Origin of the sequence: Shinella sp. JR1-6 (genome assembly GCF_004284735.1) — a bacterium.
In the GTDB taxonomy this organism is placed as follows: Bacteria; Pseudomonadota; Alphaproteobacteria; order Rhizobiales; family Rhizobiaceae; genus Shinella.
The window spans coordinates 5001-62227 of record NZ_SHMI01000013.1 but is presented as its reverse complement, the minus strand read 5'-3'; the positions used below and the strand labels follow the sequence as shown (position 1 = coordinate 62227).

52 protein-coding genes (2 of these 52 cut by a window edge) are annotated in these 57227 nt (G+C 64.6%); 26 read left to right on the top strand and 26 right to left on the bottom strand.

The features are described 5' to 3' along the window. From EXZ48_RS21225 to EXZ48_RS21185, 9 genes are all read left to right on the top strand, one after another. Positions 1–836, top strand: partial view of an aldo/keto reductase gene (locus tag EXZ48_RS21225; protein ID WP_130518080.1) — the 3' portion only. The gene continues 184 nt to the left of window position 1, outside the view; the window shows 836 of its 1020 coding nt (coding positions 185–1020); its start codon lies beyond the left edge, outside the window; its stop codon occupies positions 834–836. Between the two features lie 38 nt (positions 837–874). Continuing rightward, the gene (locus tag EXZ48_RS21220; protein WP_023517126.1) at positions 875–1321 is read left to right on the top strand and encodes an RbsD/FucU family protein; all 447 of its coding nucleotides are present in this window, start codon (positions 875–877) and stop codon (positions 1319–1321) included. Between the two features lie 209 nt (positions 1322–1530). Further along, positions 1531–2517 carry an ABC transporter substrate-binding protein gene (locus tag EXZ48_RS21215; protein WP_023513416.1) on the top strand — a complete coding sequence of 329 codons (987 nt, stop codon included), beginning with the start codon at positions 1531–1533 and terminating at the stop codon, positions 2515–2517. 88 nt (positions 2518–2605) lie between these two features. Further along, positions 2606–4159, top strand: coding sequence for a sugar ABC transporter ATP-binding protein (locus EXZ48_RS21210; protein WP_130518078.1), 1554 nt, complete (start codon positions 2606–2608; stop codon positions 4157–4159). A gap of 28 nt (positions 4160–4187) precedes the next feature. After that, positions 4188–5162: an ABC transporter permease gene (locus EXZ48_RS21205; RefSeq protein WP_023513414.1), complete on the top strand. Its 975-nt coding sequence runs from the start codon at positions 4188–4190 to the stop codon at positions 5160–5162. Position 5163: 1 nt separating this feature from the next. After that, on the top strand, positions 5164–6180 hold the full coding sequence (locus EXZ48_RS21200; RefSeq protein ID WP_130518076.1) for a zinc-binding alcohol dehydrogenase family protein: 1017 nt from the start codon (positions 5164–5166) through the stop codon (positions 6178–6180). Positions 6181–6379: 199 nt separating this feature from the next. After that, a complete protein-coding gene (gene phaZ, locus EXZ48_RS21195; protein WP_130518074.1) occupies positions 6380–7672 on the top strand; it encodes a polyhydroxyalkanoate depolymerase in 1293 nt (430 codons plus the stop codon). A gap of 128 nt (positions 7673–7800) precedes the next feature. Further along, entirely contained in the window at positions 7801–8235 is a 435-nt protein-coding gene (locus EXZ48_RS21190; RefSeq protein ID WP_023513827.1) for a DUF2852 domain-containing protein, read from the top strand. A gap of 95 nt (positions 8236–8330) precedes the next feature. Next, positions 8331–9092 (top strand): M48 family metallopeptidase, encoded by a 762-nt coding sequence (locus EXZ48_RS21185; RefSeq protein ID WP_130518072.1) that lies wholly within the window; start codon positions 8331–8333, stop codon positions 9090–9092. 24 nt (positions 9093–9116) lie between these two features. Here the strand turns inward: EXZ48_RS21185 and EXZ48_RS21180 are convergent, their stop codons facing one another. Continuing rightward, a complete protein-coding gene (locus EXZ48_RS21180; RefSeq protein ID WP_130518070.1) occupies positions 9117–9314 on the bottom strand; it encodes a YqaE/Pmp3 family membrane protein in 198 nt (65 codons plus the stop codon). A 130-nt stretch (positions 9315–9444) separates the two neighbouring features. Between EXZ48_RS21180 and EXZ48_RS21175 the strand changes: the two genes are divergently transcribed. From EXZ48_RS21175 to EXZ48_RS21155, 5 genes are all read left to right on the top strand, one after another. Then, positions 9445–10128, top strand: coding sequence for a phosphoribosylanthranilate isomerase (locus EXZ48_RS21175; RefSeq protein WP_023513830.1), 684 nt, complete (start codon positions 9445–9447; stop codon positions 10126–10128). Then, entirely contained in the window at positions 10125–11345 is a 1221-nt protein-coding gene (gene trpB, locus EXZ48_RS21170) for a tryptophan synthase subunit beta (RefSeq protein WP_023513831.1), read from the top strand. The genes EXZ48_RS21175 and trpB overlap by 4 nt, the downstream gene beginning before the upstream one ends. A gap of 1 nt (position 11346) precedes the next feature. Beyond that, on the top strand, positions 11347–12186 hold the full coding sequence (gene trpA, locus EXZ48_RS21165; RefSeq protein WP_050745381.1) for a tryptophan synthase subunit alpha: 840 nt from the start codon (positions 11347–11349) through the stop codon (positions 12184–12186). Positions 12187–12275: 89 nt separating this feature from the next. Next, on the top strand, positions 12276–13178 hold the full coding sequence (gene accD / locus EXZ48_RS21160) for an acetyl-CoA carboxylase, carboxyltransferase subunit beta (protein WP_023513833.1): 903 nt from the start codon (positions 12276–12278) through the stop codon (positions 13176–13178). 21 nt (positions 13179–13199) lie between these two features. Beyond that, the gene (locus EXZ48_RS21155; protein ID WP_130518068.1) at positions 13200–14543 is read left to right on the top strand and encodes a folylpolyglutamate synthase/dihydrofolate synthase family protein; all 1344 of its coding nucleotides are present in this window, start codon (positions 13200–13202) and stop codon (positions 14541–14543) included. A 55-nt stretch (positions 14544–14598) separates the two neighbouring features. On the opposite strand, the gene trxA is transcribed toward EXZ48_RS21155, so the two are convergent. From trxA to EXZ48_RS21095, 12 genes are all read right to left on the bottom strand, one after another. Next, positions 14599–14919, bottom strand: a complete 321-nt coding sequence (gene trxA, locus EXZ48_RS21150; RefSeq protein WP_130518066.1) for a thioredoxin — start codon at positions 14917–14919, stop codon at positions 14599–14601. A gap of 117 nt (positions 14920–15036) precedes the next feature. Further along, entirely contained in the window at positions 15037–18594 is a 3558-nt protein-coding gene (addA, locus tag EXZ48_RS21145) for a double-strand break repair helicase AddA (protein WP_130518064.1), read from the bottom strand. Further along, positions 18587–21769, bottom strand: coding sequence for a double-strand break repair protein AddB (gene addB / locus EXZ48_RS21140; RefSeq protein ID WP_130518062.1), 3183 nt, complete (start codon positions 21767–21769; stop codon positions 18587–18589). The genes addA and addB overlap by 8 nt, the downstream gene beginning before the upstream one ends. Further along, positions 21766–22500 (bottom strand): nucleotidyltransferase family protein, encoded by a 735-nt coding sequence (locus EXZ48_RS21135; protein WP_130518060.1) that lies wholly within the window; start codon positions 22498–22500, stop codon positions 21766–21768. Before EXZ48_RS21135 ends, addB begins: the two co-directional genes overlap by 4 nt. A 69-nt stretch (positions 22501–22569) precedes the next feature. Then, positions 22570–24066, bottom strand: coding sequence for a tRNA (adenosine(37)-N6)-threonylcarbamoyltransferase complex ATPase subunit type 1 TsaE (tsaE, locus tag EXZ48_RS21130; protein WP_130518058.1), 1497 nt, complete (start codon positions 24064–24066; stop codon positions 22570–22572). 6 nt (positions 24067–24072) lie between these two features. Beyond that, positions 24073–26526, bottom strand: coding sequence for a PAS domain-containing sensor histidine kinase (locus tag EXZ48_RS21125; protein WP_037408771.1), 2454 nt, complete (start codon positions 26524–26526; stop codon positions 24073–24075). A gap of 290 nt (positions 26527–26816) precedes the next feature. Then, positions 26817–28217, bottom strand: a complete 1401-nt coding sequence (gene ahcY / locus EXZ48_RS21120) for an adenosylhomocysteinase (protein ID WP_130518056.1) — start codon at positions 28215–28217, stop codon at positions 26817–26819. 156 nt (positions 28218–28373) lie between these two features. Further along, entirely contained in the window at positions 28374–28646 is a 273-nt protein-coding gene (locus tag EXZ48_RS21115; protein ID WP_023514719.1) for an HPr family phosphocarrier protein, read from the bottom strand. 15 nt (positions 28647–28661) lie between these two features. Continuing rightward, positions 28662–29063, bottom strand: a complete 402-nt coding sequence (locus tag EXZ48_RS21110; protein ID WP_023514720.1) for a PTS sugar transporter subunit IIA — start codon at positions 29061–29063, stop codon at positions 28662–28664. Between the two features lie 150 nt (positions 29064–29213). Then, positions 29214–29669, bottom strand: coding sequence for an HPr kinase/phosphorylase (locus tag EXZ48_RS21105; RefSeq protein WP_130518054.1), 456 nt, complete (start codon positions 29667–29669; stop codon positions 29214–29216). Then, positions 29666–31396: a sensor histidine kinase gene (locus tag EXZ48_RS21100; protein ID WP_245462248.1), complete on the bottom strand. Its 1731-nt coding sequence runs from the start codon at positions 31394–31396 to the stop codon at positions 29666–29668. Before EXZ48_RS21100 ends, EXZ48_RS21105 begins: the two co-directional genes overlap by 4 nt. A gap of 145 nt (positions 31397–31541) precedes the next feature. Then, positions 31542–32273 carry a response regulator transcription factor gene (locus EXZ48_RS21095; RefSeq protein WP_023514723.1) on the bottom strand — a complete coding sequence of 244 codons (732 nt, stop codon included), beginning with the start codon at positions 32271–32273 and terminating at the stop codon, positions 31542–31544. A gap of 312 nt (positions 32274–32585) precedes the next feature. Between EXZ48_RS21095 and EXZ48_RS21090 the strand changes: the two genes are divergently transcribed. From EXZ48_RS21090 to EXZ48_RS21075, 4 genes are all read left to right on the top strand, one after another. Continuing rightward, positions 32586–34196 carry a phosphoenolpyruvate carboxykinase gene (locus EXZ48_RS21090; protein ID WP_130518052.1) on the top strand — a complete coding sequence of 537 codons (1611 nt, stop codon included), beginning with the start codon at positions 32586–32588 and terminating at the stop codon, positions 34194–34196. Positions 34197–34323: 127 nt separating this feature from the next. Beyond that, positions 34324–34758, top strand: coding sequence for an alternative ribosome rescue aminoacyl-tRNA hydrolase ArfB (gene arfB / locus EXZ48_RS21085; protein ID WP_050745390.1), 435 nt, complete (start codon positions 34324–34326; stop codon positions 34756–34758). A gap of 108 nt (positions 34759–34866) precedes the next feature. Beyond that, positions 34867–35379: a peptidoglycan-binding protein LysM gene (gene lysM / locus EXZ48_RS21080; protein WP_130518050.1), complete on the top strand. Its 513-nt coding sequence runs from the start codon at positions 34867–34869 to the stop codon at positions 35377–35379. 24 nt (positions 35380–35403) lie between these two features. After that, positions 35404–36021, top strand: coding sequence for an alpha-ketoglutarate-dependent dioxygenase AlkB (locus tag EXZ48_RS21075; RefSeq protein ID WP_130518048.1), 618 nt, complete (start codon positions 35404–35406; stop codon positions 36019–36021). Between the two features lie 5 nt (positions 36022–36026). Here EXZ48_RS21075 and coaA read toward each other — a convergent pair whose 3' ends face one another. The 8 genes from coaA to EXZ48_RS35800 form a co-directional block, all read right to left on the bottom strand. Next, on the bottom strand, positions 36027–37022 hold the full coding sequence (gene coaA, locus EXZ48_RS21070; RefSeq protein ID WP_024271288.1) for a type I pantothenate kinase: 996 nt from the start codon (positions 37020–37022) through the stop codon (positions 36027–36029). After that, positions 37022–37342 (bottom strand): phosphoribosyl-ATP diphosphatase, encoded by a 321-nt coding sequence (locus EXZ48_RS21065; protein WP_130518046.1) that lies wholly within the window; start codon positions 37340–37342, stop codon positions 37022–37024. The genes coaA and EXZ48_RS21065 overlap by 1 nt, the downstream gene beginning before the upstream one ends. A 10-nt stretch (positions 37343–37352) precedes the next feature. Then, complete coding sequence (hisF, locus tag EXZ48_RS21060) at positions 37353–38129, bottom strand: imidazole glycerol phosphate synthase subunit HisF (RefSeq protein ID WP_023513684.1); 777 nt, start codon at positions 38127–38129, stop codon at positions 37353–37355. A 106-nt stretch (positions 38130–38235) separates the two neighbouring features. Beyond that, the gene (hisA, locus tag EXZ48_RS21055) at positions 38236–38970 is read right to left on the bottom strand and encodes a 1-(5-phosphoribosyl)-5-[(5-phosphoribosylamino)methylideneamino]imidazole-4-carboxamide isomerase (protein ID WP_130518044.1); all 735 of its coding nucleotides are present in this window, start codon (positions 38968–38970) and stop codon (positions 38236–38238) included. 1 nt (position 38971) lies between these two features. Next, complete coding sequence (hisH, locus tag EXZ48_RS21050; protein ID WP_130518042.1) at positions 38972–39613, bottom strand: imidazole glycerol phosphate synthase subunit HisH; 642 nt, start codon at positions 39611–39613, stop codon at positions 38972–38974. Position 39614: 1 nt separating this feature from the next. Further along, on the bottom strand, positions 39615–40085 hold the full coding sequence (locus tag EXZ48_RS21045; RefSeq protein ID WP_023513688.1) for a DUF2628 domain-containing protein: 471 nt from the start codon (positions 40083–40085) through the stop codon (positions 39615–39617). 124 nt (positions 40086–40209) lie between these two features. Then, positions 40210–40803 (bottom strand): imidazoleglycerol-phosphate dehydratase HisB, encoded by a 594-nt coding sequence (gene hisB / locus EXZ48_RS21035; RefSeq protein WP_023513689.1) that lies wholly within the window; start codon positions 40801–40803, stop codon positions 40210–40212. An 823-nt stretch (positions 40804–41626) separates the two neighbouring features. Then, on the bottom strand, positions 41627–41755 hold the full coding sequence (locus EXZ48_RS35800) for a hypothetical protein (protein WP_023512670.1): 129 nt from the start codon (positions 41753–41755) through the stop codon (positions 41627–41629). A 245-nt stretch (positions 41756–42000) separates the two neighbouring features. Between EXZ48_RS35800 and hslV the strand changes: the two genes are divergently transcribed. The 5 genes from hslV (at position 42001) to EXZ48_RS21010 (ending at position 47009) form a co-directional block, all read left to right on the top strand. Beyond that, positions 42001–42561: an ATP-dependent protease subunit HslV gene (gene hslV / locus EXZ48_RS21030; RefSeq protein ID WP_023512671.1), complete on the top strand. Its 561-nt coding sequence runs from the start codon at positions 42001–42003 to the stop codon at positions 42559–42561. Further along, a complete protein-coding gene (locus tag EXZ48_RS21025) occupies positions 42548–43042 on the top strand; it encodes a GNAT family N-acetyltransferase (RefSeq protein WP_023512672.1) in 495 nt (164 codons plus the stop codon). Before hslV ends, EXZ48_RS21025 begins: the two co-directional genes overlap by 14 nt. A 13-nt stretch (positions 43043–43055) precedes the next feature. Next, positions 43056–44366 carry an ATP-dependent protease ATPase subunit HslU gene (gene hslU, locus EXZ48_RS21020; protein WP_023512673.1) on the top strand — a complete coding sequence of 437 codons (1311 nt, stop codon included), beginning with the start codon at positions 43056–43058 and terminating at the stop codon, positions 44364–44366. 176 nt (positions 44367–44542) lie between these two features. Next, complete coding sequence (locus EXZ48_RS21015) at positions 44543–45490, top strand: DUF1402 family protein (RefSeq protein WP_023512674.1); 948 nt, start codon at positions 44543–44545, stop codon at positions 45488–45490. A gap of 112 nt (positions 45491–45602) precedes the next feature. Continuing rightward, positions 45603–47009 (top strand): cytochrome P450, encoded by a 1407-nt coding sequence (locus tag EXZ48_RS21010; RefSeq protein ID WP_130518184.1) that lies wholly within the window; start codon positions 45603–45605, stop codon positions 47007–47009. Here the strand turns inward: EXZ48_RS21010 and EXZ48_RS21005 are convergent. Continuing rightward, on the bottom strand, positions 46954–47508 hold the full coding sequence (locus EXZ48_RS21005) for a hypothetical protein (RefSeq protein WP_050745397.1): 555 nt from the start codon (positions 47506–47508) through the stop codon (positions 46954–46956). The two genes, EXZ48_RS21010 and EXZ48_RS21005, sit on opposite strands and share 56 nt — an antisense overlap. A gap of 140 nt (positions 47509–47648) precedes the next feature. Here EXZ48_RS21005 and EXZ48_RS21000 point away from each other — a divergent pair, with 140 nt between their 5' ends. Continuing rightward, positions 47649–49655, top strand: coding sequence for a hydantoinase/oxoprolinase N-terminal domain-containing protein (locus EXZ48_RS21000; RefSeq protein ID WP_130518038.1), 2007 nt, complete (start codon positions 47649–47651; stop codon positions 49653–49655). Positions 49656–49840: 185 nt separating this feature from the next. Beyond that, the gene (locus tag EXZ48_RS20995) at positions 49841–52003 is read left to right on the top strand and encodes a malate synthase G (protein ID WP_130518036.1); all 2163 of its coding nucleotides are present in this window, start codon (positions 49841–49843) and stop codon (positions 52001–52003) included. A gap of 106 nt (positions 52004–52109) precedes the next feature. Here EXZ48_RS20995 and EXZ48_RS20990 read toward each other — a convergent pair whose 3' ends face one another. After that, on the bottom strand, positions 52110–52772 hold the full coding sequence (locus tag EXZ48_RS20990) for a L,D-transpeptidase (RefSeq protein WP_024270131.1): 663 nt from the start codon (positions 52770–52772) through the stop codon (positions 52110–52112). Between the two features lie 368 nt (positions 52773–53140). On the opposite strand from EXZ48_RS20990, the gene EXZ48_RS20985 reads away from it, so the two are divergent. Beyond that, positions 53141–53671, top strand: coding sequence for an MmcB family DNA repair protein (locus EXZ48_RS20985; RefSeq protein ID WP_023514409.1), 531 nt, complete (start codon positions 53141–53143; stop codon positions 53669–53671). Positions 53672–53834: 163 nt separating this feature from the next. Here the strand turns inward: EXZ48_RS20985 and EXZ48_RS20980 are convergent, their stop codons facing one another. From EXZ48_RS20980 to hrpB, 3 genes are all read right to left on the bottom strand, one after another. Further along, positions 53835–54404 (bottom strand): ActR/PrrA/RegA family redox response regulator transcription factor, encoded by a 570-nt coding sequence (locus EXZ48_RS20980; protein ID WP_023514408.1) that lies wholly within the window; start codon positions 54402–54404, stop codon positions 53835–53837. A gap of 77 nt (positions 54405–54481) precedes the next feature. Then, the gene (locus EXZ48_RS20975) at positions 54482–55783 is read right to left on the bottom strand and encodes an ActS/PrrB/RegB family redox-sensitive histidine kinase (protein WP_050745400.1); all 1302 of its coding nucleotides are present in this window, start codon (positions 55781–55783) and stop codon (positions 54482–54484) included. A 221-nt stretch (positions 55784–56004) separates the two neighbouring features. Next, a protein-coding gene (gene hrpB / locus EXZ48_RS20970; RefSeq protein WP_130518034.1) for an ATP-dependent helicase HrpB crosses the window boundary here: on the bottom strand, positions 56005–57227 show its 3' portion. 1246 nt of this gene lie beyond the right edge of the window; only the last 1223 of its 2469 coding nucleotides appear in the window; the start codon falls outside the window, past its right edge; the stop codon is at positions 56005–56007.

Here is a 57227-nt window from a genome sequence, read left to right as displayed (position 1 = left end):
AGCGCCGCACCGGCGATTTCCTGCGCGACAAGCCGAGCGGCAGCTGGGTTCTGTCCAGCAAGGTCGGCCGCGTCATGGTTCCCGTCGCCGACGACAAGGTGCCGAGCTACGGATACGTCGATCCGCTGCCTTTCGACGTGCGCTACGACTACAGCTACGACGGCATCATGCGGTCCGTCGAACTCAGCCATGCCCGCCTCGGGCTGAACCGCATCGATATCCTCTATGTGCACGATATCGGCGTCTATACACACGGCGCCGAGCGCAACGCGTTCCATCTGCGCCAGCTGCTCGAGACGGGTCTGAAAGCCCTGGAGGAACTGAAGGCGTCAGGCGTGATCAAAGCCTATGGGCTTGGCGTCAACGAGGTGCCGGTCTGCCTCGATGTGCTTGCGAAGGCCGATCTCGACTGCATCCTGCTGGCCGGCCGCTATACGCTGCTCGACCGTTCGGCCGCTGCGGACCTGCTGCCGCTATGCGAGAAGAAGGGCACGTCCCTGGTGGTGGGCGGCGTCTTCAATTCCGGCATTCTGGCGACGGGGCCGGTGGACGGCGCGCATTTCGACTACATGCCGGCAACGCCGGATATCGCGGCCAAGGTTGGTGCGATGATGGCGATCGCGCAGCAAGGTGGCGTGCCGCTCGCTGCGCCCGCGCTCCAGTTTCCGCTCAATCATCCGGCCGTTGCCTCGGTGCTGATCGGCACGGCAAAACCGCAGAGCCTGCGACGCAACATGGCGCTTGCGCGCATGGATCTGCCGAAAGAGATTTACCCGGCTTTCGAGCCGCATATAGTGGTTGCGCCGGAACTCGGGGAAAACGCCGTCCGGCAATGATTTTGATCTGGGTTTCGATCTGGGAGGATCGCTAGGGCATGTTGAAGGGCATTCATCCGTTGCTCGGGCCGGATCTGCTGCACGCCATCCGGACCATGGGCCACGGCGACGACATCGTCATCGCCGACGCCAATTTCCCGTCGAGTTTCCTCGGCCCTAAGGTCATCCGGGCGGATGGGGTCGATGCCGTGTCGATCACGGAAGCCATTCTCGCGCATATGCCGCTCGATACTTTCGTGCCGGAGGCTGCCTGGCGCATGGAGGTGGTCGGCGATCCCGACGCGGTGCCTGAGGTCTGCGCGACCTTTCAGGATCTCGTCCATCGGCTGGCTGGTGATTTCAAGGTGCATGCGGTCGAGCGTTTCGCTTTCTACGAGATGGCGAAGAAGGCGGCCTATATCGTCGCCACGACGGAGTTCCGTCTCTATGGCAATATCATTCTGAAGAAGGGTGTCGTGCACCCGCACGAGATTTTTCAGGCCTAGCCGCCCGGCGGCCACCGTTTGGGAGGACGGATGGCATGGACTGGAGCATTTTCGAGAGCAGCATTCTGGTGAAACGTCCTTCGCTTGCCAGCAAAGGCAGACGGGTGTAGCCTGACTACAAAATGTTTTTTATCGATAAAAGATCGAGTTGTTCGCTTCCCGCGACACGATCCCAACAGGAACGGGAAGCATTTGAGAGGAGAAACCTGATGAGCATTGTAAGATCGCTTCTGTCTCGCCGCGCCTTCACGGCGCTCGCGGGTGCCGCAGTCCTCGCCACCATGAGCCCCGCCGCGTCCTTCGCGCAGGATGTCACCATTCCGATCATCGTCAAGGACACGACGTCCTTCTACTGGCAGATCGTGCTCGCCGGCGCGCGCGCGGCCGGCAAGGACCTCGGCGTCAACGTGCCGGAACTCGGCGCGCAGTCGGAATCCGATATCAACGGGCAGATCAGCATCCTCGAAAATGCCGTGGCCGGCAGCCCGGCCGCCGTCGTCATCTCGCCGACGGAGTTCAAGGCGCTCGGCAAGCCGGTCGACGAGGCGGCCAAGGCGGTCCCGATCATCGGCATCGATTCGGGCGCCGATTCCAAGGCCTTCACCTCGTTCCTGACGACGGATAACGTCCAGGGTGGCCGCATCGCCGCAGACGGGCTTGCCGCGGCGATCAAGGCTGCCACCGGCAAGGAAGAAGGCGAGATCGCCATCATCACCAGCCTGCCGGGCGTCGGTTCGCTCGACCAGCGCCGCGAAGGCTTCCTCGACCAGATCAAGACGAAATATCCGGGTCTGACCGTGGTGGCGGACAAATATGCGGACGGCCAGGCCACGACCGGCCTCAACATGATGACCGACCTCATCACCGCGAACCCGAACCTCGTCGGCGTCTTCGCCTCCAACCTCATCATGGCGCAGGGCGTCGGCCAGGCGATCGCGGAAAACAAGCTCGGCGAGAAGATCAAGGTCATCGGCTTCGACAGCGATGAAAAGACTGTCGGTTTCCTCAAGGAAGGGGTGCTTGCCGGCCTCGTCGTGCAGGATCCCTACCGCATGGGCTATGACGGCGTGAAGACGGCGCTTGCCGTTTCCAAGGGCGAGAAGGTCGAAGCCTTCGTCGATACCGGCGCAAACCTCGTGACCAAGGAGAACATGGCCGATCCGAAGATCGACGCCCTGCTCAACCCGAAGATCTGATCGCTTGCCGCAAAGCATTTGACGATCTGCCCGCCCGGGCAGCAGGATCCGGGCGGGACGCTTTCCACGCAGTCAGGAGGAGACAGCGATGAGCAGCCTGGAAGAGCTCAGCCATCGGCATGAGGACGAGGCGAAGCTCGCCGAATCCGAAGCGGTGCCGCGCGGCGCACCCATCCTCGAATTGCGTGGACTGCAGAAGAAATACGGCCTCGTGGAAGCGCTGAAACCGGCGACGATCACGTTTCTGGCCGGCGAGATCCACGCCATCGTCGGCGAAAACGGCGCCGGCAAGTCCACCCTCATCAAGCTCCTGACCGGCGTCATCCGTCGCACGGCGGGTGACGTCTTCTGGTGTGGCAAGCCCGTGCAGCTGGCGACCCCGAACGAGGCGATCTCCCGCGGCATCAATGCCGTGCACCAGGAGGTCGTGCTCTGCCCGCATCTTTCGGTGGCGGCCAACATGTTTCTCGGCGATGAGATGAACCGCTACGGCCTGATGCGCAAGGCGGCCATGGAGCGTGCGGCTCAGGCGGTGCTCGATGATCTCGGCTTCCAGCTTCCCGCCGGCGCGCTCCTCGGCAGCCTCACCATCGGCCAGCAGCAGCTGGTCGCCACCGCCAAGGCTGCGATGCGCGGCATTCGCTTCCTCATCTTCGACGAACCGACCGCCTATCTGACGCGCCAGGAATCCGCCCAGCTCTTCCGTCTCATTCGCCGGCTACGCGACCAGGGCGTGACGATCGTCTATATCAGCCACCGCATGGAGGAGGTCTTCGAGCTGGCCGACCGCGTCTCGGTGCTGCGCGACGGCACCCATGTCGGCACGCGCCTGATCGGCGAGACCAATGAGAACGAGCTGATCGCGCTGATGATCAACCGCTCGATCGAACAGATCTACCACAAGGAAAAGGTACCGGCCGGCAAGGTCATCGTCGAGACGCGTGGACTGTCCGGCCCGGGTTTCAGCGATGTGTCGCTTTCCGTGCGCGCCGGCGAGATCGTCGGCCTCTACGGCCTCATCGGTGCCGGCCGCAGCGAGTTTGCCCTCGGCCTCTATGGTCGCCAGCCGATCTCGGCCGGTGAGATCTTCTGGGATGGCGCGAAGGTCGATATCCGCAACGAGCGCCAGGCGATGGACCTCGGCATCGCGCTTGCCCCGGAAAGCCGGCGCGACCAGGGTCTCTGCCTCAACCTGCCGATCGGCCTCAACATCAACCTGCCGGTCTTCAGGAAGCTGAGCTCGGGCCTGACGATCCGCCGCGGCGACGAGGCCGCGAATGCCGACCGCCAGATCCGCGATTTGCGTATCAAGACGCCGTCGCGCCACGTGCTCGCTTCCGCCATGTCCGGCGGCAACCAGCAGAAGATCGTCATCGGCAAGTGGTTGAGCCACGGTGCGCGGCTGTTCATCTTCGACGAGCCGACCGTCGGCGTCGATGTCGGCACCAAGGCGGAAATCTACCGCCTGTTCGGCGAACTCCTGAAGCAGGGCGCCGGCATCATCCTCATCTCGTCCTACTTGCCGGAAGTCTATGAACTTTCCGACCGGCTGCATGTCTTCAGGGGCGGCCGGCTCGTCGCCAGCCACGACCACCGGGCGGCCACCCATGAGGACGTCCTGACCCAGGCCATCGGCATCTGAATCGCCGCGCGAAAAAAGGGAGAAGAACATGAGCGTGGAAACGACGACGGAAAGCGCACCGGCCCCCAGGAAGGGCACGAACATCCTGCTCGGCCTGACCCTTCTCGGGCTGCTGCTGTTCCTCTGGCTGCTGCTCGGCCTTTCGACCAATGCCTTCTGGACACCGAACAACATCAGCAACCTGCTGCGCCAGGGGGCGATGACGGCAATCCTGGCAGTCGGCCAGACCTTCGTCATCATCACCGCCGGTATCGACCTCTCGGTCGGGGCCATCGTCGGCTTCACCAGCGTCATCGTCGCCTGGCTGCTGCAGGCCGGCGTGCCGCTCTGGCTGTCGATCATCCTGACGTTGCTGATCGGCGTCGCCATTGGCGCCTTCCACGGCTTCGGCATCGTGCGCATGGGCCTGCCGCCCTTCATCATCACGCTGGCGACGCTGACCTCGCTGCGCGGCATCGGCCTGCTCATCACCAACGGCTCGACGATCTCGATCAGCCACGAGGGTTTCACGAATTTCTCCCGCGCCGATTTCCTCGGCGTGCCGAGCCTGTTCTGGATGGTCATCCTGGTGGCCATCCCCGCCTTCGTCTTCCTGCATCTCTCGCGCTGGGGCCGTTATCTCTTCGCGGTCGGCTCGAACAGCGAGGCGGCGCGCCTTTCCGGCGTCAATGTCAACCGCACCATCTACCTCGCCTATATCCTGTCGGCGACCTGCGCCGCCTTTGTCGGCCTGCTGCTTGCCTCGCGCATCGGCATCGGCAATGCCACGCAGGCGGAAGGCTGGGAGCTGCAAGCGATCGCCTCGTCGGTGATCGGCGGAACCAGCCTCTTCGGCGCGGTCGGCTCGGTGCACGGGCCGCTGCTCGGCGCCTTCATCCTCGCAACCATCAACAACGGCGCGAACCTCCTCAACATCAACTCCTTCTGGCAGCGCATCATCACGGGGCTCCTCATCATCGTCATCGTCTATTTCGATCAGCTGCGCCGTCGCGGAAGCCGTTGAGATGAAAGCTGTCGTCTGTGTGGAACCCAGTCGCCTCGAAGCGGTCGAGCGTGAGAGCCCCACCGGCCTGCCGGAGGGCTGGGTGCGCGTCGCCGTCAGCCATGTCGGCATTTGCGGCACCGATTATCATATCTTCGAGGGCAAGCACCCGTTCCTCGACTATCCCCGGGTGATGGGCCACGAGGTCTCGGCCACCGTCCTCGATCCGGGCTCGAGCCAGCTTGTTGCCGGTGCATCCGTCGTCGTGAATCCCTATCTTTCCTGCGGCACCTGCGTGGCTTGCCGGCAGGGCAAACCGAACTGCTGCACGGCGATCCGCGTGCTCGGCGTGCATACCGACGGCGCCTTCTGCGAGGAGATCCTGCTGCCGGCGGACAATCTCTATCCGGCCGACGGCCTCTCGCTGGAGGCGGCGGCGACCGTGGAATTCCTGGCGATCGGTGCCCATGCGGTGCGCCGGTCCCTGGCGCCCGCCGGTTCGCGCGCCCTTGTCATCGGCGCCGGCCCGATCGGGCTCGGTACGGCGCTCTTCTCGCGTATTGCCGGTCATGACGTCACCTTGATGGATACTTCGACCGAGCGGCTTGCCATGGCGGCGGAGCGTTTTGGCCTGGTGAAGGGCATCCTTGCCGGCTCCGATGCGGCGGCCGCGGTGCTCGCGGCCACAGGCGGTGAAGGCTTCGATGTCGTCTTCGATGCGACGGGTTATGCGAAATCCATGGAGGCTGCCTTCCACCATGTCGCCCATGGCGGTGCGCTCGTGCTGGTTTCCGTGGTGAAGGAAGAGATCCGTTTTTCCGACCCGGAGTTTCACAAGCGCGAAATGATGCTGATCAGCAGCCGCAATGCCACACGTGTCGATTTCGAGCATGTGATGGAGAACATCCGCGCCGGCCGCGTGCCGGTCGAGGCGCTGGTGACCCATCGCACCACGCTTGCACATGTCCCGGTCGACCTTTCTCGGTGGGCGACCGAAAAATCGGGTCTGATCAAGGCGATTGTGCGTGTGGCGGGCTGAAAAAGGCCGGCGGAACGTCGAAAACGCGATGAAAAGCCTGAAATCCGTTCATGCCCGCGAAAGGTTCACAGGTTTAGGATGTCCGTGCGGCGTGTTGCCACGCAGCGAAAACATGTTAGTCTTTTCGCATCTGCGGAAACCGGGGTGACACGGTGCAGAGGGCGCTCAGCCCCGCACCCAGAATGGGGTATCGCGTCCGATGTATTATCAGCTCTACGAACTCAACCATGCGGTGATGGCGCCCTGGCGCGCTGTGGCGGACCAGATGCGCATCGCCTTCCGCAACCCGCTCAATCCGGTTTCCCATACCTATTTCGGCCGCACCATGGCTGCCGGCTTCGAGGTTCTCGAGCGCACCACCCGGCGCTACGGCAAGCCTGAATTCGATCTTCCCACCACGCTCATCGACGGCCAGAGCGTTTCCGTGCACGAAAAGATCGTCTGGCAGCGCCCGTTATGCAATCTCATCCATTTCGAGCGCTGTTTGCCGGCCGGTCATCGCAAGGACCCGAAGGTCCTGATCGTCGCGCCGATGTCGGGCCACTATGCGACGCTGCTGCGCGGTACGGTCGAGGCGCTGCTGCCGCATGCGGAGGTCCACATCACCGACTGGGTGGATGCGCGCATGGTGCCGCTGTCGGACGGCGGTTTCGATCTCGACGACTATATCGACTACGTCATCCAGATGCTGCATGCGCTGGGGCCGGATACCCATGTCGTCGCCGTCTGCCAGCCGGCAGTACCGGTGCTGGCGGCCGTTGCGGTCATGGAAGCCGACAACGACCCGCTGTCGCCCTCGACCATGACGCTGATGGGCGGGCCGATCGACACGCGCATCAACCCGACCGCCGTCAACAAGCTGGCGGAAGAAAAGCCGATCGAATGGTTCCGCGACAATGTCATCATGCCCGTTCCGTGGCCGCAGCCCGGCTTCATGCGCATGGTCTATCCGGGCTTCCTGCAATTATCGGGCTTCATGTCGATGAACCTCGACCGCCATGTCATCGCCCACAAGGAATTCTTCGCCCACCTCGTGAAGAACGACGGCGACGCGGCTGAAAAGCATCGTGACTTCTACGACGAATATCTTGCCGTCATGGATCTCACCGCCGAATTCTACCTCCAGACGGTCGAGACCGTGTTCATGAAACACGCGCTGCCGAAGGGTGAGATGATGCACCGCGGGCGTCCCGTCGACACGACGGCGATCCGCAAGGTGGCGCTGCTCACCGTCGAGGGCGAGAACGACGATATCTCGGGCGTCGGCCAGACGAAGGCGGCGCAGACGATCTGCACCAACATTCCCGATGACATGCGCATGCATTACATGCAGCCGGATGTCGGTCACTACGGCGTCTTCAACGGTTCGCGTTTCCGCCGGGAGATTGCTCCGCGCATCCTCTCCTTCATTGCCGAACATGCCCGCAGCGCAAAGGTGAAGCCGGCCGCGCCGCGCGTCATCAAGGGTGGCAAGGCCAGCGGCGGCGCCTGATTTTTCAGTCCTCTTTCAGGCGCTTGCCCGAATTCACAGGGCATCGTCTTGAATGCGATGGGCGGTCTAACCACATCGGATTCACCGGAAACCGAGGTGGTTTCCGTCGATCGTGAGGAAGATTGCACATGAACCAGTCAGCGCTCATTCGTCCGGACTGGACGCCTGCGACCATCGCCCTGATGGTGCTCGGCTTCGTGGTGTTCTGGCCGCTCGGCCTTGCCATGCTCGCCTACATCATCTTCGGCGACCGTCTGAAATCCTTCAAGAAAGACGCCAACGACACCGTCGATGGCATGTTCGCCTCCTGCCGGGGCAAGTTCGGCCGCCGCGGTGGTTCCGCTTTCCGTAGCGCCACTGGCAATGTCGCCTTCGACGACTGGCGCGATGCCGAGCTCTCCCGCCTCGACGAGGAACGCCGCAAGCTCGACGAGATGCGTGAAGAATTCGACTCCTATGTCCGCGAGCTTCGCCGGGCAAAGGATCAGGAAGAATTCGACCGCTTCATGCGCGAGCGCCGCGCCAACGGCCAGGGCGACGTTCCGGGCTTTCCGGCGACCTGACATCGTCTGAGCGGATGAGATGAAGACCGGCGCCTTGAGCGCCGGTTTTTCGTCGGGGCATTCCAGTTTCAGCCGAATCGGCTATGAAAGGCAGTATGTTCTCCTCGCTTCGCAAGCCCAGAAAGGCCCTGAAGACGCCGCCTCCACCGGAGCGGCGGGAAATGGACGTCAACGGCAAGCGCCTGCCGCTCACCATAAGGCGGGATTTTCGCGCGGCACGGCTGACCCTGCGCATCGAGCCGGGCGGGCGGGCACTGCGCATGACGGTGCCGAGCGGCATTGCCGAGCGCGAAATCCGCGATTTCCTCGATCGTCACCAGGGCTGGCTGATGACGAAGCTCGCCAAGTTCCGCACGACGAACGAACTCATGGACGGCGGCTACGTGATGATCCGCGGCGTCTCCCACCGCATCGAGGCGACCGGCCGCCTGCGCGGCCTGACGGAGGCCCTGGTTGTCGATGATGAGGCGGTGCTGCGCGTCGGCGGCATGGAGGAGAGCATTCCCCGTCGTATCTGCGATTTCCTGAAGAAGGAGGCCCGGCTGGAGCTGGAACGGCTCGTCGCCGTGCATGCCGGCCGCATCGGCAAACGCGTGAAGTCGCTGACGCTGCGCGATACCCGCAGCCGCTGGGGCTCCTGCTCGGCGGATGGCGCACTCAGCTTCTCCTGGCGCATCGCCATGGCGCCGCCTGGCGTGATCGATTATCTCGCCGCCCACGAGGTGGCGCATCTCAGGGAAATGAACCACAGCCCGGCCTTCTGGGCGTTGTGCGAGCAGCTCTGCCCGAAGACCGAGGATGCCAAGCGCTGGCTGAAGCGCAATGGCAGCCTGCTGCATGCGGTTGATTTCGGCTGAAGCGGTTTTGACCGGAAGGACTGGTCAGCGGCCGCGATCGGCCAGCGCCTCGCGGATTTTCCTGTCCGTATTGTACTGCCCCAGCGCATAGGCTGCCCAGATGGCCGCCGGCAGCCAGCCGATCAGCGTGATCTGCAGGATGAGGCAGATGATGCCGGCAATCGGCCGCCCGATGGTGAAAAACACGAGGAAGGGCAGCAGGATGGCAATGATAAGCCGCATGGGGATCTCCAAACTAGGGTCCCCCTCCATATGGGCCCGTTCGAAGCCTGCGCAAGGGCGGCGTTTCCCGAGGGTCGGATGCCGTCTTTCGGCTCGACTCTTCGGGTGATTCATGCGACTCCCTGCGCCCATGAAACGTGAAACGTCACTCGACATCAAAATCTGCGGGCTGAAGACCGAAGAGGCCGTCGACAGGGCCGTTGCGCTCGGCGCCACCCATATCGGCTTCATCTTCTTTCCCAAGAGCCCGCGCAACATCGAGCCGTCCGACGCCGGTCGTCTTGCGGATCGGGTGCGCGGCCGGGTGAAGATCGTTGCCGTCACTGTCAATGCTGACAATGACGCCCTCGACGAGATCGTCGACCAGCTCTCGCCGGATATCCTTCAGCTGCACGGCAGCGAAAGCCCGGAGCGCGTCCTGAACGTCAAGGCCGTCTACGGCCTGCCTGTCATAAAGGCCTTTTCGGTGCGCGAGGCGGACGATCTGAAGAAGATCGATCCCTATATCGGCATTGCCGACCGGTTCCTCTTCGATGCGAAGCCGCCGGCGGGCTCGGAGCTTCCTGGCGGCAATGGCGTCTCCTTCGACTGGACGCTCATGCATTTGCTTGACGGAAGCGTCGATTACATGCTTTCCGGTGGGTTGAACAAGGATAACCTCGCCGAGGCCATAAGGCTGACCGGCGCGCCGGGCATCGACGCCAGTTCCGGGGTCGAGAGCGCCCCGGGCGTCAAGGATCTCGGCCTGATGGATGCATTTTTTGAAGCGGCACGGGAAGCGGAACGCGAAACCGTTGCAGGGAGAGGCAAGTGAACCAGTCACCCAACCTGAATTCGTACCGTGAAGGTCCGGACGAGGACGGCCGTTTCGGCATTTTCGGCGGTCGTTTCGTCGCCGAAACCCTGATGCCTCTGATCCTCGATCTTCAGGAAGAGTGGAACAAGGCCAAGACCGATCCGGCCTTCCAGGCGGAGCTGAAGGAGCTTGGTGCGCACTATATTGGCCGTCCGAGCCCGCTTTATTATGCCGAGCGCCTGACGCAGCATCTCGGCGGCGCGAAGATCTATTTCAAGCGCGAGGAGCTGAACCACACCGGCTCGCACAAGATCAACAACTGTATCGGCCAGATCCTTCTCGCCAAGCGCATGGGCAAGACGCGCATCATCGCGGAAACCGGTGCCGGCCAGCACGGCGTGGCCTCGGCGACGGTCGCCGCGCGTTTCGGCTTCCCCTGCGTCGTCTACATGGGCGCGACGGATGTCGAGCGCCAGGCGCCGAACGTCTTCCGCATGAAGCTGCTCGGTGCCGACGTGCGCCCGGTCACCGCCGGACACGGCACGCTGAAGGACGCCATGAACGAGGCTCTGCGGGATTGGGTCACCAATGTCGAGGACACCTATTACCTGATCGGCACCGCCGCCGGCCCGCATCCCTATCCGGAACTGGTACGCGACTTCCAGGCCGTGATCGGCACGGAAGCCCGCGAGCAGCTGTTGCAAGCCGAAGGCCGCCTGCCGGACATGGTCATCGCTGCCGTCGGCGGCGGTTCCAATGCGATCGGCATCTTCCACCCCTTCCTGGATGACAAGAACGTCCAGATCGTCGGCGTTGAAGCGGGTGGCAAGGGGCTTGACGGCGACGAACACTGTGCCTCGCTGACCGCCGGCTCGCCGGGCGTTCTGCACGGCAACCGCACCTATCTGCTGCAGGATGCCGACGGCCAGATCAAGGAAGGCCATTCGATTTCCGCCGGCCTCGACTACCCGGGCATCGGCCCGGAGCACGCCTGGCTCCACCAGATCGGCCGTGCCGAATATGTGCCGATCATGGACGACGAGGCGTTGGAAGCCTTCCAGCTCTTGACCAAGCTCGAAGGCATCATCCCGGCGCTGGAGCCGAGCCACGCCATTGCCGAAGTGATCAAGCGCGCGCCGAAAATGGGCAAGGACCAGATCATCCTGATGAACCTCTCCGGCCGTGGTGACAAGGACATCTTCACCGTCGGCAAGATCCTCGGTATGGAGCTCTAAGATGACCGCACGCATGGACAAACGCTTCGCGGATCTCGCCGCCGAAGGTCGCCCGGCCCTTGTGACCTATTTCATGGGCGGCGATCCGGATTATGCCAGCTCGCTCGAGATCATGAGAGCGCTGCCGAAGGCAGGCTCCGACGTCATCGAACTCGGCATGCCCTTCTCCGATCCGATGGCCGACGGCCCAGCCATCCAGCTGGCCGGCCAGCGCGCGCTGAAGGGCGGGCAGACGCTCGCCAAGACGCTGCAGATGGCGCGCGACTTCCGCAAGGGTGACGATGCGACGCCGATCGTGCTGATGGGCTACTACAACCCGATCTACATCTACGGCGTCGATCGTTTCCTCGACGAGGCGCTGGAAGCCGGCATCGACGGCCTCATCGTCGTCGACCTGCCGCCGGAAATGGATGACGAACTCTGCCTGCCGGCGCTCGCCAAGGGTATCAACTTCATTCGCCTGGCAACGCCGACGACGGACGAGAAACGCCTGCCGGCGGTCCTGAAGAACACCTCCGGCTTCGTCTACTACGTATCGATGAACGGCATCACCGGCTCGGCCCTGCCGGATCCCTCGCTGATCGGTGGCGCAGTCGGCCGCATCAAGGCGCATACGAAGCTGCCGGTCTGCGTCGGCTTCGGCGTCAAGACGGCGGACCATGCCCGCGCCATCGGCGCCTCGGCGGATGGCGTCGTCGTCGGCACCGCGATTGTCAACCAGATCGCTTCCAGCCTGACGGCGGACGGCAAGGCCAGCGCCGCCACCGTCGCCGGCGTCGAGACGCTGGTGATGAGCCTCGCTTCGGGTGTGCGCGGCGCGCGCCTTGCGGCGGCGGAGTGAAATTCCCACATGGGATCGGATAAAGGCAATTGCGGGAAAAGCATGACGCGGTTTTCCCGGGATTGCGCAGATTAACGGGAGTCTAGACCGTGAACTGGATCACGAATTACGTTCGGCCGAAGATCAACTCGATGCTCGGCCGCCCCAACCGGGATGTTCCCGACAACCTCTGGATCAAGTGCCCGGAAACCGGCGAGATGGTGTTCCACCGCGATCTCGAGGAGAACAAGTGGGTCATTCCCGCCTCGGGCTACCACATGAAGATGCCGGCCAAGGCCCGCCTCAAGGATCTCTTCGACGATGGCGTCTACGAAGCCCTGCAGCAGCCGAAGGTCGCGCAGGATCCGCTGAAGTTCCGCGATTCGAAGAAGTACACGGATCGCCTGAAGGATAGCCGGATCAAGACCGACCTCGAAGACACGATTGTCGCCGGCGTCGGTAAGATGCGCGGCGTCAAGCTGGTCGCCGTCGTGCACGAGTTCAATTTCATGGGCGGCTCGCTCGGCATTGCCGCAGGCGAGGCGATCATCAAGGCCTTCGAACGGGCGATTGCCGAAAAGTGCCCGCTCGTCATGTTTCCCGCCTCGGGCGGCGCGCGCATGCAGGAAGGCATCCTTTCGCTGATGCAGCTGCCGCGCACCACGGTCGCCGTGGAGATGCTCAAGGAAGCGGGCCAGCCCTATATCGTCGTGCTCACCAACCCGACGACCGGCGGCGTGACGGCGTCCTACGCCATGCTGGGCGATATCCACCTTGCCGAGCCGGGCGCCGAAATCTGCTTTGCCGGCAAGCGCGTCATCGAGCAGACGATCCGCGAGAAGCTGCCTGAAGGCTTCCAGACCTCGGAATACCTTCTGGAACACGGCATGGTCGATCTCGTCGTCAATCGCCATGACATTCCCGATACGCTCGCCCGCCTTCTGAAGATCCTGATGAAGAAGCCGGCGACCGCATCGCTCACCAATGGCGCGGTCGCCATCGCGGCCCAGTAAGCCGGATCGGCGGAGAGCGGCATGACGACGGTATCGGCCAGCGAAGCGGCAGCGGAGATCGAGAAGCTTCTCGGTCTCCATCCCAAGGGGTTCGATCTTTCGCTGGACCGCATCACGCGGTTGCTTGCCGCGCTCGGCGATCCGCACCTGAAACTGCCGCCGGTCATCCATGTGGCCGGCACCAATGGCAAGGGCTCCGTCACCGCCTTCTGCCGCGCGATCCTGGAGGCCGAAGGCCTCGGCGTTCACGTCCACACCTCTCCCCATCTCGTCAACTGGCATGAGCGCTACCGTCTCGCCGTCAAGGGGGAACGCGGGGCTCTGGTCGGCGATGCCGTGCTCGCCGATGCGGTGCGCCGCGTGGCGGAGGCCAATGGCGGCGAAAAGATCACCGTTTTCGAAATCCTGACCGCTGTCACCTTCCTGCTCTTCTCCGAGCATCCGGCCGACGTGGCGATCATCGAGGTCGGCCTCGGTGGGCGCTTTGATGCGACCAATGTCATTCCGCGCCCCGCCGTTTCGGTGATCATGCCGATCTCGCTCGACCATCAGGCCTATCTCGGCGACCGGGTCGAGCTGATCGCAGCGGAGAAGGCGGGCATCATGAAGCGCGGCGCGCCCGTCGTCATCGGCTATCAGTCGGAAGAGGCGGCCCGCGATGTGCTGGTCGAGACCGCCGAGCGGCTTGGTTGCCCGCATGCGGTCTATGGCCAGGATTTCATGGCGCATGAGGAGTTCGGCCGCCTGGTCTATCAGGACGAATTCGGCCTTGCCGACCTGCCGTTGCCGCGCCTGCCTGGCCGCCACCAATATGCCAACGCCGCCGCGGCGATCCGCGCCGTCAAGGCTGCCGGCTTTGCCGTTTCCGAGCAGGCGCTGGAGCAGGGCCTTGCTCGCGTCGAATGGCCGGGCCGCCTGCAACGGCTGACGGATGGTGCGCTTCTGCGGCTTGCCCCGCGGGGCAGCGAGATCTGGGCCGATGGCGGGCACAATCCCGGTGCCGGCCAGGTTATCGCCGAAACCATGGCGAATTTCGAGGAGCGCGAGCCGCGCCCGCTCTTCCTCATCACCGGCATGATCAACACCAAGGATCCGGTCGGCTATTTCGAGCCGTTCGGTGGTCTTGCCGAACGGGTCTTCACCGTGCCGATCCGCGGCTCCGATGCCGGCCTTGATCCTCTTGCGCTTGCCGATGACGCGGCCCGCGCCGGCCTTGAGGCCCAGCCGCTGTCGACCGTTGCCGATGCGCTCGCCGAAATCGCCCGCATCACCGAAGAGGACGAGGTGCCGCCGCGCATCCTGATCGGCGGTTCGCTCTACCTCGTCGGCGATGTTCTTGCCGACAACGGAACGCCCCCCACCTGAGCACAAAAAAGCCCGGCCGAAGCCGGGCTTTCTCGTATCCAGTCATGCTGGCCAATCAGGCTGCGCTGGAAATCCAGCTCGAAAGGGCCGTCTTCGGCGCGGCGCCGACCTTGATGTCCGCGACTTCGCCGCCCTTGAACATGGCGAGCGTCGGAATGGAACGCACACCATACTGGGCGGCCAGTTCCGGGTTCTCGTCGATGTTCAGCTTGGCGACCTTCACCTTGCCGGCGAGTTCCGTCGAAATTTCCTCGAGCGCGGGGGCAATCATCTTGCACGGGCCGCACCATTCAGCCCAGAAATCGACGATGACAGGCTCTGCGGAATTGAGAACTTCAGTCTGGAAGTTGGACTGGTCGACTTTTACGGTAGCCATGAGGCTCTCCTTGGATGGTGATCGTTGTACTCAATGTGATGCTGGCGCGGGCTGGTTTCAAGGCCTGACACCGCTCTGCCGGTGGCCGGAAGGCGACCGGTCGTCCCGTCCGGTATCTCACTTCGAGGCGAGTTCGGCAAGGCTTGCCTCCATCAGGCCGGCGTCCAGCCAATAGGTTTTCGCCGCCTCCGTATAGATCAGCCCGCAGCGGATTTCCCGCGCCGGATAGAGTGGCATAAGGATCGCGCGGTAGATCGCAAGCTGCGCCCGGTGCTCGAAGGGAATGTCGGCATGCGAGGCCGGTGGCACACGGTTCGTCTTGAAATCGACGATCTCGACAGCCGCGTCGGTGATCGCCATGCGGTCGATGCGGCCGGAGACCGCATAGTCCCGGCTGCCGAGCGTCAGCGTGCCCATGATCGATACCTCTGCGCGGGCGGCCGGTGAAAAGATCGCGGCGAGGTCTTCGTCGCCGATCACCGCGAGCGCCGCTTCGACCAGCGAGGTCCGCGCGCTTTCCGGCCAGTGGGCGGCCGCCCGTTCGAGATAGCGCCGCGCTGCTGCGGGCCGTTCCGCGTCAGCGAAGGCGGGCAGGACCTGGAGGAAACGGTGCAGGATGCGCCCTCGCTCCATCGCAATGCCGGCGCCCGGAACGCTACCCTTCCGACCGAAGAGCGCCGAGGGCACCAGGAGGTCCGCCGCATCCGTCTCGATCACTGCTGCCGCACCCGAGGGGCTGAGCGGTCGCGGCAATGATTTCTGCGGTGGCAGGGGACGACCCAATGCTTCAGGAAGCGTAACCTTCACCTTGTCCTCGACGGGAGCCGTGGTGGCCGCCTCCAGGGTCGCCGCCCCGGCCTCGCGCCAGGAAAATCCCGGCCAGCTCTCGCCTGCCGTCGAAAAGGTCTTTTCAACGCACCGCGCACCATCGGCAGAAAGCGCCGCCGTGATCATCTGATGCCAGGTGTCCTTGTTCTCCAGCCGGCCGCGATAGCCGCAGACGACGAGGCGATCCGCCGCGCGGGTCATCGCCACGTAGAGCAGGCGGCGGTATTCCTCTTCCGCGCTGTCCTTGATGCGCTCCGCATCGGCCACCGTCAGCGCGTTGCCGAGATCCTTGAGCGGCAGCCAGGCCGGCAGGCCGCCGGCAAGGCCGGGTGCCGAGAGAAAACGCAGGTGCGGCATGTGGCTGGGGCTGAAGGGTTTTGCGCCGCCGTCGACGAGGAAGACCACCGGCGCCTCCAGGCCCTTGGCGGCATGCACCGTCATGATGCGGATCTCGCCGCGCGCCTTGTCCTGCTCGCGCTTGACGGTCGGGGCTTCGAGCTCCAGCGTGGAGACGAACGCCTGCAGGCCCGGCAGGCCGTTCTCCTCCTGCTCCAGCGCGAATGTCAGGAACTCGTCGATGATTTCGCCGGCTTCCGTCCCGAGCCGGGCGAGAAAGGCCCGCCGCCCGCCGCCGGCACCGAGAATACGCGCATAGAAATCGTGTACGGCCTGGCCCTGCGCATCGCGCAGCACGTCCCTGAGGCGCCGCACGATGCCGGCCAGCACAGCGTCTTCTTCCGCAGCCTCCGTCAGGCGCGCCCAGAGGCCCTGCCGTTCGCCGCGCCGCGCCGCCAGCGCAAACAGCGCCTCTTCGTCGAGATTGAACAGCGGGCTCTTCAGGAGCGCTGCCAGCGAAAGGTCGTCCTCCGGCAGAACGGCGAAGCGGCCGAGCGCCATCAGGTCCTGCACCGCGATGTGCTTCGTCAGCACCAGCCGGTCGGCGCCGGCGACAGGGAGATTGTGGCGCTGCTTCAGGGTGCGCGTCAGCGCATTGACGAAGGCATCGCGCTTGCGCACCAGCACGATGACGTCGCCGGCCGCCATGGGCCGCGTCTTACCCTTTTCCGTCACCGTCTCCCGGCCGATCCAGGCCGCGAGCGTATCGGCGATGCGCCGGGCCAGCACGTTGATCGGCGCCTCCTCGGCCACCGCGTCGAAGGGCGCTGTCCAGTCCTCCTCGTCAAGACCCGGCGGGGCGGCGATCACCTCCCAGATATCGACCGCGCCCGGTTCGCGCCCGCGGTTGGAGGCATGCACGATCTCGCTGCCGTCAGGCGTCAGGCCGCGCGCATTGGCGGGGTCGAGAAAGACCTGGTCGACCGCCGAGAGCACTTCGCGTGTCGAGCGGAAGGAGAGCAGCAGCCGGATCGGGCTGAAGGCGGTTTCCGCCGCCTGCGTCCGACGAAGAACTTCGCGGCCTTCCTCGGCAAACCGCTCCGGCCGGGCGCCTTGGAAGGAGTAGATCGACTGCTTCTCGTCGCCGACCGCAAAGATCGTGCGGTCGCGGCCTCGCGCCGTGTCGCCGGCAAAGAAATCGTCCGTCAGGGATTTGACGATCTGCCATTGCCGCGGGCTGGTGTCCTGCGCCTCGTCGACGAGGATATGGTCGATGCCCTGGTCGAGCTTGTAGTGCACCCAGGCGCTCACCCGCTCGCGCGTGAGCAGCCGTGCGGTGCGGTCGATCAGGTCGTCGAAGTCGAGCAGGCTGCGCGCCCGTTTCAGGTCTTCGTAGTCGCCGATCAGCCGCTCGGCGATGACGAGCGCCGCGCGCGTCGCCTCGTACATGCGGAACCGTCGCAACCGGTCGTCGCAGGCGACCACATGGGCCTGGGCAGCCAGAAGCGCGGTTTCGAAATGGGGGGCGCTGTCGCGAACCTTCTTCGACAGGAACGATCGGTCGAGGCTGCGGGGTGAGCCGGTGCCGGTGAAGAAGAGATCATGCAGTGCCGCGCGCTGCGCCTCGGCATCGGTGAGCCGGGCTACGCCGCGCAGGCCCGCGGCGGAGGTCTTCACCGTCTCGCTGCCGAGGCTCTCCGCCGCTGCGAGATAGGATTCGAGAACCGCGCCTTGCAAACCGTCGAGCGGCCAGAATGCGGCGAGGATGTCGTCTGCCGTCTCGTGCGGGTCGAGCCCGGTTTCCCGGCGCAGCACGGCATCCATGCCGCCCGCCTTCGCGGCGCTGTCCAGGAACTCACGGATCTGTCCGCGGCTCGCCACGATATCGGCGATCAGCCGCTCCAGCCCGGTGTCGTCGGCAATGTCGAGCACGGTGGCGAAGGCGGCCGCCAGTGTGCTGTCGTCCTCGTTCGTCGTCGCGGTCAGCAGTGTCCGGCGGGCATCGGCCAGCAGCACGGCCGCGGCCCGGTCGTCGAGCACGGAGAAGTGGCCGGCGACATTGGCTTCCAGCGGAAACTGGTGCAGCAGTGCCTCGCAGAAGGCGTGGATCGTCTGGATCTTCAGCCCGCCCGGCGTTTCGAGCGCACGCGCGAAGAGGCGGCGCGCCTCGGCAAGCTTGAACAGGTCCGGCTCTCTGCCCTCGATCGCCGCCACGCGCGCCGACAGGGCTTCGTCGGAGAGCGTTGCCCATTCGGCCAGCCGCTCGAAGACGCGGTTCGACATTTCGGAAGCCGCAGCCTTGGTATAGGTGAGGCAGAGGATGGCGGAGGGCCGGCAACCGGCGAGAAGCAGGCGGATCACGCGCTGCGTCAGCACATGGGTCTTGCCCGAGCCGGCATTGGCCGAAACCCAGGCCGAGCGGGCGGGATCGGAGGCCGTCGCCTGTTTCTGCGTGGTCCAGCTCAGCCAGGCGGCGGGCTCGGCGGAGGCGGGCCGATCGTCCTCAAGCATCCTCGCTCTCCCCGTTGCTTTCCGCCGAGGACCATTCGGCGACGCGCGCCAGATGGTCGTATTCCCCGCCATAGTCCCGTTCCTGTTCGGGAATGAGCCGGGAGGCAAAACCATAGCGGCCTTCGATGAGGCCCGTCAGAAGCTTTTCCAGCTCCGTCAACGCTTCCTCGGCAAGCTCGACCGCGGATTTCGGTGTGGCGTTCGCCGATTTGGCGTGCTCGTTGTTCACCTGCTCGGCCTTGAACCGTTCGCCGGGTTTGAGGCGCACATAGAGAAGGTTCGCCGGCTCGCGAAGCCCCGGTCCGCGGAAGGCGCCGCGCCGGATCGCCGCCGCTTCCAGCGCGAGCTGCGGATCGAGCAGCGCCCGCGCCACCTTCAGCGACGGCGTGCTGCCGGTCTTGTAGTCGAGGAGATCCGCGCCGCCATCCGGCAGAATGTCGATGCGGTCGGCAATGCCGGTCAGGCGGATGCCGCCGACCGAAAGATTGAGCGAGGCCGGCACCTCCGTCAGGCTCTCGCGCACGCCGCCTGCCCGCTCGAGGTGCCAGTGGACGAATGCGCGGGCGACGGCGGCAAAGCGCGGCCGCCAGACGGCATCGATATGCGGGGGCAGGGCGACAGCGTCGAATTCTTCCGCAAGGATGCGGCCGATGAGGGCGAAGGGCTCGCCGCTCGCTTCCTCGCGCACGAAACGATCGACGATACGATGGTAAAGCGAGCCGCGCTCGGCCGGCCCCGGATCGAGATTGAAGGGAGCGACCGGGTCGAGGCGCAGGATATGGCGGGCATAGATCGCATAGGGGTCGCGCCGGAGGCGCCCCACTTCGCTGAACGAGTATTTCTTCGGCTGCAGCTCGGCCGGCGGATGCGGCGCCGGGCGCCGGGCGGTCGGTACGGACGGGCTGCGATCAATCTCGTTCGCCCAGTCGATGAGACTTTTTCCGCGCGCCCTGAGGTCTGCGGCAAGGGTGGGGCCGCCGACGGCGATGAGCCGTTGCAGCCAGCGCGAGGCGACGGTTGGTGCGGTGCCGTTGCGCAGCGCCCGCGTCAGTACCAGTTTCGGCGCGGCTGCGGCCATCTGCAGGTCGTGGCCGAGCTGTCCGATGCGCCGTTCCGGCGGCTCCAGGCCGATCTCCACCTTCATGACGCGCGACAGGAAGGCGTCGTTCGCCGCCTGCCCCGGCCAGGTGCCCTCGTTGAGCCCACCGATCACCACCGTATCGACGCTCTGCAGGCGCGATTCGAGCGCGCCGAAGATGAAGACGCGCGGATGGCGCATGGAGCGCGGCTTGACGCTCTCGCTGGCCGCCAGCGCCTCGATGATGTCGCACCATTGCGGCCCATCGGCCTCGATCTGCCCGTCCGTCTCGATCACGCTCTTGAGGAGGTTCGCCAGGCTGTCGCCAGCCTCGCCGGACCAGAGGGCGGCAAGGTTGCCCTGTTCGTCCACCGCCGCCGCTTCGAGCACCCGGCCGGTCCGTTCCGACCAGTCGGAGACCGGAAGCTTCGAGGAGAAGCGTCGCCCCGTGCGGCTTTCCTGCACGAGCGCGCCGGCAAGCGGCTCGACCGCTTCGGCGATACGGCGTGCGAGATCGCGGGCAAGGGGGATGGCAGCCTCGGAAAGCGCCGTGCGCCACTCCGGCGGGTGGCGATCCAGTGCCTGACGGGCAAGCGCGGCCTCTAGCAGCGGTTCGAGCGTGGAGATGTCGATCTCGGCCGTGCCGCCGCGCAGCGCTGTCAGTTCCAGCGCCGCTACGGCGACGGCCAGGTCCGCTGCGGGCAGGCCGAAGCGGGCGAGGGGGTGTTTCAGCAGCGCGACGAGTGGCACCGGGTCGCCCGGCCGCAGTGCTGCCTCGTTGAGGAGACGCAGGAGCGTGCCCTGCGGTGTGGAAAGCAACGGTGTGCCGGCCGAATCGTCCGCCTCGATACCGAAGCGGGCAAGCTCCGCCGCCACGCGCCGGCCGAGCTTGCGGTCGGGCGTGATCAGTGCCGCCTGGGTGTCCTCGCCATCCTCCAGCGCCAGCCGCAGCGCAATCGCGATCGCCACCGCCTCCTCTCGCTCGTTGGCCGCCTCGACGAGCGACACGGCCTCGAAGGCCCCGGCCAGGCGGCCCGCATCGAGCATGCCGCGAACCTCGCCCCAGCCGGATGTTGCCTGGGTCGGCAGGAAGGCGCTGGAGAGGACCTGCGAGCGGTATTCCAGCGCTTCGGGTGGTGTGCCGAGCAAGTCGACATCCGCACGTGTGCAGCCCATGCGGGCGAGCAGGCGGTGGAGGCCGTATTGCGGATGGCTGCGGGCGGTGGCATCGGGTTTCAGGGCGCCGTCGCTGCCCGCATGGTGGCCGACGAGCAGCCATTCGGCATCCGACATGAAGCGATCGAGCCCCGGCAGGATCACCACGCCGTTCGGCAGGTCCGCCACGGCCGCGATCAGGCCGGCGGTTGCGGGAATGGAGCCGGTGGAACCGGCGATGACGACGGGGCCGGCGGGCGGCGTGGTGCGGTAGCGCTCGGTCTCGGCATGCAGTGTCGCATTGCGCCGCAGCGACGGGGAGGAGCGGTTGAGCTCCGTCAGCCGTGCCGGCCAGAATTCGCTGGCGATTTTCAGGAATTCGGCGGTGAGCTGCCACCAGAGCGCATGGTTGGAGACGTCGAGATTGTCGAGCGCCAGCCAGTCGAGCTCTTCCGTCTCCATCGCGTCGATGATCTCGGCGAGGTTGCGGGCGAGCCACACGGCATCGGCGGGGCTCGCGGGCGCAACGAGCGGACTTTCCGCATGAACGGAGGTGACCGCTGCAGGCAGCTGGTTGCGCCAGGCGAGCACGAGGCGGGCGAGTTCGAGAAGACGCGTCGGGCCGGACAGCGGCTCGGCCATGTCGAGCAGTGCCGGCGCGGCCTCGTCGAAGAAGCCGCTGTCGTCGTCGGTCTCGCCGAGCGCGCGGATGACCGGCAGGATGGCCGAGCGTCCGCCGAAGAGATCGACGAATTCCGAGCGCAGCACGCGGGCGGAGCGGCGGGTCGGCACGTAGATCGTGACGTCGGCCAGCGCCAGCGGATCGGTGGGGTCATAGGTGAAGCCGGGCACGAGCCGGCCGTCGACAAGGCTTTGGGCAGTCGTCCTCAAGAAAGGCAGGCTCGCCGGGATGGAGTAGATGCGTCCGCGTGCCCGCGTCACGCCGCCGCCTCGCGCGCCGCGCCGATGACGGCTTCCGCCGCGCCGATCGCATCCGGCGTGCCGACGGTGATCCAGTGGCCGTCCATCACGAGGCCGTAGAGGCGGCCCGTCTCGATTGCCCGGTCGAAATAGATGTTGAGGTTGAAGGCGTCCCCGGGCGCGTCGTCGAAGAGGGCCGGCATCATGGCGATGGCGCCGGCATAGACGAAGGGCGTTCCGTCGCCCTCCCGGTAGCGCGCCAGCCGCCCGTCGGCGTCCATTGAGAAATCCTTCTTGCCGTTGTGGCCGGTCGTGTCCTCCAGCTTCACGCAGAGCAGCAGCATGTCCATGCGCTCGGGGTCGAAGGCCTCGGCCAGCCGTTCGAGATTGCTCGGCTCGCCGAGCTTCTCGCCGATCCAGAAGAGGTCGGCATTCATGACAAAGACGGGGTCGCGGTTCAGCAGCTTCAGGCCCTTGGCGAGGCCGCCGCCGGAATTCATCAGTTGATCGGTCTCGTCGGAGAGGATGATTTCGGGAGCCGTGCGACCGGCGAGATGGGCGATCATCTGGTCGGCGAAATGGTGCACGTTGACGACGGCGCGCTTGACGCCCGCTGCGGCCAGCGCATCGAGCCCGTAGTCGATCATCGCCTTGCCGGCGACCGGCACCAGCGGCTTGGGCATCGTGTCGGTGATGGGGCGCAAGCGGGTGCCGAGGCCGGCGGCCAGCACCATGGCGTCTTCGATCTTCATCGGGGTTTCCAGGGCCATTTCAGCAAGAGTGCCATGCTAGTCTGCGCAAAAGGGACGCAAAAGAGATCCTCATGATTCGGTCGCGAGGATTCCAGCCTTTTCGCACCAGTCGCGCAAGGGGGCGAGATCGGGATGGGCGAGCGCCCGTTCCAGATTGCGGAAGGTGCGCGGCATATGGTTCATGTAGACGGGCTTGCCGTCGCGCTGCATCAGCCGCACCCAGAGGCCGACGAGCTTGCAGTTGCGCTGCGCCGCCATGACGTGCCAGTCGCGCAGGAACCGGTCCCGGTCGAAGCCGGGATCCGCAGCCCGCAGCGAAAGGTAGTGGTCGAGAACGCTTTCCGCCACGTCCTCCGGCATGTCGACACGCGCATCCTGCACCAGCGAGGCGACGTCGTAGGCCGAGGGGCCGATCATCGCGTCCTGGAAGTCGATGATGCCGACCCGGTCGGTGCCGGTTGCCTCCGGCCGCCAGATGATGTTCGGGGAGTGGAAGTCGCGCAGCAGAAGATTGTGCTCGGCGGCGGCAAGGCTGTCGATCAGCCCGTCCCAAAGGGCGATATAGCTGCGGCGCTCGTCCTGGCTTGCCGGCGTGCCGCGCTTGAAGGGCAGGTACCAGTCGGTGAGCAGGCTCACCTCGATCTGCATGGCGTCGCGGTCGAAATCCGGTACGCGGTGCACGATGTCTCCGGCAACGGGAAGATCCCGCTGCGCGGGCTCGCCATGCAGACGCGCAAGGCAGGCGGCACTCTCGCGGTAGCGCTCGGCGATCGGCATGCCGTTTTCGTCGAGAACGCCTTCGCTGCCGAGATCCTCGATCAGCAGAATGCCCTCATCGATATCCATTTCGTGGATCGCCGGCGCGCGCAGGTCGCGCGCGACGAGATACTGGCCGATCGCGATGAAGGGTTTCACATCCTCGGCGATATGGGCGATCTGCTGGTAATATTTTCCATGCGCAAGGATGGGTCCGGGCGTGTGGCGCGGCGAATCCATCAGCACGAAACGTGCGCCATCGACATGGACATGCTCATAGGCGCGCACCGAGGCATCGCCCGTCAGGTGGCGGCGCGTGGCATTTCGGTAGCCGGCTTCATCGAGGAAGGCGCGGATCGCCAGGGAGCGGCGGATGCGTGCCAAGGCCGGTGCCGGGGCGTCGACGGTGACGCGCCGTCCCTCACCCTCATGCAGGAAAGTAAGCGTGATGCCGTCTGCCGGCAGCGTGCCAGACCCCTTTTCCGGCCATTCGACGAGGCAGATGCAGTCAGACAGCGCCTCGTCGAAGCCGAGTTCGTCGATCTCGGCAGCATCGGCGATGCGGTAAAGGTCGAAATGGGCGACGGGGATGCGCAGCTCGTAGCTCTGGACCAGCGTGAAGGTCGGGCTCGGCACTTCAAGATAGGCGTCGTTGGCGATCGCCCGGATCAGTGCGCGGGAAAAGGTCGACTTGCCGGCGCCAAGATCGCCCGACAGCGCGACATAGTCGCCGCGCTTCAGGCCGAGCGCCATGTCCTCGCCGAAGCGGATGGTCGCTGCTTCGTCGGGAAGGAAGAGGTCGAGCGCCATCCGGGCCTATTCCGCCGCAGCGAAGGACGTCATCGTCGCAGACGGAATGCGGCAGGTGACATCGGTGCCGCGGCCTTCATGGCTGTCGATCGTGACGGTGCCGTGGTGCAGGCTGACGAAGCTTTCGACGATCGAGAGGCCCAGGCCTGCACCGCCGCGCCGGCCATGGCTTTCGAAGCGATCGAACACCGTCTTCAGCACGTCCTGCGGAATGCCGGGCCCGCGGTCGGAAACGGTGAAGACGAGGTCGGCGCTCTCGCGCCAGCATTTGAGGCTGATCGAGCTGCCTTCCGGTGCGAAATTGGCGGCATTGCTCAAAAGCTTGATGAGGATCTGCTTGAGGCGCTGCTGGTCGGCGACGATGGTGCCGAGATTGTCGGGCGCGGTGATTTCCAGTGTCACCTGCGCTTCGTACAGCCGGTCGGCAAACTGCATGGAGACGTCGTCGAGCAGGTCCGTCAGGTTGATCTCGCTATAGTCGAGCTCCATGATACCGGCATCGACGGTGGCAAGGTCGAGGATATCGTTGACGATGGTGAGCAGCACCGCCGAGGATGTCGCGATGTGATCGACATATTCGGCCTGCCGGTCGTTGAGCTCGCCCATGGTCGGCGTCTTCAGGAGATCGGCAAAACCGATGATGTTGGTCAGCGGCGAGCGCAGCTCGTAGGAAACGTGCTGGACGAAATCGTTCTTCAGCGCATCGGCCTTGCGCAGGGCCTCGTTCTTTTCCGTGAGGGCCCGGCTGACGCGCACGCTGTCGGTGATGTTGACGAAGGTCAGCATCGTCTGGGCGTTGGAAAGCGGGATGACGGCGAAGTCGAGCACCAGGCCGGTGCGCAGCTCCAGCACGCCCTGGCAGGAGGGCCGCTCGTCATCGAAGCTGGTGATGATATGGGCAAAACGCTTCCAGCCGTCCGGCTTGTCATAGGACGGCGCGCAGGCCTGTTCGATGGCGCGGATATGGGTGCCGGATTTCGCCTCGGCCTCGCTGATACCCCAGAGCGCACGGAAGGCTGGGTTGGAGAGGCGGATGCGTCCGTCCGGGCTGAACACGGCGACGCCTTCGGCCAGATGGTCGATCGTCTCGTCCTGCACCTGTACAAGCGTATTGTAGCGCGTCTCGAGATCGACCTTTTCGGTCAGGTTCTCGAACACCCAGGTCGCGCCACCCTGCGGCCGCGCAGTGGCGAAGACACGCAGCGTCTGGCCGTTCGGCAGGTGCCAGAGGTCGGTCTGGGTGTCGATGGCGCGGTAGACGGAAAGCGCGGTGTCCTTCCACTGTTTCCAGTTGAGCTGTTCCGGCAGCTTTCCGTTGGCGCGCAGGCGGTCGAGCAGTTCGCCATTGCCGGGTTTGCCCTCGAGGAAGGCCGTGTCGATCTCCCACATACGCTGGAAGGCCTGGTTGTAGAATTGCAGGCGCTGCTCGCCGTCGAAGATGGCGACGGGGGTCGCGAGATGATCGAGCGTCTCGGCGTGGCTCTTCAGCGTGCGCACCAGCTCCTCGCGCACCGCCTCGATGTCGGAGACATTGACGGCGATGCCGGCCGAACCTGTCGGGCTGCGTGCATCGACGACGTCGAAGAAGCTGCGGTTGCCGTGTACGACAGTCGAGACCTTGTCGCGGAACGGCGCATCATAGGTGCTGGCGGCGCGGATCTTTTCGCGCGCGATGGTCGGCAGCAGCTCGCGCCCCTCGGCCACGGCGCCGGCGGCATCCTTGGCCTCGACGGCTTCGGCATAGGCCTCGTTCACCCACGCGAGCGAGCCGTCGGCCGCGCGCTGCCAGACGGGCAGGTCGATCTGGTCGAGCAGGCCCTGCAGCGTGGTGAGCGCCTGGACCAGCCGGTCGCGCTCCAGCCTCAGTTCGGCAGCTTCCGCGCGCAGGTTGTTCAGCGCGACGAAGCGCACGAAGGCCTGGCCGCCGGAAACGCGTCCCTGCGCTTCCAGCACTTCCTCGCGGCTCGTTTCGAGGATCAGGTCGAAACTCTGCGCCTGCGAGCGCAGCTTTTCGACGGCGCGCTCGATTTCGGCGGCGGAGGTCGGCTTCAGCCAGCGGCCGAAGGCGAGGAAGTCGCGGTCGGCCAGCGGCGCTCCGGTCTCTGCCGGAAGCTGGCCCAGGAATTCTGGTTTATCCGAAAGGCCGTCCCAGACGACGATGCGCCGGTCCTTGTCGCCGATCAGTGCCTGGAGACGGGAAACATTGTGGCGCGCATCGGAAAGATGCGCCTTCAGTTCGCGGCTTTCCGCTTCCATGCGGCCACGCTGGCGGATCATCCAGATCGCCGAAACCATCGCTGCCGACATCACGCCGAGCAGCATGGAAACGGTGACGATCTCCGTGGTGGCGAGATAGGGGCCGGCGGCATGCGCCGGGCCGGCAAGCGCCGTCAGCGCCGAGCCGGCCGACAGTGCCGATACGAGACGGCGCTTGCTGCCCGTAAACCATTCATTAACCATAAATTTATTCTGCGCATAGGAATGCGCCCTGTCCCGCCCCGGCATGGCAAAAGCCTGCCCGGAACGGCCTCGTTTTGTGTCCGCCATCATCCCCGGTCTGTCTCCGTCCGTTTGCCGCCTGATCGACAAGACATCCCAATCCGGCGCGAAGGGTCCGCATCTGCACGCCGAATCAATGCTTTAAAAGATACTTGTTTCCAGAATCGTCGGGAAGGGATGCGCCCAAAAAAGAAGCTGCGCGCCTTGTCAAGCGCGCAGCCCCTAGATGTTGTGGATAACCTGGGTAAGGATCAGTACCTGTAGTGCTCGGCCTTGAACGGACCCTGGGTCGTCACGCCGATATAGCCGGCCTGTTCTTCGGAGAGCTCCGTCAGGCGCGCACCGAGCTTGGCGAGGTGCAGGCGCGCGACCTTCTCGTCGAGCTGCTTGGGCAGAACGTAGACTTCGTTCTGGTAGGCGTCGCCCTTGGTGAAGAGCTCGATCTGGGCGAGAACCTGGTTGGAGAACGAGGCGGACATCACGAAGGACGGGTGGCCGGTGGCGTTGCCGAGGTTGAGCAGGCGTCCCTCGGACAGCAGGATCATGCGGTTGCCCTTCGGGAACTCGATCATGTCGACCTGCGGCTTGATGTTCGTCCACTTGAAATTGCGGAGCGACGCGACCTGGATCTCGTTGTCGAAGTGGCCGATATTGCCGACGATCGCCATGTCCTTCATCTCGCGCATATGGTCGACGCGGATGACGTCCTTGTTGCCGGTGGTTGTGATGAAGATGTCGGCGGTGGAGACGACGTCTTCGAGCTGCACGACTTCAAAACCGTCCATGGCGGCCTGGAGGGCGCAGATCGGGTCGATCTCCGTCACCTTGACGCGGGCGCCGGCGCCCTTCAGCGATGCAGCCGAACCCTTGCCGACGTCGCCATAGCCGCAGACGACGGCAACCTTGCCGGCCATCATCACGTCGGTGCCGCGGCGGATGCCGTCGACCAGCGATTCCTTGCAGCCGTACTTGTTGTCGAACTTCGACTTGGTGACACTATCGTTGACGTTGATCGCCGGGAAGGGCAGCAGGCCCTTCTGCTGGAGCTGGTAGAGACGGTTGACGCCGGTGGTGGTCTCTTCCGTCACGCCCTGGATGGCGTCGCGCTGCTTGGTGAACCAGCCCGGGGAAGCGGCGAGGCGCTTCTTGATCTGTGCGAAGAGGATCTCTTCTTCTTCCGAGCCCGGGTTGACCAGAATGTTCTCGCCGGCTTCGGCGCGGGCGCCGAGCAGGATGTACATGGTGGCGTCGCCGCCATCGTCGAGGATCATGTTGGAAAGACCGCCATCGGCCCACTGGAAGATCTTGTCGGTGTATTCCCAGTATTCGGTGAGGGTTTCACCCTTCACGGCATAGACCGGGATGCCGGCGGCGGCGATCGCGGCAGCGGCGTGGTCCTGCGTGGAGAAGATGTTGCACGAGGCCCAGCGGACATCGGCGCCGAGCGCGACCAGCGTCTCGATGAGTACGGCGGTCTGGATGGTCATGTGCAGCGAGCCGGTGATGCGCGCGCCCTTGAGCGGCTTGGCAGTGCCGAACTCTTCGCGGCACGCCATCAGGCCTGGCATTTCGGTCTCGGCGATCTGAATTTCCTTGCGGCCGAAATCGGCAAGCGCGATGTCGGCGACGTGGTAGTCCTTCGTGGTGGTCATGGGGTCTCCAGCCTTTTGGCACGTGCAGCAACGAAATTGCCTGCGCCCGTGCGTGGAACGAACAGATACTATTCGTGATGGCGCTTCCTATCAGGAAATGCCGGCTGGAGCAACAGGATATAAAGAAGTCTTTATATCCTTATGTCGGCGCTTGGTTTACATTTCTTCGCCGAAACGATCGGCCACCAGCGCGTCGAGGGCGTCGAGCACCTCGCGTGCCTGGACGCCGACCGCCGTCACCAACACGGAACAGCCGGGGCTGGCGGCTAGCATCATCAGGCCCATGATCGATGTGCCGCCCACCGTCATTCCGTCCTTGGAGACGGTGACTTCGGCGTCGTAGCCATCGACTGTCTGGACGAATTTCGCTGAGGCGCGGGCATGGAGACCGCGCTTGTTGATGATGAGAAGCTCTTTCGAGACGGTCATGGACGGCGGAAAACCCTATTTGCCACTGAGCACGCGGCTTGCCACGTTGATATATTTGCGGCCGGCCTCGGAGGCGTCGATCAGCGCCTTCTCCATATTGTTCTCACCGCGAATGCCGGCGAGCTTGATCAGCATGGGAAGGTTGACGCCGGCAATCACCTCGATTCCGTTGCCGTTCATCACGGAAATGGCGAGGTTGGACGGCGTGCCGCCGAACATGTCAGTGAGGATGATGACCCCATTGCCCTGGTCGGCAAGCATCACCGCCTCCAGGATATCCTGGCGACGCTGGTCCATGTCGTCCTCGGGGCCGATGCAGACGGTCTCGATTGCCTTTTGCGGACCAACGACATGCTCAAGGGCGTGCCGGAATTCTTCCGCCAGCTTGCCATGGGTGACAAGCACCAGTCCGATCATCAGCAGTCGCTCCAGTTTCCCAACTCAAACGGACGGCGGAATACCGCAACGCAACAATTCCGTCCACCGTTGGGGTGGCCATCATGTCAATGAAAAGACCAAGTGCAAGTCCAAAATGCCCGATTTCGTGTTTTCTCGGGGCTTTTGCGGTCAACTCTCCAGGATTTCCGGGTGAATTGCGATCAAGGTCGAAAAAGCACTCACGCTAGGGAAGAGCGGTAGCCGTGTGAGGGGCAGGAGGAGCGACGGCAGAACCGTGACGGTTTCCCCTTCCGGCGGCAGGCGCTCGGTAAATGGCGGCTCCATCGGGCGTATCGCCCGGATGAGAACGGCCGCCTCTATCGTCTTTACCGCGACGATGCCGGCCCCGCGGACCTCCGCCAGACCCGCAATGCTTTCTGGCGCACGGGCGATGAGCCGGCCGTTCGTTTCGGAAACGAAAACCTGGTCGTCGCTGACAAGGGCGGCGAAGAGGCCGCGGGCGCGGGCCTCGCCGATGCAGTGGAGCGCGACCGCACTCTTGCCCGTGCCGGAGGGGCCGATGAACAGAAAGCCGCGTGTGCCGATCACGATCGCCGTCCCGTGCACGTTGGCGGGGGTGGTCATTTTTGCGTCCCGGTCGGCAACGACAGTGTGAAGCGTGCGCCCGCCAGTTCGCCGGTCGCCTTGTCGACGACGTTGTCGGCCTTCAGCGTGCCGCCATGGGCTTCGGCGATCTGCCGCGAGATGGAGAGGCCGAGGCCGGAATTCTGGCCGAAATCCTCGGTGGCCGGGCGGTCTGTGTAGAAGCGCTCGAAGATGCGGTCGATGTTTTCCGCCTGGATGCCGGGGCCGTTGTCCTCAATCTGGATGATGCAGCGGTCGTTCCGCCCGCGCGACAGGCGCACGACGATACGCCCGCCGGGATCCGGCACGAAGGAGCGGGCGTTCTCGATGAGGTTCGTGACGATCTGGCCGATGCGCAGCTCGTAGCCGGATATCTCGAACTTCGCCTTCGGATTGTCCTTGCGGTCCACCACGAAATCGAGGGTCACCGGCTTCTTGCGCGTGTTGACCTGCCGCGAGATGTCGATGAGGTCGCCGAGCAGTTTCTCGAGATCGACAGTGCGGGCATCGCTGCGGGCAAGCTCGGCATCGAGGCGGGAGGCATCGGAGATATCGCTGATCAGGCGGTCGAGACGGCGAACGTCATGCTGGATGATGTCGAGCAGCCGCTTTTTCGATTCATCCGTGCGCGCCAGCGGCAGCGTCTCGACGGCGCTGCGCAGCGAGGTCAGCGGGTTCTTCAGCTCGTGGCTGACATCGGCGGCAAAGCTCTCGATCGCGTCGATGCGGTCGTAGAGCGCGTTCGTCATCTGGCGAAGCGCAATCGAAAGGTTTCCGATCTCGTCCTGGCGTGCCGAGAAATCGGGGATCTCCTCGCGCTCCTTGGCGCCGCGCCGCACGCGGATCGCCGCCGCCGAAAGCCGGCGCAGCGGGTTGGCGATGGTGCTGGAAAGCAGCAGCGACAGCGCGATGTTGACGAGGCCGGCAACGCCCGCAACACGCATGATGGCGAGACGCTCGGCATGCACGATCTTGTCGATGTCCCCTGCCTGGGTCGAGAGCAGCAGCACGCCGAGCACCGCGCGAAACCGCTGCACGGGCACGGCGACCGAGACGATCAGCTCGCCCTTGTCGTTGACGCGCACAACCGCGCCGCGCACGCCGGTCAGCGCATTCATCACTTCCGGATAGATCGAGCCGTCACCGCCGGGCGCTTCCTTGTATTGCGGCAGGTTGCTCGGCTGCAGGATGCGATTGAACCAGACGTTCATGCGCTCGATGAGGCTGGTGCTTTCCGGTTCCACCGGCGGCAGATCGAAGCGCAGCACCTGGCCCTGCGTATAGAGATGCCGCGAATCGAGCAGCAGGTTGGCGTCCGTGTCGTAGATGCGCGCACGGGTGCGTGTCGGCGAGATCAGCCGCCGGAGGACCGGCGCTACGCGCTCCGGATTGATCGGGAATTCGAGGTCCTCGTCGTTCGGCAGCGGTGTGATGCTCTGGCCGGCCTGCAGCTCCAGCAGCTTTTCCGGGTCGATGGTGATCGAGTTGGTATCGACGGAAGCGGAAGCGGAGATCGCCCCGGCGATGATTTCGCCCTGGGTCAGGAGGCTCTCGACGCGCGCGTCGATCAGGCCCTCGCGGAACTGGTTGAGATAGAGGATGCCGGCGACGAGCACGACGAGCGCGACGAGGTTGAAGAACAGGATACGGCGCGTCAGGCTCGAAAAGACGGCATTGCCGAAGATGCGGCGGGCCAGCGTGAAGGGATGGGTCCAGCGGCGGCGCAGGGAGCGCGGCGCTGGGCGGCCCTCGACGTCTTCCCCATCCTTTTCCGGCGCTGTCTGCAACAAGCGGGTCTATCCTTCATGCGGCGCAACGCCGCTGACCGCGGCATGCCATCGCCGCCGCGGTCCATGCAAGCGAAATCGCGTCTCAGGCCATCTCGCGGAAACGATAACCGACGCCATAGAGCGTTTCGATCATGTCGAAGTCGGTATCGACCATCTTGAACTTCTTGCGAAGGCGCTTGATGTGGCTGTCGATGGTGCGGTCGTCGACATAGACCTGCTCGTCATAGGCCGCATCCATCAGCGAATCGCGGCTTTTGACGACGCCCGGGCGCTGCGCCAGCGAGTGGAGGATGAGGAACTCGGTGACGGTGAGCGTGACAGGCTCGCCCTTCCAGGTGCAGGTGTGGCGCTCCTGGTCCATGACGAGCTGGCCGCGCTCCAGCGAGCGGGCCGCAATCTCGCCGGCCTTTGCCGCGCTGCCGGCAGCACCCGCGGAGGCTGCGGCCTCGCGGCTCGACGCCCGGCGCAGGATCGCCTTGACGCGCTCCACCAGGAGGCGCTGCGAGAACGGCTTGGTGATGAAATCGTCCGCGCCCATCTTCAGCCCGAACAGCTCGTCGATCTCCTCGTCCTTCGAGGTGAGGAAGATGACGGGGATGTCGGATTTCTGGCGCAGCCGGCGCAAGAGCTCCATGCCGTCCATGCGCGGCATCTTGATGTCGAAAATCGCCAGATGCGGCGGTCGGGCAAGAAGGCCGTCGAGTGCCGAGGCGCCGTCCGTATAGGTCTCGACCTTGTAGCCTTCTGCCTCCAGAGCGATCGACACGGATGTCAGAATATTCCGGTCGTCGTCAACGAGTGCGATCGTCTGCATCCTGCTAGTCTCCATATTCATCGGCGCCTTTCCCGACCTCGGATCGTTTCCTGTCCTGGATCTGATGCGCCTTCCTGGGGGTAAAGGTGGAACAAATTGTGGCGAAGATAAAGGGAGACGTTTCGGGGGTGTCGGCCAAGTCATTTTTAAATCGATTATTCAAACGATTAAAAAAGTAACATAATTCTTTAAATCGATTAATTAATTGATATCATTGCCTAATTTCTATTTTCCTCTTGTCTTTGTGACAGCTGCGCATTAGGTTCCGGCAAAATTCACACCAGTCTTGTCGCCTTGGAGGAAAACTGGACCATGCAGGAACTTGGCGTTCGCAACCCCGCTCAGGGGCTCACCGCGATGGGTATCCACACCAACGGCACGGTCCGGTACAACTTTGCTGCTGAGGCTCTCTATGAAGAGGCCCTCGGTCGTGGCGAAGCGGTCAAGACCGCCCATGGCGCCCTTCGCGCCCTCACCGGCCAGCACACCGGCCGTTCGCCCAAGGACAAGTTCGTCGTGCGCGACGAAAACACCGAAGGCGCCATCTGGTGGGACAACAACAAGGCCGTCTCGCGCGAGCATTTCGACGTGCTGCACGCCGACATGCTGGCCCATGCCGCCGATCGCGACCTTTTTGTGCAGGATCTCGTCGGCGGTGCCGATGCCGACTACGCCCTGCCGACCCGCGTCGTCACGGAACTCGCCTGGCACTCGCTGTTCATCCGCAACCTGCTCATCCGCCCGGAAGAGAAGGACCTTGCGGCCTTTGCCCCGAAGCTGACGATCATCGACCTGCCGACCTTCAAGGCTGATGTCGAGCGCCACGGCGCCCGCACGGAAACCATGATCGCCTGTGACCTGACCCGCGGCATCGTGCTCATTGCCGGCACCTTCTACGCCGGCGAGATGAAGAAGTCGGTCTTCACCGTTCTGAACTGGCTGCTGCCGTCGGAAAAGGTCATGCCGATGCACTGCTCGGCCAATGTCGGCCCGGATGGTGACGCTGCCGTGTTCTTCGGCCTGTCGGGTACCGGCAAGACGACGCTGTCGGCCGACCCGACCCGTACGCTGATCGGCGATGACGAGCATGGCTGGGGCGAAAACGGCATCTTCAACTTCGAAGGCGGCTGCTACGCCAAGGCGATCCGCCTTTCGGCCGAAGCCGAGCCGGAAATCTACGCGACGACGCAGCGTTTCGGTTCCGTCCTCGAGAACGTCGTGCTCGACGCGACCGGCGTGCCTGATTTCAACGACGGCTCGCTGACGGAGAACACCCGCTGCGCCTATCCGCTGGATTTCATCCCGAATGCCAGCAAGACCGGTCGCGCACCGCATCCGAAGACGATCATCATGCTGACGGCCGATGCCTTCGGCGTCATGCCGCCGATCGCCAAGCTGACGCCGGATCAGGCCATGTACCACTTCCTCTCCGGCTACACCGCCAAGGTCGCCGGCACCGAGCGTGGCGTGACCGAGCCGGAAGCCACCTTCTCGACCTGCTTCGGTGCCCCCTTCATGCCGCGCCACCCGACGGTCTACGGCAATCTCCTGAAGGAGCTCATCGCCGAGCACGGCGTCGATTGCTGGCTGGTCAACACCGGCTGGACGGGCGGCGCCTACGGCGAAGGCCGTCGCATGCCGATCAAGGCGACGCGCACCCTGCTCGCCAGCGCGCTCGACGGCTCTCTGAAGGACGCGCTGTTCCGCCGCGACGACAATTTCGGCTTCCAGGTGCCCGTTTCGGTGCCGGGTGTGGACACGAAGATTCTCGACCCGCGTTCGACCTGGGCCAATGGCGCTGCCTATGACAAGCAGGCCCAGAAGCTCGTCGACATGTTCATCGCGAACTTCGAAAAGTTCGAGGACCATGTCGATGGCGGCGTGCGCGATGCCGCGCCGGGCCTGAAAGTTGCCGCCGAATAAGGCTTTTTGGCAATGATTCACGTGAAACCCGGCCCCTGCGGCCGGGTTTTTCGTCGGTATTTTCCTTTCCGGCGGCAGCTTCCCGTTTCGCCCGGTGCCGGTTAAAACGGCCGGGAAAGGAATTTCCATGGCAAGCGCGCCCCTCTACATCAAGAGTTCGATCACGATTGCCGGCTGGGAACTGACCGAGCAGTTCGTGCTGGCCGGCGGCCCGGGCGGGCAGAACGTCAACAAGGTCTCGACGGCTGTGCAGCTCTTCTTCGACCTGCGCAACTCGCCCTCGCTGAACGACCGGGTGAAGGCCAATGCGGAACGGCTCGCCGGCCGCAAGGTCTCCAAGGACGGCGTGCTGCTGATCGAGGCGAACCGCTTTCGCAGCCAGGAACGCAATCGCGAGGATGCGCGCGAGCGGCTGAAGGAGCTGATCCTCAAGGCGGCCGAACCGCCGCCGCCGGTGCGCAAGAAGACGAAGCCGACGAAAGGTTCGGTCGAACGCCGGCTCAAGGAAAAATCGGGCCGATCGGACGTCAAGCGCATGCGGGCCAAGCCCGGCGGTGAATGATTGCCGCAACTTGGCCGTTTAACAGTGAGAGTGAAACGAGAGCTTTCCTTTGCGGAAGGGCTCTGCTTAAGTTCGGAAAACCAGGCAAAAAAGACCAGGGAGGTAGCCATGGGTCTCTTCAGCTTTATCGAGAACGCCGGCAAGAAGCTCGGCATAGGCGACGACGAAGCGCCGGAGGCCGAGGCGGTCAAGAAGGAGCTCGATTCCTTCGATCTCGGCACGCAGAATGTCGAAGTCTCTGTGGAGGGTGACAAATGTGTGCTGAAGGGTGTCGTGGCCGACCAGACGGCCTTCGAAAAGGCCGTCATCGCCGTGGGCAATACGCTGGGGATTTCCAAGGTCGAGGCCGCCGATCTCAAGGTCGCACCGGCTGATTCCGGCCTGAAACTCGAAAAAATCGACCTGACGGAACTCCTGAAAGTCTCCGCGCCCGCCAATGACCCGACCCTTCACACGGTCAAGAAGGGCGACAATCTCTGGAAGATCGCAGAGGCTTATTACGGCAAGGGCAAGGGCGCCAAGCACACCTTGATCTTCGACGCCAACCGCCCGATGCTCTCCCACCCGGACAAGATCTATCCCGGCCAGGTGTTGCGCATTCCGGACCTGGCGGAAGCGTGAACCGTACGGACCGCGAGATCTGTCATGGCTGAGCGCGGCCTCGCCCCGGGGCTGCGCTACTTCCCCGACCATTTTGATCGCTCGGCCCAGGAGGCCCTGGTCGCCGCTATCAGGCAGATCGTGGCCGAGGCGCCGCTCTTCGTGCCGCGCATGCCGAAGACCGGCAAGCCGATGTCCGTGCGCATGACCAATTGCGGCTCGCTCGGCTGGGTGACGGACAGGGACGGCGGCTATCGTTACCAGCCGACCCATCCCGAGACCGGCCGCCCCTGGCCGGCCATTCCCGAGGCTCTTCTCGCCCTGTGGAACGCGGTATCCAGCTTCGGAAAGCCGCCGGAGGCCTGCCTCGTCAATTTCTATGATCCGGATGCCAAGATGGGCCTGCACCAGGATCGGGACGAGACTGAATTTGCAGCGCCTGTCGTGTCCGTTTCGCTTGGCGACCAGTGCCTGTTCCGCGTCGGCGGTGTTTCCCGCAGCGATCCGACACGGTCGTTCCGCCTCTCAAGCGGCGACGTTTTCGTGTTCGGCGGGGAAAGCCGGTTGATCTTTCACGGGGTTGACCGGATCTATCCCGGCACGTCGACGCTTTTGAAGAACGCCGGGCGCATCAATCTGACGCTCCGCCGGGTCAATCCATAGCCGGCTCAGAGCTTGCGCAGCGCCACCGTCTCGATGAGGTGGTTCTCGCCCTTCTGCAGGATGAGATCGGCGCGCGGGCGGGTCGGCAGGATGTTCTGGTGCAGGTTCTTCAGGTTGATGTTGCGCCAGAGATTTTCCGCGATCGTCAGTGCCTCGTCCTCGCTGATCGTCGCGTAACGGTGGAAGTAGGAATCGGGGTTGCGGAAGGCGGTTTCCCTAAGGCGCATGAAGCGATCCACGTACCAGGTGTGGATCAGCGTCTCCTCCGCGTCGATATAGATCGAGAAATCGAAGAAATCCGAGACCATCGGCACGATCTTGCCGTCGGCCGGCAGATTGCGTGACTGGAGCACGTTGATACCCTCGAAGATCAGGATATCCGGCCGGTCGATGGTGCGGAAGGCATTGGGCAGCACGTCATAGGTGAGGTGCGAATAGGTCGGTGCCTTGACGTCCTTCTTGCCGGCCTTGATGGCCGAGAGAAAGCGCAAGAGCGCGCCGATGTCGTAACTCTCCGGGAAACCCTTGCGCTCCATCAGGTTTTCGCGCTGGAGCACCGCGTTCGGATAGAGAAAACCGTCGGTCGTCACGAGATCGACCTTGGGGCTGGAAGGCCAGCGGGACAGCAGCTCCATCAGGATGCGGGCGGTGGTCGACTTGCCGACGGCGACCGAACCGGCAATGCCGATGACATAGGGGGTCTTGGCCTCGTCCGAGAGGCTGAGGAAGCGTTTGCGCTGCTCGAACAGGATCTGCGAGGATTCGACATGGGCCGAAAGCAGGCGCGACAGCGATAGGTAGATGCGTCGAACCTCGTCGAGGTCGATCGGGTCATTCAGCGAGCGCAGGCGCTGCACCTCGTCGGCGGTCAGCGTCAGCGGCGTGTCGGCCCGGAAGCGCGCCCACTCGTCTGCCGAAAAAAAGCGGTAGGGAGAATAGTCGCGGTTGCCGAAATCGTCCGGAATATCCGCCTGGTCCTTGTCGCGCACTGCCTGGATCATCAACTCTTCCGGCTGGCCTTCTCCACGAGGCCGGACTGGTTCGTCCGCCGCTCCAGCTCCTCCATGACATCTTGTAACGCGACGCCGCCGATTTTCAATACGACGATCAGATGATAGAGCAAATCGGCCGTTTCGCTCGTTAAAGCGGCCTTTTCGCCCTCAATCGCCGCGATAACCGTCTCGATCGCCTCTTCTCCGAGCTTCTTTGCCGCCTTTTGCTGCCCGGCGGCCACGAGCTTGGCCGTCCAGGATTCCGACGGATCGGCCTTGGCGCGGGCGTCGACGATGCGTTCGAGATCGGCAAGGGAAAAGTCGCCCATCGCTCTCTCCTCAGTCCAGCCGCATGGCAATGCCATGCTCGGCCATGTAGCGTTTCGCTTCGCCCACCGTATAGGTGCCGAAGTGGAAGATGGAGGCCGCCAGCACCGCCGTCGCATGGCCGTCGCGCACGCCCTCGACGAGATGGTCGAGCGTGCCGACGCCGCCCGAGGCGATGACCGGCACGGAGACGCGGTCGGCGATGGTGCGGGTCAGGGCGATGTCATAGCCGCCCTTCTGGCCGTCGCGGTCCATGGAGGTGAGCAGCAGCTCGCCCGCGCCGCGTTCCACCATCTTTTCGGCGAAGGCGACGGCGTCGATGCCGGTCGGCTTGCGGCCGCCATGGGTGAAGATTTCCCAGCGGTCTTCCTCGCCGTCCTGCGAAACCTTCTTCGAATCGATCGAGACGACGATGCACTGGTTGCCGAATTTGTCGGCCGCTTCCGCCACGAAATCCGGATTGGCGACGGCGGCCGAGTTGATCGAGACCTTGTCGGCGCCGGCAAGCAGCAGCTTGCGGATATCCGCCACCGCGCGCACGCCGCCGCCGACGGTGAGCGGCATGAAACAATGGTCGGCGGTGCGCGCCACGACGTCGAAGATCGTGTCGCGGTTGTCCGAGGAAGCGGTAATGTCGAGGAAGCAGAGTTCGTCGGCACCGGCCGCATCATAGGCTTTCGCCGATTCCACGGGATCGCCGGCATCGACCAGATTGACGAAGCTGACGCCCTTGACGACGCGGCCGTCCTTCACGTCGAGGCAGGGAATGACGCGTGCTTTGAGGGTCAAAGGACGGCCTCCTTCTTCTTGTTTTGCGCGTCCTCGCCGCTATGCGGCTGCGGGCGTCGCGGGCCGTCCTTCACGTCGAGGCAGGGAATGACGCGGGCCTTGAGGGTCATGCGGCTTCTCCTCGTATTATGGCCAGCGCCTCGGCGGGATCGATCCGCCCGTCGTAGAGCGCCCGGCCGGAAATCGCGCCCTCCAGCTTGCGGGCATCCGGCGCGACGAGGCGGCGGATGTCGTCCATCGAGGCAAGGCCGCCGGAGGCGATGACGGGAATGGAGACGGCGTCGGCGAGTTCCAGCGTCGAAGCCCAGTTGATGCCGGCCAGAATGCCGTCGCGGTCGATGTCCGTGTAGATGATCGCCGCAACGCCGGCGCCTTCGAATTTTTTGGCAAGCTCGATCACGCCGAGTTCGGAGGCTTCCGCCCAGCCCTCGACGGCGACCTTGCCGCCCTTGGCGTCGATGCCGACGGCGACCTTGCCGGGGAACTTTTTGCAGGCCTCGATGACGAGGGCGGGATCGCGCACGGCGACGGTGCCGAGGATGACGCGGGAGAGGCCGCGCGCCAGCCAGCTTTCGATATGATCCAGCGTGCGGATGCCACCGCCGAGCTGCACCGGATTCTTCGTCGCCTTGAGAATAGCATCGACGGCAGCACCGTTGACGCTCTCTCCGGCGAAGGCGCCGTTGAGGTCGACGACGTGCAGCCATTCAAAACCCTGGTCCTCAAAGGCTTTCGCCTGGGCGGCCGGGTCGGGATTGTAGACGGTGGCCTGGTCCATGTCGCCGAGCTTGAGGCGAACGCACTGGCCGTCTTTCAGGTCGATGGCGGGAAAGAGGATCATGTTACGGCTTCCAGCGCAGGAAATTGGTGATGAGGGCGAGGCCGAGCGACTGGCTCTTTTCCGGATGGAACTGCGCGCCGGCCTTGTTGCCGTCGGCGACGAAGGCGGTCATCGGGCCGCCGTAGCCGACGGTCGCGACCACGTCGTCGGGGTTTTCGGCCGCGAGGTGGTAGGAGTGCACGAAATAGGCGTGCAGCGTCTCCGGAATGCCCTCGAAGAGCGGATGCGCGTAGCGGCGGGTGAGCGTGTTCCAGCCGATCTGCGGAATTTTCAGCTCCGGATCGTCGGGCGTCATCCTGACGACATCGCCCCTGATCCAGCCGAGGCCTTCGGTGGTGGTCTTTTCGAGGCCGCGCGAGGACATGAGCTGCATGCCGACGCAGATGCCGAGGAAGGGACGGGCCTTCGCCTCGACGGTCTCGCGCAGCGCCTCGACCATGCCGGGCACGGCATCAAGGCCGCGGCGGCAATCGGCATAGGCGCCGACGCCGGGCAGCACGATGCGATCCGCGCTGGCGACGCGCTCGGCCTTGTCCGTCAGGTCGATTTCGGCATCGATGCCGGCTTCGCGCGCGGCGCGTTCGAAGGCTTTGGTGGCCGAGCGCAGGTTGCCCGAACCGTAGTCGATGATTGCAACGCGCATCTCAGCGTCCTTCCTTGAAACCGACGAGGCCGAGCATGGGAGCGTGCCGGCGCGGGGAGGTTTCGGCTGCCGGCAGGGAAACGGTGTGACGCGTCTCCGGTTCGCCGGTCCTGATGTCCATGTAGTAAATCTCTTCCGCCGTTGCACGGTCGTCTGCCGCTATGGCCGCGTCCACCGTCCAGCCCGCCCGGCGCAGGCCGGCGACGATCATCGTGGGGCCTTCAAGCGCGACGAGAAGATTGGTCGCAAGGCAGATGCCGAGGCCGGCAAGGCCGAAGACCGGATGCTCGGAAATGGCGGAGCCCAGCGCGGCGAGCGCGAAAACAAGGGCTGCGGCCAGCCACGCGCGATGCCACAGCAGCCAGAGGAACGGTACGAAGAACGCGATCCACGAAAAACGATCACGGATGATCCGGGCGTTCTCATCCTGGGATTTTGCACCCGGCGGTATCAGAAAGAGGAACGTGGCCATATCGACAGGCCTCCATCTATGCCCGGATTGTTCGTGCCTTTCTTCGAAATGCTCAAACAATCCAAGTGTTGGTTCTCACGCAATTCCGGACGCAAAACCGCTTCACACTTTTGCTGGAATTGCTTCAGGCCAGCGAACCCTTCGTCGAGGGAACGCGGCCCGCCTGGCGGGGATCGATCTCGGTCGCGGTGCGCAGCACACGCGCGACGGCCTTGAAGCACGTCTCCGAGATATGATGGTTGTTCGCGCCGTAGATGTTCTGGATATGCAGCGTGATGCCGGCGTGCTGGGCGAGCGCGTTGAAGAACTCGCGCACCAGCTCGGTGTCGAAGGTGCCGATCTTCGGGGCGGAGAAGGTGACGTTCCACACGAGGAACGGGCGGCCGGAAACATCGACGGCAGCGCGGGTCATCGTCTCGTCCATGGCGAGATCGAGCGAGGCGTAGCGCGTGATGCCGCGGCGGTCGCCGAGCGCCTTGGCGATGGCCTGACCGATAGCGATGCCGGTGTCTTCGACCGTGTGGTGGTCGTCGACATGCAGGTCCCCTTCGGTCTTGATGTCCATGTCGATGAGCGAATGGCGCGCGAGCTGGTCGAGCATATGATCGAAGAAACCGACGCCCGTCGAAATGGTCGACGTGCCGGTGCCGTCGATGTTGACGGTGACGGCGACGGAGGTCTCGTTCGTCTTGCGCGAAACGCTGGCGGTGCGGCTCATTGCGGTCTCCGGTAGAGTGTCGCCGCTCCTTAACAGGGCTCTTGGGAAAAGGCCAGTGTTTCGCAGGTTTTCGGTGCAGGGGGAAACGGCCCGCAGGTCGCCCATCGGGGTTTGAAACCAGTCCGGTCCGGAGAACCGCGCGAAAGCGTTGCCTCTGGAAGGGGTATATGGATGGCTTCGCTTTCGCGCGGCCCAAGACGTTCTTCGGAGGTGGTCTCATCCTCCTTCAGGCATGGCAGGCTTCGCTGCGCAGTGTGTTGGCGCATAGGCCTTGTCCGAAAACCGCGTTCCGCACTTTTCGGGGGCATGCGCCACCATCCTGCTTGCATGGCGGACCCAAACCGACCCCGCGACCCGGGGAAGGGGGAAGCTCCGCACACGGCGCTCACCCGCTGGCCTGATCCCTGAGAACGGGAAAGGCTGCGAGGCACCGTGGCGCTCCACGCCTCTTTCGCCCCCGCCGTACGTTTCGGCGGACATCGAAAGCGCCTCCTCCCGCCCGCATCGACACGTTACGCGATCCGTCCGGCGGCGAAAGGACGTTCAGGATAGGACGGGTTTTGGAGACGGGGAAAATCGGGGTGTAAAAAAGGGCAGAAGTGGGGATCGACGCCGGCGTGATCAGGCAGGTCGCCACATTGGGAAGCCGTTGCCACACCCTCCGTCATCCTCGGGCTTGACCCGAGGATCCATGTCACATCCTCCGGTGTGCCGTGAGGAGTGGATCTTCGGGTCAAGCCCGAGGATGACGGAGGAGGGGGGTAGGAGGGGCGTGCGGGTTGGGGAGAGCGATGCAAGCATGCCGGCATCGCCCGCCGCCACCTCACTTCTTCTTCGTTGCGCTCTCGCTGTTCTTCACCTGCGAGCCCAGAGTGGGTGCGGCTTTGGCTGCCACCTTGTCCTTCTTGGGTTTGCGCGTTTCCTTGTTGCTGCGAACCTGTCCTTTGGCCATTGCCGTAACCCCTTTTGTTGACGGGAGACCATAACCTGCTCATCGCACGGGGAAAGCAAGGTTTATTTTGCAGTGAGACGCAGACCCGCGGCGGTGCCGTAAGGGGTCGCGCAGCGGCCTGGCGGCGGAGGGGTGCCAAGGAGGCCGCCGGCGTTTGCAATTGCCGAAACGCCGCTTACATAGGACGTAACGAAGCCGTCTCGCTGGCGGTACCCGCCCGGTCTCCGGGCCCCAGAGGTCTATTCATGAGTGAACACAATCCCTACGCTTCCATGCATGCCACGACGATCATCACCGTCCGCAAGGACGGCAAGGTGGTGATGGCGGGCGATGGCCAGGTGAGCCTTGGCCAGACCGTGATGAAAAGCAATGCGCGCAAGGTGCGCCGCCTTGCCAAGGGCGATGTCATTGCCGGTTTTGCCGGCGCCACGGCGGACGCCTTCACGCTGCTCGAACGGCTCGAAGCCAAGCTCGAGCAATATCCCGACCAGTTGATGCGCGCGGCCGTCGAGCTTGCCAAGGACTGGCGCACCGACCGCTATCTGCGCCGGCTCGAGGCGATGATGCTGGTCGCCGACAAGTCCGTCACGCTGGCGCTGACCGGCAATGGCGACGTGCTGGAGCCGGAACACGGCACCATGGCGATCGGCTCGGGCGGCAACTATGCCTATGCCGCGGCCCGCGCGCTGATGGATACGGACAAGTCGGCGGAAGAGATCGCGCGGCGCGCCATGCAGATCGCCGGCGACATCTGCGTCTACACCAACCACAATTTCGTGGTCGAGACGCTGGATGCCGACCGATAGGGCCTACGCCTTCCGGCCGGTTACGGACGCCGACCTGCCGATGCTGGAACGGTGGCTGAACGTGCCGCATGTCCGGCGCTGGTGGGGCGAACCGGCGGACGAAGTCGCCGGCATCAAGGCGGATTTCGACGAGCCGTCGATGGAGTCCTTCATCGTGCTCCATGATGGAAAGGAATTTGCCTATCTGCAATGTTACCGGATCGCGGCGGACGATCTGTCCTTCGGCGACCGGCCCGAACGCACCGTCGGCATCGACCAGTTCATCGGCCCTGCCGACATGGTCGGTATCGGCCACGGGCCGGCGATGATCGAAGCCTTTGTGCAAAGGGTTTTCGCCGAGGGGATGGAACGGGTCGTGCTCGATCCGCATCCCGACAATGCGCATGCCATCCGGGCCTATGAAAAGGCCGGATTCCATGCTTTCGATCAACGCATGACTGAGGACGGACCGGCGCTGATGATGGCCCGGGACCGTTGCTAGAAACGGAAAGCTGATGTCTAACTTTTCCCCCCGCGAGATCGTTTCCGAACTCGACCGCTACATTATCGGCCAGCATGACGCCAAGCGCGCTGTCGCCATCGCGCTCCGCAACCGCTGGCGCCGCCACCAGCTGGAGCCGGACCTGCGCGACGAGGTGATGCCGAAGAACATCCTGATGATCGGGCCGACGGGCGTCGGCAAGACCGAGATTTCGCGGCGCCTTGCCAAGCTTGCCGGTGCGCCCTTCGTCAAGGTCGAGGCGACCAAGTTCACCGAGGTCGGATATGTCGGCCGCGATGTCGAGCAGATCGTGCGCGACCTCGTCGAGGTCGGCATCGGCCTGGTGCGCGAGAAGAAGCGTACCGAGGTGACGGCCAAGGCCCATATGAATGCCGAGGAACGGGTGCTCGATGCGCTGGTCGGCGCGACGGCCTCGCCTGCAACGCGCGATTCGTTCCGTAAAAAGCTGCGCGGCAACGAACTCGACGACAAGGAAATCGAGATCGACGTTGCCGATACGGGCGGCGGCATGCCCGGCGGCTTCGAGATCCCCGGCATGCCCGGCGCCAATATCGGCGTGCTGAACCTTTCCGAAATGTTCGGCAAGGCGATGGGCGGGCGCACCAAGAAGGTCAAGACGACGGTCAAGGACAGCTACAAGATCCTGATCGACGACGAATCCGACAAGCTGCTCGACAACGAGCAGATCCAGCGCGAGGCGATCCGCTCGGCCGAAAACGACGGCATCGTCTTCATCGACGAGATCGACAAGATCGCGGCGCGCGATGGCGGCATGGGTGCGGGCGTCTCCCGCGAGGGCGTGCAGCGCGACCTGCTGCCGCTCGTCGAGGGCACGACGGTTGCGACGAAGTACGGGCCGGTCAAGACGGATCACATCCTCTTCATCGCCTCCGGTGCTTTCCACGTCTCCAAGCCGTCAGACCTCCTGCCCGAGCTGCAGGGCCGCCTGCCGATCCGCGTCGAACTGCGCGCGCTGACGAAGGAGGACTTCCGCCGCATCCTCACGGAGACGGAGGCGAGCCTCATCCGCCAGTACAAGGCGCTGATGGCGACGGAAAGCGTCGAGCTCGATTTTACCGAGGACGGTATCGACGCGCTGGCCGATGTCGCGGTGCAGCTCAATGCGAGCGTCGAGAATATCGGCGCGCGGCGTCTCCAGACGGTGATGGAGCGGGTACTCGACGAGATCTCCTTCGAGGCGCCGGACAAGGGCGGCAACAAGCTCCTCATCGACGCCGCCTACGTGCACAAGCATGTCGGCGCGCTTGCCGCCAATACCGACCTGTCGCGCTACATTCTGTGACGTTTGCGCACCGGTGGCCGCCCTTGCGGCCGCCGGTGCCGGATTTTTGCAGGCAAGGCCTCTCGACAGGAGGCGCCGTGCGGCCTAGGCATGGCACGCATTTTGGCATCATTCCGACATGTTTGCGTTGCATCGGTCTTGCCATGCCGACATTACGAGAAGACGGAACCGGACCCGTGCGACAGCTCATTTCCGTGCTTGCCCTTGCAGCCGCCCTCCTTGTCCAGAGCCAGACAACGGCCCTGGCGATCGATGTGGTGCCATCCGGCAACCGCAATGCCGAGCAGCCGCAGATCCCGGGCGCCTCGACGCGCCGCACCAAGGCGGGCAAGACCTCCTTCGATGCGAAATACGAGAAGGTGCGCGATCTCATCGCCAATGACGGGCAGCTGACCGGCAAGATCAAGTCCATTGCCGGCAAATACGGCATTGCGCCGATCCATATGGTCGGCGCGATCGTCGGCGAGCATACCTACAATGTCGACGCCTATGACCGGCTGCAGAGCTATTATGTGAAGGCGGCGTCCTATACCGGCTCGTTCCGCTTCGCCTATGACGGCGAAAACGTTGCCGACTTCGTCGACCGGCCGGAATTTGCCAAATGCGCCGACAAGAAGGGCTCCTATGCGCTCTGGACCTGCCGCGAGACGGTGTGGAACCGCACGTTCAAGGGCCGCACGGTCGGCGGCACGTCCTTCCCGAACAACCGCTTCAGCGCGGTGTTCTTCCAGCCCTTCTACGCCGGCCAGACCTTCGGGCTCGGCCAGATCAATCCGCTGACGGCGCTGACGCTGACGGACGACGTCGCACGCATTTCCGGCTATGACCGGCTCGACGAGAACGATGCGGCCGGCGTCTACCAGGCGATCATGGATCCCGATATCTCGCTTGCCTACATGGCCGCCTCGATCCGCCGCTCGATCGACGCCTACAAGACGATCGCCGGTGTCGATATTTCGAAGAATCCGGGGCTGACGGCGACGCTCTACAATATCGGCAATCCCGATGCGCGCGCCGCCGCCTTTGCCGCACGCCGCGCCTCCGGCGAAGTGACCTGGCCGGAGGAGAACTATTACGGCTGGCTGATCAACGACAAGCTGGCGGAACTCCAGGGCCTGCTCTAGTTTTCCAGAAGTCCGGACGCAGAACGCTCAAGCACTTTTGATGGAATTGCTCTAACTTCGGCCTACCTCTCGGCTCACCTTCCACGAAGAGCCGATTGAAAGGAGCCCGATGATGGACATGCGCCCCGAGCCGTTCGAACCGCCGGCGCCGATTCCGCGCACCGTGCCGCCCTCGAAGCTCGAGATCATCCGCACCGTGTTCCGCAATCCGCTGGAGCTCTGGGGCGAGCCCTCCTATACGCTGCCCTGGATCATGACGAGCTTCTTCGGCGAGAAGACGCTGATCGTCAACGATCCCGGCCTGATCAAGTACCTGCTCGTCGACAATGCCCAGAACTACAAGATGGCCGTGGTGCGCCAGCTCGTGCTGCGCCCGATCCTGCGCGACGGGCTGCTGACGGCCGAGGGCGGGGTGTGGCGCCGCTCGCGCAAGGCCGTCGCGCCGATCTTCACGCCGCGCCATGCCAAGGGCTTTGCCAGCCAGATGCTGGCGCAGTCCGAGCTCTATGCGCAGAAATACGAAGGATCGGACGGCACGGTCTTCGACATCGGCAACGACATGACGGAGCTCGCCTTCGCCATCCTCTCCGAGACGCTGTTTTCCGGGGAGATCGTCACCCAGTCGGAAAGTTTTGCCGACGATGTCGAGGACCTCCTGCATTCGATGGGCCGCGTCGATCCCATGGATCTCCTGCGCGCGCCGTCCTGGGTGCCGCGCGTGACGCGGATCGGCGGGCTGAAGGTGCTGAAGAAGTTCCGCGGGATCGTGCGCGACACGATGGATCTGCGTCTTGGGCGCATGAAGGACGATGAAGCCGCGCCGAACGACTTCCTAACCCTGCTTTTGCGCGCGGCGGGGCCGGAGGGGCTGACCATGGAGGAGGTGGAGGACAATATCCTCACCTTCATCGGCGCCGGCCACGAGACGACGGCGCGGGCGCTCGCCTGGACGCTCTACTGTGTCGCCAATTCGCCGCATGTGCGGGACGCGATGGAAGAGGAGATCGACCGGGTGCTGTCGAGCGGCGCTGACCCCGTCGATTGGCTCGACCGCATGCCCTGGACGCGCGCCGCCTTCGAGGAGGCGATGCGGCTCTATCCGCCGGCGCCCTCGATCAACCGCGAGGCGATCGCCGACGATGTCTGGGTGAGCCCTAAGGGCGAAAGGGTGGAGATCCCCAAGGACGTCACCATCCTCGTCATGCCCTGGACGCTGCACCGCCACGCACTGCTCTGGCAGAAGCCGCGCGCCTATATGCCGGAACGGTTCCTCCCGGAAAACCGCGAAGCGATCCACCGTTTCCAGTACCTGCCTTTCGGCGCCGGGCCGCGCATCTGCATCGGCGCGACCTTCGCCATGCAGGAGGCGATCATCGCGCTCGGCGTTCTGATGCGCCGTTTCCGTTTCGACATGACGGAAAACACGCGGCCCTGGCCCGTGCAGCGCCTGACGACGCAGCCGGCTAACGGACTGGCGTTGCGGGTGACGGCTCGTCGAGACGCTTCTTCGATTTCTTGATGGTCTTGATCGCTGCGCAGGTCGCTTCCGGGTTCTTGCAGGGCTGGTAGACGACGATCTCGCTGCCGCTGCCGTCGTCCCAGACCGCCTGCACGGCGATGGTTTCCGCCTCGCCCGGTTTCAGATCGATATAGATCCAGTTCTGCGTTTCGTCCGACGGCAGGTTGAAGGGCAGTTCAGGGTCACATTTGGCCAGCGGAAAGCGCTGGTCGAGCGTGTCGTTGTTGATCGAATAGCGGATCTCCGACAGGCGGCAATGCATTGTCTGCAGCGTGGTGAAATAGATCAGCTGCTGGTCGGCGAAATTGCGGAACTGCACCCAGCCCGTCTGCTTGTTGGCATCCAGCATCGCCTTGTAGACAGAGACGTCGGGGATCTGCGCCTGGTACTGTTGCTCGTCGTTCTCCTCCTGGGCGGCGACGGGCTGGCTGCCGGCCAGAAGCGCGGCGCCGAGAAGAAGGGCAGCCAGAAGCGGCTTTCGCGGGGTGGGGTCGATCACAGGGTACGCTCCTCGTTCTTTCACCTTATGTCGCCGGGGGAATGGTGGCATTCGGCCCGGACATGTCATAACACCTCAGGCAATAACACCATTCACGGCCTGCTTTGAAAAGAGACGGCAGGCGGTACGGAAGAATTCTCGTGGCAGACCATTTGTTACTCGGCATCGATACCGGCGGCACCTACACGGACGCCGTGCTCTACAGTGAAACCGCCGGCGTCGTCGCCCGCGCCAAGGCACTCACCACCCGCCACGATCTCTCGGTCGGTATTTCCGGTGCCGTCGAAGCGGTGCTGGAAGCGGCAAAGGCTCCCGTCTCGGCCATCGGCCTCGTCTCGCTCTCCACCACGCTGGCGACCAACGCCCTGGTGGAAGGGCAGGGCGGCCGCGCCGGCCTTGTCATGATCGGCTTCGGTCCCGAGGACCTGAAGCGCGACGGCCTTGCCGATGCGCTCGGCAACGACCCGGTGCTGTTCCTGCCCGGCGGGCACAATGTGCATGGCGACGAGACGGCGCTCGACATGAGCGCACTCGACGACGCCCTGCCGGTCCTTGCCGAGACCGTCTCCTCCTTTGCCGTCGCCGGCTATTTCGCCGTGCGCAATCCGGCGCACGAGGAACGGGTTCGTGCGCGCATCCGCGAGGTCTCGCACCTGCCCGTTACCTGCAGCCACGAACTTTCCTCCAAGCTCGGCGGGCCGCGCCGGGCGCTGACGACGCTGCTCAATGCCCGCCTCGTCTCGATGATCGACAGGCTGATCGGCGCCTGCGAGGACTATCTCGACCGTCGCGGCATCCATGTGCCGATGATGGTGGTGCGCGGTGACGGGGCGCTGATCGCGGCGGCCGAGGCGCGGCTGCGGCCGATCGAGACGATCCTGTCCGGCCCGGCAGCCAGCCTCGTCGGCGCGCGGCACCTGACCGGGCTCGACAATGCCATCGTCTCCGATATCGGCGGCACGACGACGGATGTGGCGGTGCTCGACGGCGGGCGGCCGAAGCTCGATGCGGAAGGCGCCGTCGTCGGCGGCTATCGCACCATGGTCGAGGCGGTCGCCATGCGCACCTTCGGCCTCGGCGGCGATTCGGAAGTCCGCATCAACGATCGCGGCCTGAAGGCGAAGATCGAGCTTGGGCCGCGCCGCTTCATGCCGCTGAGCCTTGCCTCGGCGCTGCATCCGGATGCAATCGTCCCGGTGCTGGAGCGCCAGATGCGCGCGCCCCATGCCGGGCGGCACGATGGACGCTTCGCTGTGCGCACCGGCGTGCCGGAACGGCTGGCGAGTGGCCTCCAGCCGCAGGAACAGGCACTTTACGAGAAGATCGGCATGGTGCCGCTTCCGCTGGAAGGGCTGCTCGCCACCATGTTGCAGAAGGTGACGCTCGACCGGCTGGTTGCGCGCGGCCTCGTGCATATCTGCGGCATCACACCCTCCGACGCCATGCATGTGCTCGGCGGCCAGGGGCAGTGGGATGCCACGGCCGCCCGTCTCGGACTGGAGATCGCCGCCCGCACGCGGGACGGTTCCGGCCGGCCGATCGCCGACAGTCCGGAAGCCCTGGCGCGCGTCCTCGTCGATCGCCTTACCCGGCAGTCGGCCGATGTCATCCTGTCGGCCTGTCTTGCCGATGACGGGGCAGGGGCGATCGATCCGGTCCATTCGCTGACGATCGACCGCGCGCTGCACCGCGTGCCGGGCATCGTGCGGTTCCGCGTCGCGCTCGACCGGCCACTCGTCGGCCTCGGTGCCTCGGCGCCGGTCTATTATCCCGCCATCGCCGACATGCTGGGCGCCGAATCGGCCATTCCCGCCGACGCCGGCGTTGCCAATGCGGTCGGCGCGGTGGTGGGTCAGGTGCGCACCATGGTCACGGTCTTCGTGACCATGCCGGAAGAGGGCATCTTCATCGTCGGCGGCACGGGCGAAAGCGCGCGCTTCATCGACGAAAGCGAGGCCTTCGCGCTGGCGAAGGAGCGGGCGATGACGGCGGCGCTCACCGCGGCCCGGATCAACGGTGCGGACGAGCCGGCGGTGACGTTCACCGAGGAGATCGACGCGCCGGAGGTGGAAGGCCGCCGCAAGCTCATGGAGGCACGCTTCACCGCGATCGCCAGCGGCCGGCCGCGCATTGCGCACGAGAGCTGACGGTCTCCCGTTCTTTGGCCCCGCCGGCTGCCTTTCGCGGCGGTCGGCGCGCGCCTATCGTATGATTTTATCCGAACGGGAATAAATTCTTTATGTCATTGCCGAATTGACTATGCATGCCCGTCTCCGGAAAGTGGCAGCATTCGGGATACTCCCCCCTCGTCCCGTCATTCGGAGTTTTTTACATGACCTATATCGAGAAAGCCGGTCTTTCGATCGACCGCGACCTACATGATTTCATCGTCACGGAGGCGCTTCCCGGCACGGGCGTGGACGCAGCGCGTTTCTTCGATGAGTTTTCCGCCATCGTGCACGACCTTGCGCCGGAAAACCGCGCGCTGCTGGCCAAGCGCGACGTGCTGCAGGAGAAGATCGACGCCTGGTACCGCGCCAACGGCGCGCCGGTGGACATGGCGGCTTATGAGGCCTTCCTGCGCGAGATCGGCTACCTGCTGCCGGAAGGCGGTGAATTCAAGGTGACGACGGACAATGTCGATCCCGAGATCGCCAGCCTCGCCGGCCCGCAGCTTGTCGTTCCCGTCATGAATGCACGCTACGCCCTGAACGCTGCCAATGCGCGCTGGGGCTCGCTCTACGATGCGCTCTACGGCACGGATGTGATCCCGGAAACGGACGGTGCGGAAAAGGGCAAGGGTTACAATCCCAAGCGTGGCGAGAAGGTCATCGCCTGGGCCAAGGCCTTCCTCGACGAGGCGGCTCCGCTCGAGGGCGCCCGCTGGGCCGACCTCACCGGTATCGAGGCCGGTGCGGACCTGCGCCTTTCCGCAGGCGACCGCGCCGTTTCGCTGAAGCGGCCGGAACAGTATGCCGGCCATGCGGAAGGCGACGGCGGCTGGCGCCATCTGCTTTTGAAGAACAATGGCCTTGGCATCGAGATCCTGATAAATCGCGACTTCGAAATCGGCAAGACCGATCCGGCCGGCATTGCCGGCGTCAATGTCGAAGCGGCACTGACGACGATCATGGACTGTGAGGATTCGGTCGCGGCTGTCGATGCCGAGGACAAGATCCTCGTCTATCGCAACTGGCTCGGCCTGATGAAGGGCGACCTGAAGGAGACGTTCACCAAGGGTGGCGAGACGGTCGAGCGCAAGCTCTACAGCGACTTCACCTACACCGCGCCGGACGGCTCGCCCTTCGAGGTCAAGTGCCGCTCGCTGATGCTGGTGCGCAATGTCGGGCACCTCATGACCAACCCGGCGATCCGCGATCGCGAGGGCAACGAGGTTCCCGAGGGCATCATGGATGCCATGGTGACGGCGCTGATCGCGCTGCACGATGTCGGCCCGAACGGCCGCCGCAAGAATTCGCGCGAAGGCTCGATGTATGTCGTCAAGCCGAAGATGCACGGGCCGGAAGAGGTTGCCTTTGCCAGCAAGCTGTTCGGCCGCGTCGAGGCTGCCGTCGGCATGGCGCCGAACACCATGAAGATGGGCATCATGGACGAGGAGCGCCGCACGACGGTCAACCTCAAGGAAGCGATCCGCGCCGCCAAGGAGCGCGTCGTCTTCATCAACACCGGCTTCCTCGACCGCACGGGCGACGAGATCCACACCTCGATGGAAGCGGGCCCGATGATCCGCAAGGGCGACATGAAGCAGGCCGCCTGGATCGGCGCCTACGAGAACTGGAACGTCGATATCGGCCTCGAATGCGGCCTGTCCGGCCATGCGCAGATCGGCAAGGGCATGTGGGCCATGCCCGACCTGATGGCCGCCATGCTGGAACAGAAGATCGCCCATCCGAAGGCCGGCGCCAACACCGCCTGGGTTCCCTCGCCGACGGCCGCGACGCTGCATGCGACGCACTACCACAAGGTCAATGTCGCTGAGGTTCAGGCGACGCTGCGCTCCCGCCCGCGGGCAAAGCTCTCCGATATCCTCTCGGTGCCGGTCGCCGTCCGGCCGAACTGGACGCCGGAGGAAATCCAGCGCGAGCTCGACAACAATGCGCAGGGTATTCTCGGCTATGTCGTGCGCTGGGTCGACCAGGGCGTCGGCTGCTCCAAGGTGCCCGACATCAACAATGTCGGCCTGATGGAAGACCGCGCCACGCTGCGCATCTCCGCCCAGCACATGGCCAACTGGCTACACCACGGCGTCGTCACGGAAGCGCAGATCGAGGAGACCATGCAGCGCATGGCCGCCGTCGTCGACGGGCAGAATGCCGGTGATCCGCTCTATCGTCCGATGGCCGGTAACTTCGACGGTTCCATCGCCTATCAGGCGGCGCTCGATCTTGTCCTGAAGGGCCGCGAGCAGCCGAACGGCTATACCGAGCCGGTCCTGCACCGCCGCCGCCTGGAGCTGAAGGCCGCTGCGGCCTGATCCCGCTTTTCGCGCCGGCAGGGTTTTGTCCCTGCCGGAAGCGCCCAAAACAAAAGAAGCCGCCGGAGCGATCCGGCGGCTTCTTTCTTAAGCGGATTTTTTCCGCTTACTGCTGGACGACGACGCGGGCGCCCTTGCCGGGGCGGACGCGCTTGTAAAGGTCGATGATGTCCTGGTTCATCAGGCGGATGCAGCCCGACGAGGCGGCCGTGCCGATGGAGGCCCATTCCGGCGTGCCGTGCAGGCGGAACAGCGTGTCCTTGCCCTGCTCGTTGAAGAGATAGAGCGCGCGTGCGCCGAGCGGGTTTTTCAGGCCCGGGCCCATGCCTTCCTTGACGTAGCGGGCGACATCGGGACGACGGACGGCCATTTCTTCCGGCGGATGCCAGGTCGGCCATTCCTGCTTCCAGGCGATGTAGGCCTCGCCCTGCCAGGCAAAGCCCGCCTTGCCGACGCCGATGCCGTAACGCACGGCCTTGCCGCCGGGCAGCACATAATAAAGGAAGCGGTTCGGCGTGTTGACGACGATCGTACCGGGCTTTTCCTTGGTCGCGTAGTCGACGATCTGGCGGTGGAACTTGGTGTTCACCTTGTTGATCGGGATACCCGGCAGGGAATAGCCGTTGTCCTCAACAGGGCCATATTCCGATGTGAAGATAGCATTGGTCGCCACCTTTTCGCCCGGAAGCGAGGTCGAGGAGGAGGAGCAACCGGCGAGCGTGACGGCTGCTGCGAGGCCGCACAGAAGGAGGGCATTGCGGAAGCGCATGTGAGTCTCTTGATAGGAAATTAAGAAGTTCCGAGCCGCGGAACTTTCATCGATTATGGTTTATTTTCGATTAAACCAGTCAATGCAAGTCTGTGTGCTCCGGCGCGGGCCTGCACTTGAGCAAAAAGGCCGGTGATTGTTTTTTTGCAACAACAAGACCTGCCCGCCTGCCGCTTTCTCCGCGTCCGGATCAGGACAAGCACGCCTTTCCGGCCTGTTCAATGGTCTTCCGCAGCGCTGGCCCGAAGCCGCACAGGATCCGTGTGGCGCGGTTAAGAGAGTCTTTCGCGCGCTCCGAATCACGTGGCGCCCTTAACTTTTTCGCCGGGCGCATTTGCGGATAGAATGCGATTCGCCGAGGGTGCCCCATGACGATCGTTTCCATTCACAATGACAATCCGCTGGTCGACGGACGCCAGTCCGACCGGGCCATGATGGTGCGCCGCGGCGTGCAGCGCATGCTGACGGAGATGCGCCATGCGGTGCTGCCCGAGTTGACGCTGGCCAGCGGCCGGCGCGCGGACCTCATCAGCCTCTCCGACAGGGGCGAGATCTGGATTGTCGAGATCAAGACGTCGATCGAGGATTTCAGGGTGGACCGCAAATGGCCGGATTACCGGCGTCACTCGGACCGGCTGTTCTTCGCCACCCACAAGGAAGTGCCGCTCGATATCTTCCCGGAGGATTGCGGCCTCATCCTCTCGGATGGCTACGGCGCCCACATCATCCGCGAGGCGCCGGAGCACAAGCTGCCGGCGCCGACGCGAAAATCCGTCACCTTCGCCTTTGCCCGCGTCGCCGCGGCCCGGCTGATGCTGGCGGAGTTCGCGGCGGATACAAGGGGCGAGGGGGCTGATATGTCGGCCATCGTTGCAGGAGAGCGCGACGCGGCGGTGTGATATCGCTTTGAGGCGCTTTTGAGGGGTGAGCCCCTCATCCGGCTGCCGCCACCTTCTCCCCGAGGGGAGAAGGGAAAAACGGGAGGTCGCATCCTTCTCTTCCTTCTCCCCGACGGGGAGAAGGTGGCCCAAAGGGCCGGATGAGGGCCCCCGAAGTCCGAGCCTATTTCGGCGCGCGCTTGGCGAGGATGCGCTGCAGCGTGCGGCGGTGCATGTTGAGGCGGCGGGCGGTCTCGGAGACGTTGCGGTCGCACATCTCATAGACGCGCTGGATATGCTCCCAGCGCACGCGGTCTGCCGACATCGGGTTTTCCGGCAGTTCCACCTTCTCGCCCGGGCGCTGCGTCAGTGCGGCGAAGATGTCGTCGGCATCCGCCGGCTTGGCGAGATAATCGACCGCGCCGAGCTTCACGGCGTTCACGGCCGTCGCGATGTTGCCGTAGCCGGTCAGCATGATGATGCGCGTGTCGTCGCGGCGCTGGCGGATGGCGGCGATGACGTCGAGGCCGCTGCCGTCGCCGAGCCTGAGATCGACCACGGCGAATTTCGGCGGGTTTGTCTTGGCCTTGGCGATGCCCTCGGCAACCGACTCGGCCGTATCGACGGCAAAGCCCCGCGTCTCCATGGCGCGCGCAAGGCGGCGCAGGAACGGCGCGTCGTCATCGACGAGGAGAAGGGAAGGATCGGGCCCGATATCGTCGGTTGCCGCATGAGGTTCGGTGTTTTCTGCCATTTTTCGTCTTTCGTGGCCGAATTTCGTCCATTCTTGATGAGGATCAGCTTATCACCCGTAAGTCGGGGTGGGTAAAGTCATTTTGCGGCCTTCGCCTCCATGCGGCCCCGCGGCCAATCGACCGACACGCGGGCGCCCGGCCGGTCGCCGGTGCGGTTGGCAAAGGTCAGTTTCGCGCCGGAGCGTTCCAGCAGCGTCTTGGCGATGAACAACCCGAGCCCCAGTCCGCCGGCCCGCTCGTCGCGCTGGCGCTTGGTGACATAGGGATCGCCGATGCGCTGGAGGATGTCCGCCGCATAGCCGTCGCCGTCGTCCTCGATGACGATCGTCACCCGTTCCGCCGTGTGGCTGACGGTGATGGTCACCTCCTCGCGCGCATGGTCGACGGCGTTTTCCATAAGATTGCCGAGACCGTAGAGAATGCCGGGATTGCGGCTGCCGACCGGCTCGTTCTCGCGCTCGCCGTTTTCGACGAGGTTGAGGCGGATGCCGAATTCGCGGTGCGGCGCCAGCACCTCCTCCAGCAGCGAGGAGAGCGGCAGCACGCGCATATGCGCCTCGTCCGCTGCCGAAAGCGTGGTGAGACGGCGCAGGATGTCGCGGCAACGTTCGCTTTGGCTGCGCAGGAGCTGCACGTCTTCCTTGAAGCGGTCGTCCATGCCGAGTTCACGCTCCATTTCGCGGGCCACGACGCTGATCGTGGCAAGTGGCGTGCCGAGCTCGTGCGCTGCCGCCGCCGCCAGGCCGTCGAGTTGCGAAAGGTGCTTTTCGCGCTGGAGGATGAGTTCGGTCGCCGCGAGCGCATCGGAAAGCTCCGCTGCCTCCTGCGACACGCGGTAGGAGTAGAAGGCGGCAAAGGCGGTGGTCGACACGATCGCGAACCAGAGCCCGGCCGTCAGGATCGGCGGCACGACCAGCAGCGTGCCGGGAAACCAGGGCAGTGGAAAGGGCGTGAAGGCAAGCGCCGTGATGCCGAATACCGAGAGCAGGCCGAGCGGCAGGCTGAAGCGGATCGGCTGCAGCGAGGACGAGATGATGACGGGCACGCAGACGAGCGGTGCGAAGGGATTGGCAAGCCCGCCGGTAATGAAAAGCAGCGCCGTGAGCTGGCAGAGGTCGAAGGCGAGCAGCAGGAAGGCGGAGGCGGGCGTCAGCCGGTGCGTCGGGGCGAAGCGCACGGCGAGGAAGAAGTTGACCGCGGCGAGCAGCGCGATCAGCACCGCCGCCGGCAGCAGCGGCAGCGGAAAATCGAGCCACAGCCCGACGACGATGACCGTGATCGACTGACCGGCGACCGCCAGCCAGCGCAGCCGGATGATCGTTTCGAGACGCAGACGCCGGCCGGAGCCCTCGAAGTCGATGTCCTGGTAACCCGTCATCCCGTCTTCCTTCCGTTCGCGAACCCGCATTCGCCCTTCTAGAGCATTTCCGCATTTCTTCGAATCGCGAAAGCGCTTCATCCGCTTGTTCTGAAGCAATTGCAGATGCAAAGCCGCTGCGCACTTTGCCGGAATGGCTCTAAACTGCGAGATGCCCGGAACGATTTGTCTTTCTGCAATTTCCGACGCAAAACCTCCGGCAATCGCCGGAAGTTGCGCGATCACGTTCCGCGCGGCTTGGCGCGCGTCGTCGGCAGGGCGTCTGCCGGGTCCTCCGGCCAGGGGTGTTTCGGATAGCGCCCGCGCATATCCGCCCTGACGTCGCGCCAGGAGCCGGCCCAGAAACCGGGCAGGTCGCGCGTCGTCTGGATCAGCCGGTGTGCGGGGGAGTGGAGTTCGAGCAGCAGTGGCAGCCGCCCGCCCGCCACGGCCGGATGCTGCTTCAGGCCGAAGAGCTCCTGCACGCGGATCGCCAGCACCGGCTCGTCGCCATCGTAGCGGATCGGGTGGCGCTGGCCGGTCGGCGCCTCGAAATGAGTGGGTGCCAGCCGGGCGAGGTCGCGCTGCACCTCATAGGGCACCAGCGCCATCAGCCCTTCCTGGAGGCTTGCGGGCTTCACCTCTTCGAGGCTGCGGCTGTTTTCCTGGAACGGCACGAACCAGCTGTCGAGTGTCGCAAGCAGCGCCTCGTCGCCGGTATCCGGCCAGGGTGCGCCGATCGAGCGGTGGAGGAAGCCGATGCGGTCGCGCAATTGCGCCGTCTCGCGGGAAAAGGGCAGCACGGCAAGGCCGAGCTGGCGTATCCCGTCGGCCAGCGCCAGCGCTGCCTTTGGTCCGCTTGGCCGCGGGAGTGGTGCCTCCTCGAGAATCATTGCGCCGAGACGCACGACCCGGCGCGCGCGCACCTGGCGGCTAGCGCGGTCGAAGACGCACTGGTCCTCCCGTACGATGGTTTCGGCGAGTTCCGCCTCGACATCCGCGCGGTCGATTTCCGCCGCGGCGAGAATGCGTTGCCGCCCGGCCTGCCCGGTGAGGTCGGCGACGACGATCATGTCGGCGCCGGCGAGCCGCTCGGTCTCCGGCAGCTCCGCCCCGCGCCCGTTCGCCATGACGAACCGCCCCCGGCCACCCCGCTGCAGGGCGACGCGATCGGGAAAGGCATGCAGCAGCAGGGCACCGGGGGCCGGGACCGTGCCACCCTTCGTCGCGCCGAAACCCTCGGCCATACGCTGGGCGAGTTTCCGCGCCGCCTCGGCCCGCTCGCCGCGTTCGCCGGAGAAGCGGCGCAGGCGCTCCTCGATATCGACGGCCGGTCCGCCGAGGCCCTGTTCGGTCAGGAGCACGGCGAGGCGCGCCGCGGCCCCTTGCTGGCCGTCTTCGGCGGCATGCAGGATCATGGCCGCCAGCCGTGGCGGCAGCGCCAGCTCCCGGATGCGTTTTCCGG

Excerpts from the sequence above, each read along its gene's own strand:
- EXZ48_RS21220 (WP_023517126.1), top strand. The coding sequence starts at position 875 with ATGTTGAAGGGCATTCATCCGTTGCTCGGGCCGGATCTGCTGCACGCC.
- EXZ48_RS21215 (WP_023513416.1), top strand. The coding sequence starts at position 1,531 with ATGAGCATTGTAAGATCGCTTCTGTCTCGCCGCGCCTTCACGGCGCTC.
- EXZ48_RS21210 (WP_130518078.1), top strand. The coding sequence starts at position 2,606 with ATGAGCAGCCTGGAAGAGCTCAGCCATCGGCATGAGGACGAGGCGAAG.
- EXZ48_RS21205 (WP_023513414.1), top strand. The coding sequence starts at position 4,188 with ATGAGCGTGGAAACGACGACGGAAAGCGCACCGGCCCCCAGGAAGGGC.
- EXZ48_RS21200 (WP_130518076.1), top strand. The coding sequence starts at position 5,164 with ATGAAAGCTGTCGTCTGTGTGGAACCCAGTCGCCTCGAAGCGGTCGAG.
- phaZ (WP_130518074.1), top strand. The coding sequence starts at position 6,380 with ATGTATTATCAGCTCTACGAACTCAACCATGCGGTGATGGCGCCCTGG.
- EXZ48_RS21190 (WP_023513827.1), top strand. The coding sequence starts at position 7,801 with ATGAACCAGTCAGCGCTCATTCGTCCGGACTGGACGCCTGCGACCATC.
- EXZ48_RS21185 (WP_130518072.1), top strand. The coding sequence starts at position 8,331 with ATGTTCTCCTCGCTTCGCAAGCCCAGAAAGGCCCTGAAGACGCCGCCT.
- EXZ48_RS21180 (WP_130518070.1), bottom strand. The coding sequence starts at position 9,314 with ATGCGGCTTATCATTGCCATCCTGCTGCCCTTCCTCGTGTTTTTCACC.
- EXZ48_RS21175 (WP_023513830.1), top strand. The coding sequence starts at position 9,445 with ATGAAACGTGAAACGTCACTCGACATCAAAATCTGCGGGCTGAAGACC.
- trpA (WP_050745381.1), top strand. The coding sequence starts at position 11,347 with ATGACCGCACGCATGGACAAACGCTTCGCGGATCTCGCCGCCGAAGGT.
- EXZ48_RS21155 (WP_130518068.1), top strand. The coding sequence starts at position 13,200 with ATGACGACGGTATCGGCCAGCGAAGCGGCAGCGGAGATCGAGAAGCTT.
- trxA (WP_130518066.1), bottom strand. The coding sequence starts at position 14,919 with ATGGCTACCGTAAAAGTCGACCAGTCCAACTTCCAGACTGAAGTTCTC.
- addA (WP_130518064.1), bottom strand. The coding sequence starts at position 18,594 with ATGCTTGAGGACGATCGGCCCGCCTCCGCCGAGCCCGCCGCCTGGCTG.
- EXZ48_RS21135 (WP_130518060.1), bottom strand. The coding sequence starts at position 22,500 with ATGAAGATCGAAGACGCCATGGTGCTGGCCGCCGGCCTCGGCACCCGC.
- tsaE (WP_130518058.1), bottom strand. The coding sequence starts at position 24,066 with ATGGCGCTCGACCTCTTCCTTCCCGACGAAGCAGCGACCATCCGCTTC.
- EXZ48_RS21125 (WP_037408771.1), bottom strand. The coding sequence starts at position 26,526 with ATGGTTAATGAATGGTTTACGGGCAGCAAGCGCCGTCTCGTATCGGCA.
- ahcY (WP_130518056.1), bottom strand. The coding sequence starts at position 28,217 with ATGACCACCACGAAGGACTACCACGTCGCCGACATCGCGCTTGCCGAT.
- EXZ48_RS21115 (WP_023514719.1), bottom strand. The coding sequence starts at position 28,646 with ATGACCGTCTCGAAAGAGCTTCTCATCATCAACAAGCGCGGTCTCCAT.
- EXZ48_RS21110 (WP_023514720.1), bottom strand. The coding sequence starts at position 29,063 with ATGATCGGACTGGTGCTTGTCACCCATGGCAAGCTGGCGGAAGAATTC.
- EXZ48_RS21105 (WP_130518054.1), bottom strand. The coding sequence starts at position 29,669 with ATGACCACCCCCGCCAACGTGCACGGGACGGCGATCGTGATCGGCACA.
- EXZ48_RS21095 (WP_023514723.1), bottom strand. The coding sequence starts at position 32,273 with ATGCAGACGATCGCACTCGTTGACGACGACCGGAATATTCTGACATCC.
- EXZ48_RS21090 (WP_130518052.1), top strand. The coding sequence starts at position 32,586 with ATGCAGGAACTTGGCGTTCGCAACCCCGCTCAGGGGCTCACCGCGATG.
- arfB (WP_050745390.1), top strand. The coding sequence starts at position 34,324 with ATGGCAAGCGCGCCCCTCTACATCAAGAGTTCGATCACGATTGCCGGC.
- lysM (WP_130518050.1), top strand. The coding sequence starts at position 34,867 with ATGGGTCTCTTCAGCTTTATCGAGAACGCCGGCAAGAAGCTCGGCATA.
- EXZ48_RS21075 (WP_130518048.1), top strand. The coding sequence starts at position 35,404 with ATGGCTGAGCGCGGCCTCGCCCCGGGGCTGCGCTACTTCCCCGACCAT.
- coaA (WP_024271288.1), bottom strand. The coding sequence starts at position 37,022 with ATGATCCAGGCAGTGCGCGACAAGGACCAGGCGGATATTCCGGACGAT.
- EXZ48_RS21065 (WP_130518046.1), bottom strand. The coding sequence starts at position 37,342 with ATGGGCGACTTTTCCCTTGCCGATCTCGAACGCATCGTCGACGCCCGC.
- hisA (WP_130518044.1), bottom strand. The coding sequence starts at position 38,970 with ATGATCCTCTTTCCCGCCATCGACCTGAAAGACGGCCAGTGCGTTCGC.
- hisH (WP_130518042.1), bottom strand. The coding sequence starts at position 39,613 with ATGCGCGTTGCAATCATCGACTACGGTTCGGGCAACCTGCGCTCGGCC.
- EXZ48_RS21045 (WP_023513688.1), bottom strand. The coding sequence starts at position 40,085 with ATGGCCACGTTCCTCTTTCTGATACCGCCGGGTGCAAAATCCCAGGAT.
- hisB (WP_023513689.1), bottom strand. The coding sequence starts at position 40,803 with ATGAGCCGCACCGCCAGCGTTTCGCGCAAGACGAACGAGACCTCCGTC.
- EXZ48_RS35800 (WP_023512670.1), bottom strand. The coding sequence starts at position 41,755 with ATGGCCAAAGGACAGGTTCGCAGCAACAAGGAAACGCGCAAACCCAAG.
- hslV (WP_023512671.1), top strand. The coding sequence starts at position 42,001 with ATGAGTGAACACAATCCCTACGCTTCCATGCATGCCACGACGATCATC.
- EXZ48_RS21025 (WP_023512672.1), top strand. The coding sequence starts at position 42,548 with ATGCCGACCGATAGGGCCTACGCCTTCCGGCCGGTTACGGACGCCGAC.
- hslU (WP_023512673.1), top strand. The coding sequence starts at position 43,056 with ATGTCTAACTTTTCCCCCCGCGAGATCGTTTCCGAACTCGACCGCTAC.
- EXZ48_RS21010 (WP_130518184.1), top strand. The coding sequence starts at position 45,603 with ATGGACATGCGCCCCGAGCCGTTCGAACCGCCGGCGCCGATTCCGCGC.
- EXZ48_RS20995 (WP_130518036.1), top strand. The coding sequence starts at position 49,841 with ATGACCTATATCGAGAAAGCCGGTCTTTCGATCGACCGCGACCTACAT.
- EXZ48_RS20990 (WP_024270131.1), bottom strand. The coding sequence starts at position 52,772 with ATGCGCTTCCGCAATGCCCTCCTTCTGTGCGGCCTCGCAGCAGCCGTC.
- EXZ48_RS20985 (WP_023514409.1), top strand. The coding sequence starts at position 53,141 with ATGACGATCGTTTCCATTCACAATGACAATCCGCTGGTCGACGGACGC.
- EXZ48_RS20980 (WP_023514408.1), bottom strand. The coding sequence starts at position 54,404 with ATGGCAGAAAACACCGAACCTCATGCGGCAACCGACGATATCGGGCCC.
- EXZ48_RS20975 (WP_050745400.1), bottom strand. The coding sequence starts at position 55,783 with ATGACGGGTTACCAGGACATCGACTTCGAGGGCTCCGGCCGGCGTCTG.